Source organism: Segatella oris (assembly GCF_900637655.1).
In the GTDB taxonomy this organism is placed as follows: Bacteria; Bacteroidota; Bacteroidia; order Bacteroidales; family Bacteroidaceae; genus Prevotella; species Prevotella oris.
Window position 1 is genome coordinate 1,153,432 of sequence record NZ_LR134384.1, and the last position, 57,671, is coordinate 1,211,102.

Here is a 57,671-nt window from a genome sequence, read left to right on the forward strand (position 1 = left end):
CAGCAGGCTTCGGGCTATTGCTATGCGTTGAGCCTGCCCCTCACTGAGGCCTCCTCCCTGTTCAGAACAGAGCGTATTGAGACCGTCGGGCAGGTCGTTGACGAAGTCGGCACAGCTGACATGCAGGGCATGGAGCATTTCTTCATCGGTGGCATCAAGCTTTCCAAGGCGCAGGTTCTCGCGTATGGTGCCGCTCATGAGCGTATTTCCCTGGGGAACATAAACGAAATTGCAGCGGTGAAGGGGTGACAATGCCTGGTGGGTGCTGCCATGATAAATCTCAATCTTGCCGTCTTGAGGCTGCACCAAGGCCAAAATCATGCGCACAAGTGTCGTTTTCCCGGCTCCTGTTTCACCGAGAATGGCTGTGCAACTGCCCGGTTTGAAGTCGAACGAAAGCCCGTCTATGACCTTGTCTCCGCCACCATCTTCATAGGCGTAACCTACGTTTTGAAGTCGTATTCCGCAGGGGGCCTTTATATAAATAGGTGTACCTTGTTCTTCAAGTGGGTCTTCTTCAAGTTCCATCAAGCGTTCGGCTGCCGTGAAAACACTTACGAAAGCGGGCACGAGTTTTGTCAGGTTGCGCGCAGGTCCTTGTATTCTGTTGACCAATTGCAGGAAAGCTGTCATGCCACCGAAGCTCAATGTATGGGCCGACATGCGTATGGCAGCCCATAAGAAAGCCACCAAATAGCCGAAAGCAAAGCCGAAATTGACCACCATATTGCTGAAAACGCTGAACTTTGTGCGGCGGACAACGCGATGACGAAGCTCGCTCTGCGTGTTGCCTAACCGTTCAACCATGGCGCTGTCGCTCTCTAATGTCTTGATAAGCATGCGATGTTGTATCGTTTCCTGCAGCACACTCTGCACCTTACTGTCGCTATCGCGCACCTGACGGGTGAGATGTCGCATCTGTCCTACATAGATTTTACTCACTGCCAAGAACATAGGGAAGATGCCAATCACTATGACAGCCAGCACCTTGTCCATTGAAAAGAGATAGAGAAAGGCGCCTATGAACATGGCTAATACGGAGAGTGTGCTTGGAATTGTCTCGGTTAAGAAGTTCACAACGTTGTTGACATCAAACTCAAGTCGGTTGAGAATGTCGGCAGAATGATGATGATTGCGCCCTTTCCACTCTGCTCTCAGCAGCCGATCGAGCATGCGTTGCTGCATGCGGTTCTGTGCCTTGATGCCTAAGATGTTGCGAACCCATGTGCCTGCAATATTCAATGCAAAGTCGAGTAGTATCAGAACGGCCATTACTCCGACTGCCCAATAGAGGTTACCTTCCACTGTTCCCGAGGCCACATCAATGGCCCGCTTCATCGCCCATACGTGACCGAGGCTCACACCTACCGACAGAAGACCGATAGAAGCATTGAGAACAGCCTGCAACTGATTGCCTCTCCACGCATTCCAAAGCCATTTAAGCAATGTCCGTGCATCGTATTTGAACTTCGGAATCTTTAATAATGTCTTGCAGTTCATCGTTGTCGTGTGTCAGCACCCCACATAAGTTTTTCGTGCAAAGTGGAGAAATAACGCTGAGATTTCAATTTGATAAGTTTGATAGTATAAGGTGCCTTGCGGATGGTGAGACGTGTTTCTTCAGCCATTTTCATACTTCGTCCGTCAACAGCTACAAGAAAATTATGAGACCGTGAGCACACTTCGAGTTCTATAACACTGGTATCATTGATGACAATCGGACGGATATTCAAGCTGTGGGGAGCCACAGGAGTGATGCAAAGACTGCCACTTTGGGGCACAATGATAGGGCCTCCGTTAGACAAACTGTAGGCTGTGCTGCCCGTCGGCGTAGCAATGATGAGTCCGTCTGCCTGATAGTTCACCAAGAAGTCACCGTTCACATAGGCTCTGATGCTTATCATTGAGGCACTGTCTCGCTTCAACACGGCAATATCATTCAGTGCAAAAGGATTGCATTCAACGGTTTCGCCGTTGGTTTCAAGCTTGATAACCGTGTGGTCCTCTATGATATGATCGCCCCGAAGCACATGGTCGAGGGTTGTTTCTATTTCACTTGGCAACACATCGGCAAGGAAACCGAGGCGTCCCATGTTGACACCTAAGATGGGAATTTCACGGTCACCAACCTTGTTGGCAGCTTCAAGAAACGTGCCGTCTCCACCCATGGAAATCACATAGTCGACCCCTTCGATATTCTCAGGTTCGACCAAAGGCGTTGCATGATGACTTTCGAGATAGGCTACTGCACGTTCTATGAAGGGTAAAATTGCTTGCCGTTTGTACGCATTCCCATAGATTGCAAATACCAGTTTATGTTCAGACATGTTTTGTTTTTGTAGTTTCAATATTTCTTATTATATTTGCAAATATAACGAAAAATATTGAATGACTATGGCAAATGTGTATGAATTTTTAGCAAACGGCTTTGAGGAAATCGAAGGTTTGGCTCCTGTTGACATCCTTCGCAGGGGTGGAGTCGACATCAAAACCGTCAGTATAACGGGGAGTGAGTTTGTAGAAACCTCGCATGGTGTAACGGTCAAGGCTGATTTGAAGTTTGAAGATGTAGCTGATTTCAATGATGCAGACATCCTCTTACTGCCGGGTGGCATGCCTGGGTCTACCAATCTGAATGCTCACGAGGGCGTGAAAGCGGCGTTAAAAAAGCAATTTGAAGCTGGAAAACGTGTCGGAGCAATCTGTGCTGCGCCTATGGTTTTGGCTTCATGTGGTATTCTTGACGACAAGAAAGCTACCTGCAGCCCAGGCTTTGAGCAATATTTCAACGCATCAACGACCTATACCGGCGAACTCATTCAAGAGGATGGAAACGTCATTACGGGTGAAGGGCCGGCGGCTACTCTGCCTTATGCTTATAAGATTTTGAGTTATTTCATTGGCGAAGATGCCGTAAAAGACCTTGAAACAAAGATGCAGTTCACTCATCTGATGACTCGATAAACTGCATGGACTATATCATTATCGTAGCCGGAGGCAAGGGAATGCGCATGGGAACTGATATTCCCAAGCAGTTCATTCCTGTGGGGGGGATACCCGTTCTCATGCGTACCATTGAGCGTTTTCATGAATATGAAACTGCATTGAATATTATCCTTGTGCTCCCTAAGCATCAGCAGGACTACTGGAAAGCCCTTTGTAAGGAATACAACTTTAATATTCCACATGCCATTGTAAATGGAGGAGAAACACGTTTCGACTCATCAAAGAATGGTCTTGCAGCCATTCCCGACGATGCCGAGGGCGTAGTTGGCATTCATGATGGCGTGCGCCCATTTGTTTCTGTGAGCGTGATTAAAGAATGTTTTGAAACAGCTCGCGAAGAATATGCCGCCATTCCCGTGCTTCCTGTGACCGATACTATCCGCTATATTGATGCTCATGGTGGAGGCCGCAATGTGCAACGTTCTGATTATCGCATAGTACAAACGCCGCAGGTCTTTGATATTTCGCTCTTGAAACGCGCTTTCAACCAGCCTTATCAAGATAGTTTTACCGACGACGCCTCTGTAGTAGAGAGTCTTGGTTGCCAGGTTTCAATGGTTGAAGGCAATCGAGAAAACATCAAACTCACCACTCCCTTTGATCTCAAAATCGCTGAAACACTTCTTTAATGACCAGCATTCTCGATCAGGATATCATGTATCTGCCAGGCGTTGGGCCTAAGCGTAAAGAGATATTGAGCAAGGAACTCAATGTCCAGACATGGCGTGATCTGCTGGAATACTACCCTTATAAATACGTCGATCGCAGCAAGGTATATGCTATCGACGAGCTTAACGGCACCATGCCCTTTGTTCAAATCAAGGGAAAGATACTCAGTTTCGAGGAGTTCTCAAATGGAGCGAGGAAGAAACGCATTGTTGCTCACTTCACTGATGGGCACGGAGTGGTCGACTTAGTGTGGTTTCGTGGGGCGCAATATATCTATAAAACCTACACGCTTAATACCGAATACATTGTCTTCGGCAAGCCAACGATCTATGGAGGACGCTATCAATTCGCTCATCCTGAAATCGAAAAAGCCGCCGATTTGCAGCTCAATGAGATGGGCATGCAGCCCTATTACTCCACAACTGAGAAGATGAAAAACAACGGAATGACGAGCCGTGCCATTGAAAAACTAACGAAAACGCTTATCAGTCGACTTCCCGGAGGTTCTATTTCGGAAACACTTCCACCCTTTATCCTGCGCCCTCACCATTTTATATCACGCGAGGCAGCTTTCCACGGCATACATTATCCGAAATCACTCGACGAACTCCAGCGTGCACAAGTGCGTCTGAAGTTCGAAGAACTGTTTTATGTGCAGCTCAACATCCTGCGCTATGCCAGCGATCATCGACGCAAATACCGCGGTTATGTGTTCCAACACGTGGGGCAAAACTTTAATGGTTTCTATCATAACAATCTCACTTTTGAACTCACTGGGGCACAGAAACGCGTCATGCATGAGATACGTAACGACATGGCAAGCGGCAAACAGATGAACCGTTTGCTGCAGGGTGATGTGGGATCAGGCAAGACTCTCGTGGCCTTAATGACCATGTTGATAGCCATTGACAATGGTTTTCAAGCCTGCATCATGGCACCAACCGAGATATTGGCCGAGCAACACTACGCTACAATCAAAGAGTTTCTGAAAGGAATAGACGTTCGTGTGGAGCTGCTCACAGGCATTGTAAAAGGCAAACGACGCAAACAAGTACTCGAAGCTTTAGCTGTCGGCGATGTAAAAATACTCGTTGGAACACATGCTGTGATTGAAGATACCGTGCAGTTTGCCCGACTCGGTCTGGCCGTTGTCGACGAACAGCATCGCTTCGGAGTGGCCCAGCGCGCCCGATTATGGGCAAAAAGCGAAACCCCACCACATATATTGGTCATGACGGCAACGCCAATTCCGCGCACATTGGCTATGACTATCTACGGCGATCTCGACGTAAGTGTCATTGATGAACTGCCTCCTGGCCGAAAACCCATACAGACCATACACAAGTTCGACAACCAGATGACGAGCCTTTACAACGGCATTCGCCAGCAAATCCGGCAGGGACGGCAAGTCTATATCGTGTTTCCACTGATAAAAGAAAATGAGAAAAACGACCTCAAAGACCTTGAAAAGGGTTACGAGTCGCTGCTTGAAATCTTCCCGGAGTTCCGCATCAGCAAGGTACATGGCAAGATGAAACCGGCTGAGAAGGAAGAGGAAATGCGACGTTTCGTCAGCGGTGAAACTCAAATTCTTGTTGCCACAACCGTCATAGAGGTAGGTGTTAACGTGCCAAATGCCTCTGTTATGGTCATACTTGATGCCCAACGCTTCGGCCTTTCACAGCTTCATCAGCTGCGAGGACGTGTAGGTCGCGGTGCAAAACAATCATATTGCATCCTCGTTACGGGTTATAAACTCAGCGAAGAAACCCGCAAACGCATTGATATCATGTGCGATACCAACGATGGTTTCCGCATTGCAGAAGCCGATCTCAAGCTACGTGGCCCCGGAGATCTTGAAGGAACACAGCAAAGTGGCATCGCTTTCGACCTTAAGATAGCTGACATTGCACGCGATGGACAGTTAGTTCAGCTTGCACGTGACGAGGCCAAGAAGATTATCGACAATGATCCTACATGCGAAAAGACTGAATATCAGCTGCTCTGGACACGCTTGAAAGAGTTAAGAAAAACTAATATCAATTGGGCTGCAATATCTTGAAATCCCCTATAAACAGATAGATTACATCATGTTCTGTCATTAAAACAATACCATTAAAATGTAACAAAATACGTTAACAGACATACATTGTGATGCTTTTTTTCATATCTTTGTAACGCTTTTGACTACAAATGGTGGACTTTTATCCATTCATTGTTTGATGATTTTGGATTGTTTCATTAATCAATCTGAATTTTATTCGAACCTAAGAACCAAATTATGAGTTTAAGAAAAAGAATTAGAAGATTTACAATAGCATTATTGTTTGCATTGACAGTTTTACCTACTTCTGTGCAAGCTCAAGACCTCTTAGCACGTCAAGCACCTGTTGATCGCAAGATGAAAGCCGTAGATACACTCGTACTTCGCAGCATTATCGAACGCGAACAGGAACAATCTCCGGCAGCAAGTCTCTATAATGACTGGGACAATCGCTATGCACATCGTCGCACAGAGATGCCCGACACCTTCAAGATTGACCTCCGTCACTTCTGCATGCCTACCAACAGCCGCGTCGTTACGAGTAATTTCGGCAGTCGATGGGGGCGTCAACACAAGGGATTAGATATCAAAGTTTATATCGGCGACACTATCCGTGCGGCTTTTAGTGGTAAGGTTCGCATCGTAAGATATGAGGCTGGAGGCTACGGAAAATATATTGTTATCCGCCATCCAAACGGACTTGAAACCATCTATGGACACCTTTCAGAACAGCTTGTCACTGAAAATCAAGTCGTACGTGCAGGCGAAATCATCGGTTTAGGCGGTAATACGGGCCGGAGTACTGGTTCACATCTCCACTTCGAAACCCGTCTCTGCGGTGTTGCACTCAATCCCGCACTGATGTTTGACTTCCGTAATCAGGATGTCACGGGCGACTACTTTATCTATAATGTCAATACTTACGATGAACTTTCTGCTGAAGCAACACGTCTGAGAGGCAAGATTGGAAACGGCGGTTACACGCGTGATCTTGTTCAGAATGGCGAACTTGGCAGCTACAAGAATAAGCAATCGGCTGACAACGGAGACCTTCTCTATCATAAAGTCAAGGCTGGCGAAACCCTTGCTTCCATTGCCAAGATGCGTGGTGTGACGGTTGAGAAGATCTGTAGTCTCAACCATTTGAGCGCTACTTCACGCGTTCGTCCGGGCATGATCCTACGATATTCCTAAAGAAAGCATCCACTCGGCGGGGCTTATAGCAATTTCTCGTCGAGTGTGGTCGCAATGATGAAAGTTTCATATAGCATCTTCACGTTCTCCTCATGTTGCCCATGGAAAGAGAACTGCTAAGATTTTCCTTGGTTATTTCAGCCAAATCATGACAACAACAGAACTTGCTTTGTCATTCTTTTGATAGATACTGAAAAGAAAGACAAAGCATGTGGTATCTTTAATTGTGTTAATATTACGCCCTCGTTTTTAACACTTCAATTCTCCACCAAATAGAAACGAGAACTCGTCTTCAGTGTGAGTATGAAGCCATTCTGTGGCTTTGATATTCTCATTTCCAACACTTTGTTTTGTAAAAAGCCGCATATTGCACTGCAATCTCAGTCATTTTACCACGTAATCTGACTGAGAATGCGGTGCGTTTTGCATCAGTTGATGCAGTGATTCCATACAGATGACGTCGTTTTTCTACGTGATTTAGTTTTATAATTAGACTTTAATTTTGTAACCATTTGATTTTTAATAGGTTACAAACTGTTCGAAAACAGCGCGTATTTGGAGCGAGGGAGTGTTTCATTTCAAGTACGCGAGCTATGCAAAAGCATTTGTAAGAGTTTTTTTAGAAGCAATGAATTTTACTTCAATATTTGTAATTATGCGGAAGAATTAGTGATTGTGTGCATCTCTTTCAAATAGACTTTAAGCAGTGGTATTTATGAAAAGATAGTACTGTTGGCTATGAGTTCCTTGAAGACGGCATCTTGTTCAAGGATTGATCTGCAACCCGTCATGATCATTTGCTTCCTTGCCCGCGTGATGGCTACATTGAGTTTGCGGTCGATAATGTGGCCATCTTCCTCGAAACAATTGGCAGTAAGGAAGTCGAGTTGATAGCGATGCTGGATTGTAAACGAATAGATGATGACGTCACGCTGGCTTCCTTGATAGCGTTCCACGGTGTCGATGCTGATCTTTTCGAGGCCGGTGATGCCGAGTTTTTCTATCTCTTTTCTAATCATGGCAATCTGATTGCGATAGGGAACGATGACACCCACGGTTTGATTGGCATCAAAACTCGGACCATAGAAACGGTGGATGCGCCCTAAGATACGTGCAACAATCTGGGCTTCATCGGCATTTACCTTATCAGAAAGCTGCGAATGACGGCATAACTTCGATGGAATGAACATCATTCGATATGCTTTCAGTGCATCATCGAGAGTGTCAATAGACGGTAGGTGATAGTCGAGTTGCTCCTCCAATTGGTGGGGAAGAGGCACAGGTTTCAGGCATTCTTTGAAGTAGAACATACGGTTTGGAAAGGCGGCAACAGCTGGATGCATGCGTCCTTGTGCCCGTAAAACGCCCATGAAGTGGGTTCTTTGGGCTGCTTCTTCCACATGAATGAGACGCTCGAAAAGCGAGTTTCGGCAGTTAGTCAGGCCGATTCCATGGAGCAAAGTATTGTGTACAGCCGAGATATTTGCCTCTTGTTGTACCACCGCAGGCAACTGCTTATAGTCTCCAATGAGGATAAACTTCGGCAAATGTGACAGTAATCCCACGAGATTTGGCTCGAGAATCTGACTTGCTTCATCGATGATGGTCATGGAGAACGACTTGAGTCGGAAGATATAAGACTTGCTTTGAAGCGTACTTGTGGTGCCGACTATGACACGAGATGCCATGAGCTGCTCGCGAATAACATTCAATCGAGGATTGTTCTCAATATATTCGCTAAGCAGATGTGACTTATATCGCTTGTCACAACAGTATTCACTGCCGATGCGGATATAATCGATTGCGTTCTCAGAAAGCATGCCACATATCTCATCTACAGCGCGGTTGGTGTAGCTCATCAGCAAGATTGACTCGTCTTTAGCCAAGGCTTCACGCACCATGAACTGCAAAGCCATACTCGTTTTGCCTGTTCCTGGAGGGCCGACCAACAGGAAATAGTCTTTTGCTTGAAAGGCCTTGAGAAGCAGGGGGTCGTAGGTGGGGTGGTAATTTCGTGTGAGTTGCAAAGTGGTATCCTGCTCCGGAACACGTTGTGCCAGCAAGAGTTGGCGGCATTTAGGGGCAGACGTGATGAACTGATGCAGCGAACGGATAGCCGAAGTGCCCCCAATGTCGCTGCCACTATGTTCTATCGCCCACACATTTCCCTCCTTGGGAATGGGGTTTACGGTCTTTACGGTTACACTGTCTGTGTGGATTTCGATGAGATTTCCTTTGAAGAGAAGTGAGTTTCTGACGTCAGGACCCTCTAAAGGCGAATAGGAATAGAGGTAAACTAAATCACCCAAGCGGAAGTTGGGCAGGAAATCTTCGCCCTGATTGGGCACGTTCAGTGTGATGATGTCAAAGCCGTTGATGTCCTTGCTCTTGGCTTTTGCTGCAATTGTGAGGTCTGTATAGATGTTGCCGGCTTCCTTTTTATTAGCCAAGGGCATGTTCCAAAGGTCGGCAGTACCGTTTCCTACACCCTCCTGTTCGCCCACTTTGGCAGCCAATTGCTCGCGATAAACGAAGGTCATCATGCGCTCATAGTAGGCCTTTTCGAGGGGTGAAAGGTTATGAAGTGGATTGATGACGGCATCAAGACGTGGTTGGATATACTTGAAATAGAATGGCGTTGCAAGTTTTTTTTCATTGATAATGTCGGCCGAAAGCATGTCGGTTGTGCCCTCAAAGCCGTTGAGTGCGAAGCTGTATTCATAGGCTACGATGCGGTTGCGCAGGCCGATGGCTTCACGGAAGAGCTTCTGATAGAAGTTCACTACAACTAATCCGCCTGGCAACGGATATTTGGAGTAGAGCAAACGCATGTCGATTTTGTTGCTCGGAACATGGAAATTCTGTCGTAAGACCCCGTAATAAAGCAACAGTTGTACATAGTGTTCTTCCTTCTGAAAGCTGCCATATTCGTTGGGCTGATGCGTCTGAATGTTGTAGTTGTTGCCCGACTTTTGCTCAACAAGCAACTTGAAATCGGTGGTCATCAGGTCGGCACGGCCCTGCAATCCCAATTGCTCGCAGACGAAAGAAGGCTCAAGGATTGCCTTTTCCCGATTGAAAGTGACGTCGGTTTGCGGCTGCATCAGATCACCATGAAAGTCGCCAAAGAGTTCAGCAACAATCTGTTGGATGTTCTGGGTCTGTCGAAGTGCGGCCGTTCTGAAGTCTTCCTTACGGTTAAGGTCATCGCAAGTGCAGTATTCCAAGGCTTTCTCCTTGAAGTTCTTTTTAAAGGTTTCCTGCCAGATATAATGCCCGTTACCATTGATAATGTCGTCCAAAGCAGTGCCGGCAAAGTTTCCAAGCAGGATAGCTTGGCTGTTGGCTGTCGGCGACATGGCATTGATGAGGTAGGAAAGTGGGTGGTGTCCGTAGTCAGTAAAGCATCGGGCAATGCTGCTGATATCAATGAGATAGTCGGGCTCATATACGATTATAGAGGCTTCTTTGGCTGTATCTACATCGATAAGATTTACCTGTGAGCCTGTCTGGAGTAGGTTCTTGAGATATTCCTGATGAGGTTTGAGGTGGATAGTCAGCTGTTTTTCGGTGGTATCTTGGTCGATATTGACGGTAAAAGTGTCTTCGGTAACCTTGCTGACAAGACCTCGGATATAGCGGTAGTCGATATGTCTGTATTCCTTTTGCGGCATGTCTTCCACAGGAATTCGCCCCACAAGAAAGGATGGAATATCAGTATCAAAGACGACAGAAACAAACATGGCAAGGGCTCGACAGGCATACATCAGTTCTTCATGAGGCATGTTTTCGGCCCTGTTGCTGGCCCTTCTCATGTTCTGAATGGCTATAGTGTCACCGACAGCTATGTGATGTTTCTTGCAAAGGAAGTCCACTTGGGCAAACAAGTTACCGAAAGCAAGATTGCTTCCTGCTAATCCCTCGCTGCATGTGAGCACCAAAGTTTCGTGCAATAATTTGTTGACCGGAGTGTCAACTTCGGCCTCTATGATACTTAAAATGCGGTGGAAGAGTTCGTCAGCAGAAATGAAATTAGGCATTGTCAACAGTCTTTTTTTCCCACTCCAAGAGTTGTTTCTTCAGCTCACGTCCCCAATGATATTCTCCCGTAGTGCCGTCTTTGTGGATAATTCTGTGGCAAGGTACGAGCATGGCAATGCGATTTTCGGCCACAGCTGAAGCCACAGCACGCACTGCTTTGGGTTGATCGATGCGCTCTGCCAACTCTTGATAGGAGAGCGTTTCGCCCTTCTTGACCTTTAAAAGCTCGCTCCAAACTTTCTTTTGAAAGTCAGTTCCTTGGAGATCAAGCTTCAAGGGGTGGTCGTATTCATCAAAGATTACGCGCTTTACTGTGTCGGCCATCAGGTCATTCTGTGTCGTTGGCGTATATACTCCCCAATGACTTGCTAACTCATGAATTACTTCCATGCGGTTCCAACCTAAGAACTGGAGGTCGCAGATGCCGTCAATCGTGCGTGCAACGATAATTGTTCCGAACGGAGTTTCAGCGAACCCATATACGATTTCGTTTGCCATTGTAGTGTCTGATATTTCTTTTTGTTGTCTAATCTGCCTTGTTATCTTGAAGCATCCATAAGATATGCGCAATACTTATTCAGCAAAGACTGCAGTGAAAGATTGCCTTTCATATAGCGTTCTACGTCAAGTCGAAGAAGTCTGTTGCGCACTTTCTGCTTGCCTTTGTATGTAGTCAGCAGATAGAATGTGCCATTTTCCTCTTCTATTCGGGTGTCAGAGAACCATGAAGTGAGATCTTCAGGATCGTAAACAATGGCATAACAAGGTCGTTTTGCCCCTGGAATTTCCTCACGTAACACTCCTTTTGTCACCAAATCCTGTATATCTCGAATGGCTGTGTCCTTTGAACAGTTGCCTAAAACAGCCCATGTCTTCGAGGTTATCTTGGCTTCATAGCCATCAAGAAACAGGTTGATAACCTGTGTCTGGCGGTCTGTCATGATTACACTTGCATTTCGTTGCCAGAAAAAACTCTTGTTCAGAATGCTGTTAACGCTTGTTTCTGCTTCTTCAACTGAAGCTATCAGTGTTTTGATATACCATGTCAGCCACGCAGTAATATCGCCGTTTCCGTGCTGAGTCTGTTCAAGAATGTTGTAATATTGTTTTTTGTTACGATTGATTTCCGCTGAAATGTTATAGAAGCGAAACTCATTTTTGTCGCTTTTTGCTAAGAGGATATCAGATAAGATGCGTGCTAAGCGTCCGTTCCCGTCTTCAAATGGGTGAATAGAAACAAACCAAAGATGTGCTATGCCAGATTGAACGATGCTGGATGTTGACGGTGGCTGATTGAACCATTGAATGAATTTTGTCATTTCGTTCTCTACGAGTTGCGGTGCAGGAGCAATGTAGTGAATACGTTCTCTGCCGAATATTCCTGACACAATGTGTTCTTCATGCGTTCGATAACAGCCCACTTCGACAGGAAATCCGTCACTATATCCTGTCGGGAAGAAAGCACTTTGCCATCTGCATAGCGTCTCTTTTGTCAGCGGTTGCATATAGTGTTCTACGGCATCAAGCATCACTTTAACTACAGATTCAACATAGTGTGAAGGCGCAGTGTACTTTACATTGTCGATACCTAAATGGCGGGCAATGGACGAACGAACCTCTTCTGTGTTCAAACTAACCCCTTCTATCTCTGATGACTGCACTACATCATGTGTAAGATTCTCAGCCATGGCTTGCAGTTTGTTGTCGAAACCAAGGTTGTTTAGCCTGCCATAAAGCAGTCCAATCTTACGACTTGCCAGCTCAGTCAGTGCATCTATAGCGCTGTTTTCCCAGTGGAAATCAGTCCAGTTCTCTCTTTCGTGAATATACATGATAGCTGTTTTGAGTGTATATAATCATAGGAGATGCGACATTATACATCGAATATCGTCGCAAATTCTGCGACAAAAATACGTATAAAATGTCGCAAAAGCAAGTGCTTTTAGTGTTTTCTTGCGGTTGTTTGTATTAAAATTTCTATGAATTAGCTTTTTTCCTACTTGTTTTCTCTTTCTTTTAAGGGTGTGGGGGAGGCTCTCTCTTATTGTCCTCCCAATCGTTCGAAGAAAGTAATCACCTCTTCCCACGTCTTAAACTCATCGTTTCCGAATGCGATAGTCGTGCCCATGAAGTCGGGATGAGGCTTGGGATCAATGAAGTAATCGCCGTAGAGAAGGTTTTTCTGATTGGTGAATATCACGTGATTATAGGCAGGTGCAGAGAAGAACTCCTCCGTCCAATGCTGTACTTCCTCTGTATAGGCGTGGTTGTTGGTGGGCACTGGTGCCACGATATACACCTGATAATGTTCCAACAGCAGTTCATAAGCCTTGTGCATGCTGCTCAATGGCTTACCGAAACTATCGTGAAGGGCATCAAAATGCAGGTAGACTATGGGGCGTTCTGTACCGTTCTGTCGGTCGTCTATCCATTGAATGACGGGTATAAGATAATGAAGTGCCACCTTATCTATCAGTCGATGCTCGCCATGGAAATAGATTGCATTGGGATAATGCTGTCGGAAAAGGTCGAAAGTATGCACCACTGGGTCGTTATCTCCAAAGAGACCATAGACGCGTTCACGCTCCTCGGTATCTATATTGGCAAAACATTGCATCGTAATATCCTTGTATTCTTTGATGAGTCCCTTAGTAACCATGAGGTCTTGCACACCGTCTTTGCGTGGATTTTGAAACTCCTGATGTCCTGTCATGCTGCTCATTGTGTCGCCCATTGCAAAGGCAGGGTTGACAAGAATGCGGTCGAAGCCGTGCAACATCTCGGTGTACATGCCGCCCATCGACGTACCTATGATGAGATCGGGCTGTTCGTTGTCAGCCATTTTGCGTAGCATTTGCATGGCTTCTTCGGGATGTACGGGGATATCCTCTGCGATAACAGAGGCTTCGGGCATAAGTTCTTGCAGCATTTTCACAGTTCCACTCTGTGCCGAAGAAAGGAAACCGTGCACATACATGATTTTTTTCCCTTTCATTAATGAAGGAAATTGTTTGCTATAAGGGTTGTCCATATCTATCTTTTCCTTTTAAGTTTATAGCTGCAAAGCTACGAAAAAAAGGCTGATATGCAAAATAAAGTCAGGTGTTATGGTTCTGAAAAGGCTGTTATCTCCCATTGCGCTTGCTTCAAGTCAACATTTCCATTCGGCTTGAAAAGCACACCTTCGCTTTCAAGAAGCTGCCGTTGTTCGGGCCAATTCGGTGCAAGTCGCCCTGCACTGTTCACGACCCGATGACACGGAATGGCTTCATCAGAAAGTCCATGGAGGGCATTCCCCACGTGTCGGGCATGCAAGGGATGGCCGGCCAAGCGTGCAATCTGGCCGTAGGTGAGCACGCGTCCACGTGGAATTTGGCTGACGATATTGATGACTTCCTGTCTGAAAAGTTCGGAATTGAAGTGAGGCATGGGGCGAAGATGCTTTAATGATAAGCCTTAGAACCAATCCAAGAGGATAAAATCATGAGCAGATTGTTTACTGCTGTGTCAGAGATTGGCTTCGTTGGAAAGTCTATTTTTACCCCCAGACTAAATGCAGAGCGGATGTTGTCGGCTTGATAATGGCAGATTTGTCCTGTGAGTGGATGGTCGAGAAAGCGCACATCGGCACGGTGATGTCCCCATAATCCGAAGCTGAGGTCATAAGCAAAGCAGAGTGAAACTGTGCTGATGACGCGCAAATCGAGCCCAACTCGTGGCTTAACTGCCAATGCAGGACACTGCACATCATAATCCAATTGGACATGACTGCCGGGATATCCCTGCTTCAGCTCATGCTCTTCGCTGCCTTTCATGTGGCCAAGATTGAGGAAATTTGTCTGCACAAGCGCACCGATATGTGGTTGGATAATCCATTTTTTCGGAAAGAAATACCACTTGATACCCCCTTCGATACCCAACATGTTGACTTTTTTCAGGCCAATCCCCGAGGCATAATAAGTGGCTATTCCTTCTTGCTCATAGTATAAACCGCCCGTCAATGCAAGACGGTTCTTTAGAAAATAGTCGGCTGAAAGGGCGAAATAATTGCCTTCTTCATCACCCATATAAAAGTCTTGTCCGTCGGGTGTGTTGTCGGTTAGTGTCGTTCCACCGAAACTGGTCTGCAAAGACCAGCGCTTGGAAGCATTATCTTTGTCGTTGGTTGCCATTCCATGGAGTGGCATGAGAGAGCAAATCGCGAGAAGAAATGATGTTTTGAAGTTCATATTCTTTTGTATGTTGTTGCTTTATATTATTGTTTTCCCGTTATGATCAACTTCTTCCTATATCTCGGTTTCCGTGTCGTCAGTAGGCGAATAGGCAATGGTTTTGATGACACGGCAGGGATTTCCCACGGCGATTGAACCGTCGGGAATGTCAGATGTGACCACCGAACCAGCACCAATCGTGCAGCCATTGCCGATAGTTATGCCGGGGAGAACGGTCACATTGCCGCCAATCCACACATCATTGCCTATCGTAATGGGCTTAGCCCACTCTGTTCCCTTGCGTCGTTCAACAGGGTCGGTGGGGTGACAAGCCGTGTAGAGGCTCACATTCGGGCCAATATAGGCATGGTTGCCGATAGTGACCATAGCTTCATCAAGTATGGTAAGGTTGAAGTTGGAAAAGAAATGGTCTCCCACATGGATATTACAACCGTAGTCACAGTAGAAAGGTGAGTTCACAATGGGGTGCTCTCCGCAACTTCCTAAGATAGCTCTGACAGCTGTTTCCCGGCTTTCATTGTCGCTCGGTGGCAGTTGATTGTATTGCCGGATTCGGTCTTTTGTCTTGAAAAGCAAGTCGAGAATTTCAGCATTTAGAGCGTCATAGGGTTCTCCTTTCAGCATTTTATTCCATTCGTTGTTCATTGATTAATGGGTTTATTGCTGCAAATTTACATATTTTTCTTGGGAAATAGATGAGCGAAAGCACTTGTCTTAAACTTGCTTTCGTCTTTTTGTGAAAGTTAGGGAGCATGAGAATGCTATTAAACAGTACGTGTATAGAAGGGACAAGGAAGCCTCACCCCCAATCCCAAACAAAAGAAAGGAGAAAGAGAATAAGGCCTCTCCCCCGGCCCCTCCCCGAAGAGGGAGGGGAGTAAAATGCCTTGGAAATAGAAAGCAAATAGAATACAATTGGAGAACATATCACTCCCCTCTCCAAGGAGAGGGGTTGGGGGAGAGGCCTTATTCTCTTTCTCCTTTCTTTTGTTTGGGATTGGGGGTGAGGCATTGTCTTTGTCAACTTTCTTCCTCATTTTTAACATTTCATGGTTCCACCAAACAGAAAAGAAGACTCCATTTCTCCGTTTGTGCGAGGCCATTTTATGGCTTCAATGACTCCGTTTTTATCTTCTTGCTGTGCAACTCCATTCACCATGCACTGCATTTTGACGCAGATTACACCGCTATTTGCACCAAATTGCGTGGTAATCTGATGCAATTTGGAAGCTCATTTGATGCAAATTGCATGGATTTTCAGCGTGAACACAGGACGTTATTTGATTGCAATTTTATAACAACTTGATTGTCAGTAGTTTATAAAACCCTAAAAATGAGGCGTATTTGAGACAAGAGTGCGCCTTCGGTTTGAATTTACAAACCTAATGAAAGCAATTGTAAAGTTCTTTGAAAAGATTTAACCTATTTTCCGCTTATAGGGATATCAGAGCGGCATAGGCATGAAATGAAAAGACTACGCAACACTTATGGCTTTATTATCTTACGGCATTCTTCAGACTGGGTTGCCTTGCTTCACTCGCTAACACCGCCTTATAAAAGGCTCCTAATCACGTTGCGGTATGTCTTAGGATGAAGCTTCTCCCGACCTCTCCAAGGAGGGGAGCATGAGCCTGCTGTGTCTTCTTAAGAAATAAAAAAGATTTGCTTGTTCTTAAAATAGCTTTATATATTCTGGAATATTCTATGATATTCTTCGATGTCGCTTGCGATAAGGAGGCCTAAAAACGCAGGAGAGAAGACCGTAAAAGAGGGAGTCATTGTGACAGTGCATGATGAAACGTAACTTTGGTATTAGCCAATTACAACATTACGCATGGGAAAAGATAATGGCAAACAACAGCAAAAAAGCAGCCATCGAATGTCAAATCCGATGGCTGCTCCCTATTTATCATGAATGAAAGTACTGCAAAACAGACTCTCGTTTCATATTAATTGTTGTGCTTGGACGGTGCAACCGGTGTCAACTCACACTTGCCCTTACCATCTGCCCAAGCATAGAGTTTGATGTTGTAAGTGCCTGCAGTGACAGCAATATTATCACCATTGTCGGTTGTCAAGCTGTTAACAGTGCCACCCCAACTAATCTTCCAATCGTTGTTGGCACGGAACTTTATCGCTTCATTTGTCAGCGTAAAGCCGTGCAAGTCCATGTCTGATCGAGTAGATTGAAGCTGAGTTTGTAGCTATTTGCGCCAGGAACGACATCGAAACTGAAGTTGCCACCGGCATTATTGGTAGCGAGTTTGCCATCTTCCTTGGCTGCAGAGATACACTCTGACCAGTCGTTTGTGCCAATCTTTGACTTTGGGGTGAGTTTGAATTCCACCTTGCTTTGGCCTGCAACCTGCGCTGCTGTGAGCGTGATATTGAATACAGGATCGGTGTAAACATCGGCACCACTGTTCTTCACTGCATACGTTTTGTCGTTATTATTCCAGCTGTTAATGTTGCCGGTCAGATAATATTCTATTTCAATCTTCGGCGCTTTAGGTGTTGCAACAACCTTAACGGTGCCTGCATCGATATAAGCTGCTTGTCCGTTTTTAATGGCGTTGACAAATACATGTGCATTAAGTGTGCGGGGAATGGGGCGGAGTCCGAACGCTTCAGAAACCACTTTCTGTATCGTAGCACTGTCAGCCAAACCTGCAAGGGTAGTGCTTACAGTTGTAGTTTTGGCATTGGCTACGCCGTCGGCCGTTAGTTCTATGCGTGCATTGGCAAGCTTATAACCCTCCGGAAGGGCAGCTTCGTTGAGTGCAAAGGTCTTTACCTGAGCACCGGGATTATTCAAGTCAAAGGCTTTTACGGCTGTTGCTTTGAAGTCGGGAAAGGTGATGGCGTCTTCCTGTGCATTCGACTGAGGACTTGTCCAATCCGTGTAGTCGTCACTGCAAGCCCCCATGAAGAGGCCTGCAAGTGCGAGTGTGATATATAATGATAACTTTTTCATTGTGTTATACTTTATCTGTTAGGTGATTACTTGATTTCTCCGGTTTCAGAAGTGAAGTTCAGATAGAGCTTCTGTCCGGCCGTGGCATTGACACGTTCCTGGTCACCTCCGTTGCCACGATACTTGATCTTCTTGTCGAATACCATGAACTCAGACTTCCACCAGTCGTAACCAGGAATCTTTGCATACACACGAAGACCAGCGTCACCACTTGTGTTATTGGCGAAAGCAGGTGAAACGAACTGACCATCTTTCGTGGTTGGAACCGTGAAAACCTGATCAGGTTGCTCCTCTGCCCATGCTCCTGGTGTGGCAGTACCAATGAGATATACATTTGGTTTATTGAAGGTCACGTCGTAACTGATATCGCGTCCTACTACCTTTGCATCTACAATCATGAGATACCAGCCAGGATTTGACGAGGCAATATTGCCTCCTGCATCCTTGATTTCGCTGCCCAATTCACTTGAAGCATTGACAGTAATGCCGGCAAAGCCTTTCTCGTTGCCGTCCCATTTCTTGGCAGTGTTGAACTTGATACCCGTTCCGTCAATGTAAACAAGATGCCAATAGACGTGGTCAACGCCATTAACCATAACCATATCCAATGGATTATCCCATGACCAGTTATTGAAACTACCCGTAATATAGATATGTTCAGGAAGACTTACCGGAGGCAATGAGAAGGCCAGATGAACGTGTTTCAGCGTCACAATGTTTGACTGTATGGCATAACTGTGGTTCAAACTGTCGATTTCAGAGCCCATGGCAGTCAGTGGAGTGGCTTTCGCACGCACATAAACAGGAATGTCAATAGGGAAATCGGCCTCGGTTTTACCCTCCTTTATGGCCTGTTCGGTCAGTGCAGCTGCCATTTCTGCTGCGTCAACTTGCATCTTGGCAGTCTTGAAACTGTTGCTCATTGAGGTGGCATTCGACATGTCGGCCTTGGTCGCTACCTCGATAGTGTATTTCGTTGTGATAGGAAACCCGTAGTCAGGTTGTGTGCATGTGAACTCTACTGTCGATGAGTTGGCGAGGTCGTACGTGCCGTTTGTTGCTAATGCGGGCGTGTTCAAGACGAACTTCGTAGGCTTCTGAAGCACCGGATTAGAGTCGTTGTCGTCTGCACATGAGGCCAAAATAAAGGCTCCGCACATGAGTAACAAGGTTGACTTTAATATATTTTTCATTGTTATTCAGTTTAAAATGTTGTTTGGTTAGGAAAGGAGAACGAGTCTCCTTCCCTTATATTCTGAATTAATAACCAGGGTTCTGTTTGATATTTGGATTGACATTCTTGTCGTTTGTAGGTATGGCGTAGATGTTCTTTGTAGCAGGAATCTGCGTTCCTTCATGCACACCACCCTTCCAAGGCCATGTATAATTGTTGTTACCACCGAAGCGTCCGAAGCGAATGAGGTCGCTGCGACGACGTCCTTCAAAGTAGAATTCACGGCTCCATTCATCGAGAATGTCGTCTAAAGTATAGCTTCCGCCTGTACGTTCTTGGGCATGTGCACGTTTGCGGAGGGCATTAACAGCAGCTGTTCCCTCTGTTGTCGTCTGATTACCGTTTAGGCGTGCCGTTGCTTCTGCATAGGTGAGATAGGCCTCTGCAACACGCATCAGGAAGAAATCGGTATCCGGATACTTGGCATCATGACCGGCAGAACCGTCTGAATGGAAGTTAGTGAACTTGGCAACTGCGAAACCATTGGAGAAAACACTTACCTGATCAGCATTTGCCTGATCTATGTTGCGCTTGTTACCATCGGCTTGTAATGCATCGAAGAGGGCGCGGTCATCACCTGCAGCAGCAGTCATTTGGTTGGCATGAACGTAAGGTGCGTTATTGTTGGGGAAGAACTTGTCAACCAAACTCTTGCGAGCGCGGTTACCAGCCCAGTTCTCTGACGTGTTGTTACCTGCAGTTCCGTTTGAATTTACAATGACTCCGGCATCGAATGTGCTGGCCATGAGGAACAAAGTCGTACCAAATGAAGCAGTCTTCTTACCGTCTTGAAGTACAGGGAAGATTGCTTCGACAGAAGCACCGTTCTCTCCATTGTCGCCCATGAAGAGCTGTTGGTAAGCTGTCCAGCCGTTCTTTGTCGCACCGGTATAAAGCTTATAGTTGGAATCCATTACCTTTTTAGCGTATTCAGCAGCCTTTTGCCACTGTGCTGTTCCCGTATAAACTTGTGCATTGAGATACAAACGAGCCAGTAACATCCATGCAGCAGCCTTGTCAACACGGCCATAACCAGCTTCGGTTGATTTCTTTGGAGTGGCTGCAGAGAGTTTCGGTTCAATCTCAAGCAACTCTTTCTCAAGGTAATCATACATCTGTTTGCGCGTGTATTGAGGTGCAGCTGCAGCAGAAACTTGCTCTGTAAACGGCACGTTTCCATAAAGATCCATCAGATAATAATAGTTCAATGCACGCAGGAAACGCACTTCTGCTGTCTTCGTTTCATCCACTTTAGCAAAGGTTGCAAGGTATTGATTGCAGATAGTAACGCCAAAATACAGGCGATAATAAAAGCCTTTAGCCATTGGATGGTTAGAATCGAAGCTGATATAATTGAACTCTGCTATGCCAGGATCTCCCCAGTTACAGATTGCTTCGTCTGTAGGAAGCTCGTTGGTATTGAATAGTTGGCGTACGAAACCAGTCGTACCACCATCTAAACCATCGATATCACAGTCTCCATCTGGTCCACTTTGACCCGCTAAAGCGAGGTCAGCGTAACACTTGGTAAATAGCTGATCGGGATTAGGTTTAGTGTTCTTGTTAGGATCAATCGGGGTTACATCAAGGTCGCCTATACAAGAACTCAATCCCATAGACAGCAGTAGTGCTGCAGCTGGAAGTATATTCTTAATAGATTTTTTCATACTGTGTATTCTTTAAAAATTAGAAGTTGAGGTTGACACCAAGGATGAATGACATCGGACGTGGATATACATTATTGTCAATTCCCATGACCCATTTGCCGTCAACAAAGTTTGTAACTTCAGGGTCAATGCCGTCATATTTGGTAATCGTTAATAGGTTAGAAGCGGTGCCATAAATGCGACCTGAGATGCTTGTATTGAACAGTTTGCTGAAACTATAGCCTAAAGTAACGTTGTCAAGTTTCAGGAATGAAGCATTCTGGATCCAGCGATCGCTCAGCAAAGCACGCTCATCGTAGGTCTGCCAATTGTCAGACAGGAGTGCACGAGGACGGTTTGAGAGATAGTTGGAGGGTGCAACAATCTCGGCAGGGTTCATGTTTGAACGATCAGCATACTTGTCGTTGTAAACATAGTTGCCGATGTTGGCACGGAAACTGAAGCCAAAATCCCAGTTCTTATACTCCAAACGAGATGACAGGCCCATAGTAACAGGAGGTGCAGCCTGCTTGTAGATGTAGCGGTCGGCATCTGTAATCTGCCCATCTCCATTGCGATCTACGACAGCACCTTCGATAGGTTTGCCGTTCTGATCATACACTTGCTGATATACAAGGAATGAGTTTGCAGGATAACCGACTTTATGTGCGCCTACGTTTAGACCCGTTCCAGCGGATATTCCCATTCCACCCGGTGATACATAGTAGTCTGAACTACCGCCGGTTAGCTTCGTAATCTTGTTCTTGTTGTAAGTAAAGTTGTAGTCAACTTTCCAGAACCAGTCTTTAGAATTCTGCTGATTGAGGATTGTCCAGCTTAAAGTTGCCTCGATACCCGTGTTGGTAAGACTACCGATATTCGATGAAACCTGATTTCGGAAGTTAGAACCTGCGGGCACATATACCGTATTCAACAGGTCGGTTGTCTTGCGGAAGTACCAATCAATGCTACCTGTGAGGCGCTGATCAAGGATACCCCAGTCGAGACCTACATTATAAGTTGTGGTGGTTTCCCAAGTCAAATCCTTGTTAACTGCATCGGGACGAACCATTGAACCGTCACCTGTTAAAGGATAATAGTTGTTGGTTCCTGTGTTAATCTGATAGATATCGAAGTAGGTATAGTCGCCGATTCCTTCTTGTTGTCCGGTCATACCCCAACCTAATCTCAGTTTCAAATCAGAGAGCCATTTAATCTCTTTGAACTTATTCTCATCTTTGACGCGCCATGCGAAAGCGAAAGATGGGAATGTAGCCCAGTGCTTCTTGAAGCGTGATGCACCATCAGCACGGACAGTTGCCGTAAGATAATAGCGCTGCATCCAGTTCCAGTTGGCACGCCCGAAGAATGAAACGAGATAGTTCTCTGTCATATATTTGTAGTCTTCTTTCTTGCCATCACCATTGTAGTCCTGTCCGGAATCGCTGTTAAGCTCACCCGGATGCACGCTGTTAGTCTTTGGATAATAAGATAGGTAGCGTGATGTTTCCTTTCTCCAGAAGTGTTGCCACTCATAACCTGCCATGATATCAAAGTGGTTCTGATATTTATCTTTGAAGTCATGATAGTACTGTGCATAGGCATTGAGCAACAGATTGCGCTTCAACGACTTCTTGAAACCGGTAGAACCAAAGTAGAAAGCCAACGGAGATGTACGGTCAACGTCTGTAGTTTGCTTACCTTCTGCAATGTCAGCACCGGCAGTTGCATGCAAGCGGAGGTCTTCGAAGCCGTGTACCTGATAGTCAACATCGGCATTACCGATAAAGTCTCGGCTCGTAGCCCGGTCGTTCTTGAGCATCAAGTCAGCAACAGGGTTGTTGGGAGCAAGGCTGTTTTTGTTGAAAGGATAAGTCGGATCATTGAGAGAAGCACCGGGGCCACGCCATGCAAAATATCCTCCGAAGTTATCTTTGTCAGCTGAAGTTGTGTCATAAACAGGCTGAGTTGGGTCCATGCGTGTAGCTGCACCGATAGCGTCACCATCGGCATAACGGTTCTTGGCAACCATGCCTTTGGCATTCATGTTGAGCGTAAGATGATCGTTCAGCAAGTGTGGATTGAGGTTCAATGCAGCAGTGAAGCGCTCAAACTTAGAGGTCTTCACGATACCCTGTTGATTGGTATAGCCGGCAGAAACACGCCAAGGAAGATATTCTTTTGGGTTTCCTAAGCTCTGAGATCCCGACACTGTGACGTTGTGGTCATGGCTCCAAGCCGTACGATAGATTTCTTTCTGCCAGTCGGTATTGGCTTTTCCAAGAAGCGAAAGCGCCAAAGCTTCACGCTGGTTGCCTGCATAGGTCTTCTTGATGAACTCACGATACTCGTCACCGGTCATCACATCGAGTGTCTTTTTCTTCATGCTCATCGTCACACTACCGGCATACGACACCTTAACAGGCTGGTTGGCATGTCCTCGTTTGGTCGTAATGATGATAACACCATTGGAACCTCGCGAACCATAGATAGCAGTTGCCGAAGCATCTTTCAGCACATTGAAGCTTTCAATGTCCTGAGGGTTGACCATAGAGAGAGGATTTGACAGTCCCTGTACACCGTTGTTGTCCATTGCAACACCGTCAATCACAATCAACGGATCGTTGGACGCATTCAGCGAAGAACCGCCACGGATACGGATACTGGCACCACTACCCGGTACACCACCACCGGTTGTGACGTTCACACCGGCTATCTTGCCTTGCATCATATCCTGTGCATTGACAACAAGACCTTTGTTCTTGCTGTCCGGTTGAATTTGACTTACCGAACCAGTAAGGTCTGATTTCTTCACGGCACCATATCCGATAACAACAACTTCATTGAGTGTTTTGTTATCATCTTCGAGAGTTGTAGAGAGATTGTCGGTTGCCTTAACCTTCTTTGGGGTCATACCGACATAGGTAATCGTAATTTCTGTGCCCTGAGGTACATTCACAACGTAGTTTCCATCAAGGTCGGTTACGCCCACGGGTTTACCGTTTGCCATAATCGTGGCACCGATAATAGGCTCTCCGGAAGCATCCTTGACCTGACCTCTGACAGAACCTGACTGTGCAAAGGCCGTTGCAGAAAGGAACAGACCACCGGCAATGGCCAGACTCCTCAGAGGCAATTTGAATTTTACCTGCTTCATCATTTGCTTTGAATTTAAGTTAACGTTAGTATATTTATTTGTTATTTTATCGTTTAGGCAACACGTTTCGTTTTCTTATTTGCTTAGTTGTTGCTTTCATGACATAGCATATTGTCATTAGGTTTATACTGCAAAAGTAATTTTGTTTGACCAACTTTCTTCTTTTTTAACGTTAAATCTATTCGTAAAGTTGCGCAAACGTTTGCATAATCTTTTGTTGTTTAAAACTTAAGTAATCGAGAAACTTTTTGTAGTTTTGCATATCTTTGTTGCGTAACTAATTACCAACCATGAAAGAAACTTCGCCTATAACGATGAAAGATATAGCCCGCGAGCTTGGTGTTTCGGTGGCTACGGTGTCGCGCGCACTGAAAGACAGCCCCCGCATCAGCCAGGAGAAACGCGAGGCTATCAAGGCCTTTGCAGAAGAACATCATTTCTTTCGGAATGTCATTGCAGAGAGTTTGCGCAACAGTCGCACGAAGCCTGTCAAGGTTATTGGCGTCATTATCCCGCAGTTTACGCATTTCTATTTCTCTTCAATTCTTAGTGGTATTGAGGAAGAAGCATCTGCCCGAGGCTATAGAATCATGGTAGCGCAGAGCAATGAAAAGTATGGTCGCGAGGTAGAAATATGCAAGTCGTTTTATGAAAACAAGGTTTGTGGCATCATTGTGTCGCAGGCTAAGGACACCATTCAATACGATCATTTCCAGCATTTGATTGACCATGGCGTGCCATTGGTGTTCTATGACCGCATCTGCACAGGTGTCAATTGCAGCCGGGTCGTGGTAGATGATTACATGGGAGCCTATACAGCGGTGAACTATCTCATTGATACGGGATGCCGAAAGATTGCTTTCTATGGATCTTCCATGAAGCTTGAGATTACGAAAAACCGTTATAATGGCTATCATGATGCTATGGTCAATAAGGGATTACAGCCCGATGAACGGTTTGTCAAACTGTGTGACAACCGCACAGATGCCGAGGTTATCACACCTGACATCTTGGCCAATGCCGACCGTCCTGATGCATTCTTCGCCGTCAACGACGACACTGCAATCGGTATTCTCTATACCGCTAAGCGCATGGGGCTACGCGTTCCCGACGATATCAGCATCTGCGGGTTCACCAACGGACAGCGAGCTATCGCCTGTGATCCTATGCTTACGACGGTCGAACAGCGTGGAATGGTGGTGGGAGAAGAGGCCGCCAACATTCTCATTGGCTTGACAGAAGGCTCCATCCCCAAGGGTAAGGTGGAAAAACGCGTCGTCAGAACACGCCTGATTGTGAGGGGAACAACGCGATAGGTTTTGAGATTTGAACTTTAAACTTTGAACATTGAGGTGTTGGATATTGAGCTTTGAGCGTTGAACTTTGAATTTTATGAGATGATATCAGCCTGTGAATTCCACAGCATGAACGGCCATACCGTAAGCAATAAAGACAGAAAGAACCAAACAAAACAATAAAAATGAATAGCGGATTGACACAAAAACCTGACATGAAGTTCTGGGGGTTATGGAACCTCAGCTTCGGTTTCTTCGGCGTACAGATAGCTTACGCCCTGCAAAGTGCAAACATTTCGAGAATCTTCGCCACGCTCGGCGCTGACCCTCACAACCTTAGTTATTTCTGGATATTGCCCCCGTTGATGGGCATTCTGGTGCAACCCATCGTCGGAACACTAAGTGATAAGACATGGTGTCGCTTCGGTCGCCGCATACCTTATTTATTTATAGGGGCAGCCATGGCTGTTTTCGTGATGTGCATGCTGCCCAATGCAGGGTCGTTAGGGCTCACCTTGGGAGCTGCCATGATATTCGGACTCATTGCATTGATGTTCCTCGACACGAGCATCAACATGGCCATGCAACCTTTCAAGATGCTCGTTGGTGACATGGTCAACGGAAAACAGAAAGCCTTAGCCTACAGTATTCAGAGCTTTCTCTGTAATGCCGGCAGTATCGTGGGCTTTGTTTTCCCTTTCTTCCTGACGAAAATCGGCATTAGAAATGATGCCCCCAGGGGTGTAATTCCCGACTCTGTCATCTGGGCTTTCTATGGCGGAGCGGCCATACTGATACTCTGTGTGCTCTATACTACGCTCAAAGTGAAAGAGTGGAACCCGCAGGATTACGCGCGATATAACGGTGAGACCAAGGTGGCTCAGGACGAAAAGAAAGAGGAAAGCAATTGGCTGACCTTGTTGAAGAAGGCACCTGCCACGTTTTGGCGTGTCGGATTGGTGCAGTTCTTCTGCTGGGCTGCGTTCATGTACATGTGGGTTTACGCCAATGGCACTATTGCCGACACCTGTTGGGGAGTCGACATGCAGGATGCCCACGCTTCAACTTCCAAGGCTTATCAGGAAGCCGGCAACTGGGTTGGCATGCTCTATGCTGTCCAGGCAGTAGGAAGTGTGATCTGGGCCATGGTACTTCCACAGTTCAAGAACCGCAAGTTGGGCTATATTGTGAGTCTTGTTCTTGGCGCAGTAGGCTTCTCTCTCGTGCCGTTTATCCATCATCCTTACGTTCAGTTCGTTTCATTCCTGCTCATAGGCTGTGCTTGGGCCGCGATGTTGGCCATGCCGTTCACCTTCGTTACGAATGCTCTTCAGGGCTATGGACATATGGGTGCCTACCTCGGACTGTTCAATGGAACTATCTGTGTGCCCCAGATTATAGCCTCACTCTGTGGCGGCGGTCTGCTGCTCTTGGTGGGCTCAAACCAGACCAACATGATGTTTGTGGCCGCAGTCTGCTTGGTATTGGGTGCGTTGAGCGTACTGACGATAAAGGAAAGCAAATGATTTTGTTTCATGAATCATAGGTAAGGGGTTACGATTTACAGTATTCTTACATGGCAGGGAGGGGCAGCGATGCTTCTCCCTGTTCTCGTTTGGCGTAGTAGGTTGTATGTGCATGTTGCGTTATCTCTATGTTACGGCACAGGATAGGGTTGTCTGTGAAGTTCTCTTTACAGTAAGGAGAAGATTGAAAATCATGACAAGCGGGAAATAGGTTAAATCTTTTCAATTAACTTTACAATTGCTTTCATTAAACTTGTAAATTCAAATCGAAGGCACACTCTTGTCTCAAATATGCCTCATTTTTATAATTTTGCAATATGTTGACTATCAGGTTGTTATGAAATTGCATTCAAATAACGCCCTGTGTTCACGTTGAAAATCCATGCAATTTGCATCAAATGATTTTCCAAACTGCATCAGATTACCACGCAATTTGGTGCAAATAGCGGTGTAATCTGCGTCAAAATGCAGTGCATGGTGAATGGAGTTGCACAGCAAGAAGATAAAAACGGAGTCATCGAAGCCATAAAATGGCCTCGCACAAACGGAGAAATGGAGTTTTCATTTCTATTTGGTGGAGCCATGAAGTGTTAAAAATGAGGAAGAAAGTTGACAAAGACAAAGCCTCACCCCCAACCCTAAACAAAAGAAAGGAGAGAGGGAATAAAGCCTCACCCCCCAACCCTTTGCTTTTCTCGTTGAGTTCACTCAACGAACAGCGACCGTTGGTTCTCCAGGGAGAGGGGAGTGATATGTTCTCCAATTATATTCTATTTGTTTTCTATTTCCAAGGCATTTTACTCCCCTCTCCTTGGAGAGGGGTTGGGGGTGAGGCTTTATTCCCTCTCTCTCTCTTCTTTTGTTTGGGGCCGGGGGAGAGGCTTCCTTTTCCTCGTTCCTCTTTGGAATTGTAGTGTAAACTCCCCTTTATGTGCAAACGTTTGCATTATTATTTCTTGATTTTGTTTTTTTACAGAGAACCAACTTACGATTAAATTGCTATCTTTACAGAAAATTACTAACCTCCGTATGAAACTGACTTTTAATATAAACTATGACACCGTATTCGGCGAAGAAGTATTGCTGAATATCGTAGAGACTGACAGTAAAGGAGCAAAGAAAACCTCCCAGTTCAGAATGAATAACCGTGATGGAAAGCACTGGTGGTATGAGTTGAACCGCAAAGAGGCGCCCCTCAACACCTCGCTCGACTATTATTACAGCGTCGACTGCGATTGGGCAGACAGCCGTCACGAGTGGCTTACCGAGACACATCGCTTGGAACTCAGTGCCGTTAAGGGCAGGGAATATACCGTTTACGACCATTGGGCCGACGTTCCCGAGGATTCCTATCTCTACAGTTCGGCTTTTACGGAGTGTGTAAATCGCCGTCCTTTGCCTTCCATTCGCCCTTCGGCTTACGACAAGACGGTGCGCCTCATCGTGCGTGCACCGCAGCTTCGCACATTCGAACAGCTTGCTGTGGTCGGTAAACCCAAGTCAATGGGTGCATGGGATGTGTTCAAGGCACTGCCCATGTATGAGCATAATTACAATGAGTGGATTGTAGATCTCAACGTTGAAACCTTGGATGGCGAGGTTCTTGAATTCAAGTTTGCTGCGCTCAACACGGCAGACACGCAACATCCACTGTGGGAAACAGGCATGAACCGAGAGATACATCTGCCCGAAATCAAGAATGGTGAGGTGGTTGTCTACGAACTTTCGCAGGCTTTCTTCGATATCTGCAATCGCAAATTGGCCGGAACGTTAGTGCCTGTCTTCTCACTTCGTTCAAAGACAAGCTATGGTATCGGCGACTTTGGCGACCTGAAAAAGATGATAGATTGGGTGGCTGCGACCCATCAACGCGTGCTCCAGGTGTTGCCTATCAACGATACTACGACCACACATACATGGACAGATTCCTATCCATACAGCTGTATCAGCATCTTTGCCCTGCATCCGCAGTATGCTGACCTGAGGCAGCTGCCACCATTGAAAGACGGAAAGAAAAGCAATGATTTCGAGGCTTTACGTCAGGAACTCAATGCCTTGAAGCAGATAGATTATGAGCGTGTGAACGATGCCAAACAGAAATATCTGCATGAAATCTATCAGCAGGAGGGTAAAGAGATGCTCAAGAGCAAGGCTTTCAAGCAGTTCTTTGCCGACAGCGAGCAGTGGCTTGTGCCCTATGCGCAGTATTGTTATTTGCGAGATAAATACGGTAAGGCCGACTTCTCAACGTGGCCTGACCACCAAGTATGGAACGAAAAAGAACGCAAACAGCTCTCCACGCCGTCGTCAAAAGAATATAAAGAAGTGGAATTCTTCTATTTTGTGCAGTTTGTTTTGAACCAGCAAATGGAGGCAGTTCATGCCTATGCACGTGAGAAAGGCGTCATTCTGAAAGGCGATATCCCTATTGGCGTCAATCGAAATGGCTGCGATGTGTGGATGGAACCGAAGTATTTCAACCTCAACGGACAGGCCGGTGCACCGCCTGACGACTTCTCTGTGAACGGACAAAACTGGGGATTTCCCACGTATAACTGGGATGAAATGGTGAAAGACGGCTGTAAGTGGTGGGTACGTCGCTTCCAGAACATGAATAAGTACTTTGATGCTTACCGCATAGACCATGTGCTTGGCTTCTTCCGTATATGGGAAATTCCGTCTGATGCCGTGCATGGTTTGCTCGGACAGTTTGCCCCATCGCTTGGTATGTCGCGTGAAGAAATCGAAGGTTATGGCCTGCATTTCCTTGAAGATCAGTTCACCAAGCCGTTTATCAGCGATTGGATTATTGACCGTGTATTCCATGAACGCGCTGCAGAAGTGAAGCAGCGGTTCCTCAACCACACACATGACGACATCTATGAGCTGAAGCCCGAGTTCAGCACCCAACGCAAAGTGGAAGCTGCCTTTGAGGGAAAGACCTCGGATGCCGATATCTGGTTGCGCGACGGTCTTTATGCCTTGATCAGCAATGTGCTCTTTGTGCGCGACCGTAAAGACCCGAATAAGTTCCACCCACGCATCAGTGCGCAGTTCGACTTCACGTATGAAGCACTCTATGACAGCGATAAGGCAGTCTTCAACCGCATATATAATGACTATTATTATCGTCGCAATAACCAGTTCTGGTATCGTGAGGCCATGAAGAAATTGCCTAAGCTTGTGCAGGCAACGCGCATGCTTGTGTGTGCTGAAGACCTTGGTATGGTGCCCGATTGTGTGCCATGGGTGATGAACAATCTCAAGATATTGAGTCTCGAACTGCAGAGTATGCCGAAGGATCCTCATGTGAGATTTGGTTACTTGGGCAGCAATCCTTATCGTTCGGTATGCACCATTTCAAGCCATGACATGCCTACACTGCGTCAGTGGTGGGACGAGGATTTCGAGCGTACACAGGCTTATTACAACAGCATGCTCTATCGGGGTGGGGCAGCTCCTCACCCACTTCCAGGTTGGTTGGCACGTGACATTGTCGGCCGTCACCTGATGTCTCCGAGCATGCTTTGCATCCTTTCCGTGCAGGATTGGTTGGCAATTGACGAGAAACTGCGCCTTGCCGACCAGAATGCGGAGCGCATTAACATCCCTGCAAACCCTAAACATTACTGGCGTTATCGCATGCATGTGAGCATTGAAGACCTCATGCAGAATACTGATTTTCGCGAGAATGTGACTGAACTCGTATGTCAGTCGGGCAGGGAATGATTGTATTGAATAGCTTTGAACAGTAAAGACAGCGAGGACTTTTAATGATATTGTCCTCACTGTCGCGATAAGAAAAACTGAAAGAAATAAAATATATGAAGGATGATAAGCAGGAACACATTATTCTGAGGTATCGTTATGGTTTGCTTTTCTATATTCTTGCAGCCGTGATACCGTGGGGATTCTGGTTCGTAGCAGGGCATGTCAGCCACCAAAATGAGGGAAACGAGTTCCTTTCTTCCATGTTGGGATTGGTTGGTTTGTGTTTTCCTTTGTTGCTTGCTTTTACGTTTATTTGTCGAGATTCGGCCTTGAGAAAGGATGCTTTTTCGCGTTTCTTCAATTTCAAGGCACGCTATGCAGGATATTATATAGGAGCTTGCACCATACTCCCGATTAGCATTTTGGCAGCAATGGCTATTTCGTTGTTATTTGGTTATAGTTCTTCACAGTTTGTTATCACCGGACATTACACTTTTACTTCGGGGGTCTTTCCCGTTTGGTTCTTGCTGATTATGGCTCCTGTTTTAGAAGAATTGGCCTGGCATAGCTATGGAACAGACTGTCTTCGCTCGCGTATGAACCTGCTTTATACTTCACTTGTCTTTGCTGTTTATTGGGCATTGTGGCACTTTCCATTAGCAGGTATCAAGGGATATTACCATGCTAATGTCGTTCATGAGGGCGCGTTGTATAGCATTAACTTCATTGTGAGTATCATTCCGTTTGTAGTTCTGATGAATTGGCTTTATTATAAGACGGGACGTAATATCCTTGTGGCTATTGTTTTCCATATAACAGCGGGCTATTTTAATGAGATATTTGCTACACATCCCGACAGTAAGTGCATTCAGACCGTACTGTTGCTGATCTTGGCAGGTGTAGTCGTGGCTCGTAATCGTTCATTCTTTTTCGATAAAACCCTTCATGTCGAACTTTCGAAACCTTGAGTTTCAGTAATAACTAATAATAAAAAACCAAAACAAATAATTCATCATGAGACCTTTACAATTCCTTTTCGCGCTGTTGTTAGTACCTTGTATGGCCGTGGCACAGACGGTTAAGTCGCCTGACGGCAAGGTTGCTGTGACGTTTTCGCTGTCGCCAAGCGGACAACCCACTTATGAGATGACGTTCAAGAATAAGCAGGTGGTGAAGCCTTCACACCTCGGTCTGGAGTTGGCAAAAGACAAACACGCCTCCAAGGGATTGAAGGAGACCGACCTGATGGACGGTTTTAAAATCACCGATACCAAGATTTCTGCGTTTGATGAGACGTGGACACCGGTGTGGGGACAGTTCAAGAAGATTAGAAACCATTACAATGAATTGGCGGTTTCGCTGCATCAAGCATCGTCAGACCGCAATATCATCATTCGTTTCCGCGTCTATGACGACGGCATGGGATTGCGTTATGAGTTCCCACAACAGCAGTCTCTCAACTATTTCCTCATCAAGGAAGAGCACACTCAGTTTGCCATGACAGGCGATCATACGGCTTGGTGGCTGCCGGGTGACTATGACACACAGGAGCAGGAAACACAGGAAACGAAACTGTCTGAAATCCGTGAGCGTTTCAAGAAGGCGGTCAATTGGAATAACTCTTCCGTATCTGTGTTTTCACCGACGGGTGTTCAGACGGCTTTACAGTTGAAGACGCAAGACGGTCTCTATCTGAATATCCACGAAGCTGCCTGCATCGACTATGCCACCATGCACTTGAACCTCGACGACAAGAACTTTGTTTTCGAGTCATGGCTTACTCCTGATGCCACAGGACTAAAGGGATGCATGCAGACTCCATGCTCAACACCGTGGCGAACAGTCATGGTAAGCGATGATGCCCGCGACATGTTGGCATCAAGTTTGATACTCAATCTCAACGAACCTTGCAAGCTTGAAGACACCAGTTGGATACATCCGGTGAAATATTGTGGCGTTTGGTGGGAGATGATTGTAGGCAAGAGCAGTTGGAACTACACCGATGAATATCCCTCGGTGAAGTTGGATGAGATGGATTGGAGCAAGGCAAAACCCAACGGTCGCCATGCTGCCAATACCGAACACGTGAAGAAATACATTGATTTCGCAGCTGCCAACGGACTCCAGCAGGTACTCATTGAGGGCTGGAACGTAGGTTGGGAAGACTGGGCGAATATGTGGAAATGGGATGTTTTCGATTTCGTTACGCCCTATCCCGACTTTGATATCAAGGCTTTGAACGACTATGCGCACAGCAAGGGTGTGAAACTGATGATGCACCATGAAACTTCTTCGAGCGTCATCAACTATGAGCGCCACCTCAACGAAGCTTTCAATCTGATGGATAAATATGGATATGATGCTGTGAAAGGCGGTTATGTGGGCGATATTATCCCACGTGGTGACCATCATTTCTCACAGGCAATGAACAATCACTACCTTTATGTGGTCAAGGAAGCAGCCAAGCATCACATCATGGTGAATGCACACGAAGCAACCCGCCCCACGGGACTTTGCCGCACATATCCTAACCTTATCGGCAATGAAAGTGCCCGAGGTACGGAATATGAAGCTTTTGGTGGCAGCAATCCCGACCACACTGTAGTGCTTCCTTTCACTCGTCTTCAGGGCGGCCCAATGGACTATACGCCTGGTATCTTAGAGACTCAACTCAAGACTTGGAGTGATAATCCGAACTATGTGCACACCACCTTGGTGGGCCAGTTGGCGCTTTATCTCGTCATGTGGGGCCCAATCCAGATGGCAGCCGACCTGCCGGAGAACTATCAGAAGTATGCCGATGCTTTCCAATTCATCAAGGATGTGGCCGTAGACTGGGACGACTCACGCTATATAGAGGCTGAACCGGGCGACTATATCACCGTGGCGCGCAAGGCAAAAGGTACAGATAATTGGTTTGTTGGAGGCAAGTGCGATGAGAACGGGCATCAAAGTGTAGTGCGTCTTGACTTTCTCGACAAGGGCGCTAAATACGAGTGTACGCTTTATGCCGATGCAAAAGGGGCCGATTATAAGACGAACCCCAAGGCCTACACCATCACTAAGCGCACTGTGAAGAAAGGCGATGTGTTGAAGATTGACGAGGCACGTGGTGGTGGTTTTGCCATGTCACTCATCAAGAAATAAGTAATTTTGATTTAACTGCACACCTAAACAATGAAAATCAGAATGTTCTGTATGACTGCATTAGCAGCCGCTATGATACAAACTGTTCGGGCACAGGATGTCTTCAACGAGATGTCTTACAGTCCCAAGCAGACCGTTTTCAAACTGAATGCCCCAACACGCCCTGTCGTTCGGCTGTATAACGACGGCATGAAAGGTAAGGCTGTGAAGACACTGAAGATGAAACGCGCGGGAAAAGACCTTTGGACATTATATGTAAAAGGTGATTTGCGTGGCAAGTTCTATACATTCGACCTCGGAAAGGGCGAGACGCCGGGCGTCTTTGCCAAGGCCGTTGGGGTGAATGGAAATAGAGGTGCTGTCATCAATCTGTGCTCCACAGACCCCGAAGGCTGGCAGAACGACCATCGACCCGCTTTGCATTCGGCTGCCGATCAAGTGATTTACGAGATGCATGTGCGTGATTTCACGCATTCAGCTCCCGGCATATCTCATCCCGATAAGTTCTTGGGCGTGGGTGAACCTGTGTCAACAGACTATTTGAAACGGCTTGGTGTGACCGCTGTCCACTTGCTCCCTTCGTTCGATTATGCCTCTGTTGACGAAACGATACAGCATAATCCGCCTTATAACTGGGGCTATGACCCGAAAAACTATAACGTGCCTGAAGGCAGCTATTCCACCGATCCTTACCGCCCGGACGTGCGCATTCGTGAGTTCAAACAAATGGTCCAAGCACTTCACAAGGCTGGTATACGTGTCATTCTTGACGTGGTTTACAACCATACTTTCGACATTCAGCACAGCAATTTCCAGCTGACTTATCCCGATTACTACTATCGCAAGAATGCTGATGGAACTTTTTCCAACGGTTCGGGCTGTGGCAATGAAACGGCTTCTGAAAAGCCATTGATGCGCAAGTTCATGCTCGAAAGTGTGAAATATTGGATAAACGAGTATCACATCGACGGCTTTCGCTTCGACTTAATGGGTATTCATGACATCGAAACCATGAATGAAATCCGTGCCGAAGTCAACAAAATAGATCCCACCATCTATATCTATGGTGAGGGATGGAGTGCAGGTAGCTGTGCTTATCCTTTAGAGAAATTGGCTGTCAAGGCGCATACGGCCCAATTACATGGCATTGCAGCTTTCAGTGATGATATGAGAGATGCCCTCCGCGGCCCTTTCAGCGATGATAGGAAAGGGGCCTTTCTTGCCGGCATCAAGGGCGAAGAAGAGAGCTTGAAGTTTGGCATCGCAGGCGCCATTGCCCATCCCGACGTCGACATGTCAAAGGTAAACTACAGCAAGGAGCCGTGGGCCGTACAGCCTACCCAGCAGATTAGCTATGTCAGCTGTCATGATGATATGTGCCTGACCGACCGCCTTCGTGCTTCTGTCCCCGGCATCCAAGACGATGAACTCATTCGTCTCGACTTGCTTGCACAGACTGCAGTGTTCACTTCGCAAGGCGTTCCGTTCATTTTGAGCGGTGAAGAAATGCTGCGTAATAAGCAAGGTGTGCACAACAGCTTTAACTCCCCGATAGACATCAACGCTCTGAATTGGGCACAACTCAAGGAATATCCGCAGGTGTTTGCTTATTATCAGAAGCTTATCCAGTTGCGAAAGAATCACCCTGCATTCCGACTTGGCGATGCCGCGCTCGTCAGAAAGCATCTTCGTTTCCTGCCCGTGAAGCCTTGTCTTGTGGGATTTGTGCTTCAAAATCATGCCGGTGGAGATGCCTGGAACAATATCATAGTCATTCTGAATGGCAGTCGCGAGACGCAGGAGGTAGACATCCCCGCGGGCAACTACACTGTTGTGCTCTGTGATGATACGATTAATGAACAGGGCTTGGGGCGGATGCAAGACGGCAAGGTGACCGTAGATGCCCAACGTGCATTGATTCTTCACGATTAAACAACCATGAAATATGAAGAAAATAATTTTCAGTTTAGCATTATTTCTGTCGGCGATGACATCCTTAGCATCGACAAATATTGACCGCATAGAGCCTGCCAACTGGTTTGTGGGCATGAAAAACAGCTCGCTTCAGCTGATGGTTTATGGCAAGAATATCCGCAATTCGCGTGTCAGTGTAGACTATCCCGGAGTGAAAATCGACTCTCTTGTGCGCCTTGACTCACCCGACTATCTGCTCGTTTATCTGAATATCGGCGGAGCAAAGCCCGGAGAAATGATGCTCAACTTCAACGGAAAGAAAGTGAAGTATCCCCTGCAAGCACGCGAAATGAGCGGCGATAAGCGCATGGGTTTCACCAATGCAGATGTGCTCTATATGCTCATGCCCGACCGTTTTGCCTCGGGGCGTGGCATCACGAAACCTTTGAAGGGCATGAACCCCTATGTCGTAGACCGTTCAAAGCCGAGTCTTCGTCATGGTGGAGACCTTGAAGGCATTCGCCGCCACTTGGATTATTTCAATCAATTGGGCGTCACAGCCCTGTGGTTTACGCCTATTTTGGAAAACGATGCGCCTGATATTAATGATTACAACAACTATCATGGCTATGATACCACAGACTATTATCGTGTTGACCCACGTTTCGGAACCAATGAAGATTACCGTCGCCTTATTGCCGAAGCACATGCCAAAGGCTTGAAAGTGGTCATGGATATGATTTTCAATCATTGTGGTTTCGATCATCCTTGGGTAAAAAACATGCCGTCAAAAGATTGGTTCAATGCCCCCGAGTGGTTGAAAGAGGGTGAGAAAGTTTATCTGCAAACCAGCTATAAGCTTACGCCTGTGCTCGACCCCTATGCCTCTGAAGTGGATAAAAGAGAGACCGTTGACGGTTGGTTTGTAAAGACCAAACCTGATTTGAACCAGCGAAATCCTCACGTGATGACCTATCTTGTCCAGAACAGTATATGGTGGATAGAGACCGTTGGCATTGACGGCATCCGCATGGACACATATCCTTATGCTGACAGAAAGGCCATGTCGCAGTGGATGAAAGCCCTTGATGAGGAATATCCCAACTTCAATACCGTCGGAGAAATATGGGTTACGGAGCCTGCCTACACCGCAGCATGGCAGAAAGACTCGCGACTTTCAACCGTCAACAGCTATCTTAAGACCGTCATGGACTTCAGCTTTTACGACAAGATCAATCTTGCCAAGAGCGAAGAAACTGATGATTGGTGGAAAGGACTCAATCGAATATACAACAGTCTGTGTTATGATTACCTCTATGAGAACCCTTCAAGCGTGATGGCTTTCATCGAAAACCACGACACCGACCGTTTCTTGGGCGAGGGAAAAGACACTCTTGCCTTGAAGCAGGCCCTTGGGTTGTTGCTCACTATCAATCGCATTCCTCAATTGTATTATGGCACAGAAGTGTTGATGAATGGCACGAAGACCGTCACCGACGGTGATGTGCGCCGCGATTTCCCCGGAGGTTTTGCGGGCGATAAGCACAATGCATTCACTGCCGAGGGGCGAACGAAAGAAGAAAATGCCATGTTCAACTGGCTCAGTCGCCTTTTACATTGGCGTCAAGGCAATGAAGTTATCTGCAAAGGCAAGCAAATCCAGTTCATTCCCTATAAAGGTGTCTATGTCGTTGCACGCCAATATCAGGGCAAGACCGTGCTGACCATCCTCAATGGAAAGCGTGCAGCAGTTGAAATGGACCTCTCGCGCTATGCTGAAGTCATTGGAAATCAAACCGAGGCCCGTGATGTTGTCACGGGCAAGACCGTTAAACTCGGTGACGTGTTGAGGCTGAAACCGCGTGAAACGATGATTGTTGAAATGTCTTCCAGTGCTTCTTAAACCTACTTGAGCATGCAGTAGCCATGCCAAGAGCATGCTGATGATTTCACAAGCCTGCGCAGCCTTTCCGCTCGTGGAGGGTGGCGCAGGCTTCATTCGCTTGTGAAAGTGAAAGCTGATGGAGGGGAAAAAGGCGGTTTTCTTGCATTTTGTTTTTTTAACAAAAAACTCAGAAAACCTTACAAAAGAAAAGGCGATGCCAAGTTGTTGCTTTTCTCTCAACGGGCAATTTCTATCTTGTTGGGTTGCAGTTTCATTCATTTTGCAATCTGTTTCCTATCAGATTGGCTTGCAACATGACTTGTTTCATCAGGCGAAATGACGCAGAATACATGATGGAATCAGTTGTTTTGCTCGCTTTCTCCTTATGTTTCCTCTTCCTTTCAATCTGTGTAAAAGAAAAAGGGAAAGCCTTTTCAGACTTTCCCCTGATGCAAATATACACTTTTAAAAAGGCAAATGCAAATCCGTTGTGAATTACTTTTACACAAGAGTTCATTTTCCTTTTGAGTTCATCTCTGTTGTGACAGTCTTTGTCCTGCGGGATGTTTGCAGGGTGGATTTCTCGGATTGCAGGTTTCAAAGCTTCTTTTAACCGTGAAATTCCCAACGATAAATGGGTTATATCTTGCTGTATGAAACTGCTGTTTCTATTGTTCTGTTCGATTTAACATCTTTTTTTTTTTTTTTATATAAAATCTTTTGTGATGTCAATAGATGTGAATACCTTTGCCGCAAAATCATTTGTATTCATAAGGATCTATGTAACAACATAATGTTGGAGAATAAAACAATTATCAGTGGCAATGATGAGAACGCACCTATGGGTGAACTGTAGCATTAAATACCGCACAAATCTAAATAAAAAATAATGTAATATAAGAAATGAAACGTAAGTTAATTGTAAAGAGAGTTATTGTGCTTGTCTTTTTCTTGGCTCTGTTTTCCAAAATATATGCACAGGGACAAGATCATAAACATGAATGGGTTGGTAACAGCATTGAGTCGATAGTCACAGCTACTGATCCCGACATGAAAACTGTTTATCTTTATAATGTTGGTACACATAAGTTTATCAATGCCGGAAGTTATTGGGCAACTGTGACCATTGGCTATAATGTTGGTATGGCACTGCATATTAAAAAGTCGGAGAAAGTATCTGGTTGGTATTGTATAACGGGGGATACAAAGACAACAGAAGGCTCTACCTTGGCTTGGGGGCGTAAGAAAGATACTCCTGGACAAAGTAACCCTATCAATTATAATCATGTGTATGTAGACCGGGGAAATAAGGAAGTTGTTAATGGAATTGTTGATTGGTGTTTTACAAAAGTGCCTCGTGAAAGTAAAACCTATACTATACATTGCAACAATGATGAACATCTTTTTTGGCCGGATAAAGATATGTATGGTGACATCTATCTACAATTAGAAGCTTCTGTTGCTGACCGTTTAGAGATGAAATATCCTCATTATGTTTTACCTTCAGATCGCAATGCACAATGGAAGATTGTTACTTTGAAAGACCTTAAGGAGGCATTTAAGGATAAATTCGCGTCTGATGAAAAACCTGCTGATGCCACATTCCTTATTCGTGATCAGAACTTTAGTCGAAGCCATACAGAAATAAAAAAATGGGAAATTAGCGGTGGATTAACTGAAAAATTTAAGTCAAAAAACAATAGTTTCTTTTCAGAAAGTGGAACCTATTATGTAGGTATCGGTTCACCAAGTAGTGATTATTATCAAGCTAAGTATGCCTCACGTTGGGTGGCTACAGTCCGTAATATCGGAGACCATACTCATGCAAATGGCACAGTAACTCAAAAGGTTCAGATCTTGAAGAAAGGTTGGTATATCCTTTCTTGTGATGGCTTTTATAATGCGACTAACGGTAGTTCAATGAAATCTTTTTTCTTTGCTAAGGTTGAAGGGGATAATAGAGGAAGTAGCAATGTATCTGCAGAACTCAACGTGTTTAATCGTGATTTTGACTATACAGTGGAAGAACTCAAAAAGACATATGGCTCTGCTGACACTATAATAGAAAGCCCCTATGTAAAGGCCGGCAGGGTTTTCAATGAGGGAAAGTATCAGAATTCACTCATCGTCTATGTGCCTTACAATAATGCTACGTTAGATATCGGTGTAGAAGTCAAAGGTTCTAATCGAGAACTTGACCTCACAGCATTTGATAATTTCCAGTTGCAGTATTGTGGAGACCGAGATATAGTGCTCGATGAAAGCCAGACTGATGTGACTTATATCAACAAGCAGGTGGAGGCAAACGTAGCAAAGACGCTTATTTTAAAGCGCAAAATGACTCCATATCGGTGGAATTCCATCACGCTTCCGGTTGCACTTACAGCTGCACAATTCAAGAGAGCATTTGGTCGTCATGCAGAGCTTTCAGAGTTGAAAGGGCAGGATGAAAATCTTTCCTCACGTATTGTTTTCACACCGGTAAGTCTTGAGAACAATGATGCTGTTGTTATCTTGCCTAATAAACTTTATATCATGAAGCCTACACTTAAAGCAAACGTGACCTTTGGAGATTATGAAAAGAATATTGACGGTTATGGAAAAATCAAGGTTTATGCTCCTTATTATCAGATTAATAACGTTTCATTGACAGCGACAACGACGGGAGAGTTTAAAGAACAACCAAAGTATTCGACTACGGTTGACGGCAGATTGGTGTTCTGTGGTACACAGGTGAAACGCGCTTCTGATTATGTCCCAAAGTATTCTTATGTGCTTGGTGCGAATGATGGCAAGTGGCATTATCTCCTAAAAGACCATCCGATCCTCGGTTTCCGCTGTTGGATTGCCACGGGATCAGCAGGTTTAGCTAAGCAGATGACATTCTCTATCAATGGTGTTGTAGACAATACGACGGGGATTAATCAGACTATAGTCGATGATCAACGACCTCAAAATGCCGATATCTATACGGTCAATGGGCAGTTGGTACGTGCTGGTTCGTCTTCGATAGAAGGCTTGCCAAAGGGCATTTATATTGTGAATGGAAAGAAACTTGTGGTTCGTTAAACGGTAAAGGATAGCAAAATGAAGAAAAAAGAATATATAATCCCTAAGATAGAAGTAACCCATATTGATGCGGAAGAAATGCTCCACCTCCCCGGAGCATCCCGCTTTGATAATAATGGTGACGGAAAAGACGATACTTTTCCTGTGCTTCCAGGCTTGGATGACGATGATGATGCCATTGGTGCTAAGCCTAACCCATGGGGCACATGGGATCAAAATAATTGGGAATAGGCTGTTTGCCTATTCCTTTTGCTTTTTAATAGTCTAATCTCCCCATACGTTTTTTTGCGTTTATCGAAAGTCCTTTGTAAATAGTTTCTTTTAAGATAAGGTATAATAAAAGTTCTTTTATTGCGTTTTTGCGCATATAAGGTGAGGAAAAAGAATAATGAATACAGTCCTTTGTGACTGAAGAAAATAGCGAACATGGAAAAGAAAGAAAAATTAGAGAAGGCGGTTAAACTTTATATTACGCCTGTTTCGGTTGTAATGAATGTTGATGCGGGGTGTCAACTGTTGAGTGGAAGTGTCCATGGTGACCATCAGTCAGCCGATGATGACGATGCTTATGCAAAGCAATATGACTGGGGATTGCAGGATAATGATGAGAATGATTGGGACAAAGAAGATGAATCGTATTAAAGAAAGAAGCGAACTTAAGATCATGATGAATAAGAATTTGTTTTTTACAGCTTGCCTGTTTGCCTCCGGTTTACTTGTCGGTTGCTCTTCAGAAAGTACAGGCAGTGAGAAAGGTGGTAGTGAAAAGGAGACAGAACACTTGGCTGTTTTCTCGACTGAAGATGCCGTTGTATCGGCAAAGCCCACTATAACGCGTACTACAGGGGTGTATAATGGCCATGCGATAGATTTCTCTTGGACGCCAAGTGATAAGTTGTGGATTCATGACGGTATGAGCTTGATTAAGAATACCAGCGATAATATTACTGGTGTTCAAGCCTCAGCGAAGTTCTATTATGACCGTGCTTTTAATAAACCTTCTTATCCCGTACGCTTCACGGGTACGGATGCTTCAGCGGGAGATAAGGTGACTATCGCTGCAAATCAGACACAGGCACAGCCAAACAACGCTGCCCATATCGGAAAGGATGGCGATTGTGGTACGGCAACGGCTACACCTGTAGGCGGTATCTATAAGTTTCGGTTGATGCATAAGGCAGCTTATGTCACTTTTACTCCTTGGTATGGAAAGGAAGAATTGGCTTCGACGGTCTCTGTAACGGCAATCAAACTGACCATTGATGCAGCCTCAAATGCCGGTAAGAACATTGCCGGTACTTTTAATTTCGATGATAGTGGTTTAGGTACATTGCACTCCAATGGTACTAACAGTATTACACTTGAGCTTACGAATGGCTTTCCTGTGCCCAAGGCTGCAGACTATACAAAGAATGCAGCCACAATGGTTGTGTGTCCGGGAACTTATAATAAGGTGACGATAGCATATACTTTGAAAGATACAAAGACAGGGGTGACGGGTATAGTGAGCCAAACTTTTCCAACAATGACATTCAATGCCGGTAAGAACCGCCCTATAGGTAAAAATGAATTAGGCATGAATAACTATAAGCCTAACTATTATCAGTGGGATGCAGGAAAGCCTTATTGGGATGGATATACAGGAACTATCCCTGTAGTTAATGGCGAAGGAGGATATTATACGCCAGGTTCTGGTAATGATAGGTATATGAACAGTAACCCAAATGCATTTGAGGGCAATAACAGTTGTGCATCAGTTCCGAATGTAAACGAGGCTCTCCTCTATAGCTTCTGTGGCGAAACCTGCTGGGATGGAAACCTTGTTTGGACGATGAATAAGCATTTATACAAGGGTGGTATGTGGTTTCAGAAGTTAAATAAAATATCATCAGGGGGACACACTGGATTTACACATCCTGTAACTAATATCTATCAATGGAGTAACAACTACATTCCGAGTAGTAGTAATACCTATTGGAATAGCTGGTCTGAAGGTGATGAAGGTAATGTAAGTGCAGGTGCTTGGACGAAAGATGTTACAAAACAAGGAAAGCCCACTAATATAGAGAACTATTTCTTCCTTCCAGCAATGGGATATCTTAACAAGAATGGAATGTTGGTATTGGGTGATAACGATAAGTATGGATATTATGGTTCATATTGGACTTCCAATGGTGTGAATTTAGGTTATCAAGCACTTTCATTACATTTTAATGACAAGAAGGTTGGTGTAAATGTTGATGTTCGTCTTTGGGCTTACCCTATATTCGATGCTGTTACCTATCAATTGAAATAAAATAATTTTCATTCCATGCGGGATGAAGAACTTTATACATCGGGCATTGTTAGTAATTATGGCAATGCCCGATTTTTATTTGCATAGCTGTTTTGGTCAAACCATATTCTTATGTTATGCAAGAAAATCGCTGATGTCTCATTGTTTTTTGCTATCTTTGCATGACTGAATAGTTTAATTAACCAATATCGGGGAAAGAGAATACCTGCATGCGACATCTCATTTTATTGCTTTTTCTTTGTTTTGTCCGCTTCTCGGCATGGGCACAACCTGCTTATGTCATGAAGAGTAATGCGTCTTATCTGAACATGACGGGTGGACTTCCCAGTAATTTCGTCGATGATATCTATGCAGACAGCTATGGTTTTATGTGGATAGCCACGCATGGTGGCGGCCTTGTTCGCTATGATGGCTATGCCTATCGCTACTTTGGTGTGGGCAATGATGGCATGTCTTTGCGCAGTAACACCTGTCATAACATGGTGGAGGATAAGTTTCATCGGCTGTGGATAAGCTTTGATGAGTACACCGAAGTGCTTGATCTGAAGACCATGAAGACGGTGGTTCCTGATAGCAGGAATGATGCCTTGCGCGGCATTCTCAACCAACTCTCCGTGAAAGTTTACCGCGACAGCAAGGAGGCTTTGTGGATTGTGAACCGTTCGTTCATCTATCATGTCACGTTAGATCATGAGGGGAAAGCTGTCCGTATATTGCAGATTGGTTATCATGGCAATACTCCCGACATAGCTTTGGCCGATGTAGAGCGTAACGGTTCGGTGTGGGCGGCTATTGACGGTGGGCTGTATAAACTCGCCATAGAACGCGGAAGGCTCGTTAAGCACGTGATAAATCCTGCGTTTTCTCACATGAAAGAAAACTTTATCACCTCTTTGAAAGTGGTTCGGGGAGACGTTTGGATTGGCAGTTCGCAGGGGCTTCTGCGTTACAATCTTACTCAAAAGACATTGAGGAAATATCATCATAGCATGGCTGTTGGCTCTCTTTCGCACGACTATGTGTCGTCACTTGCCGTGTCAGCCGAGGGGCAGTTGCTTGTCGGAACATTAGGGGGCGTGGACTTCTATCAGCCTACTACTGATGATTTCCTACATTGGAATGCAGGCAGCAAGACTAATCCTTTGAGCAGTAACTTCGTGAATTGCCTTTTTGTATATCATGGGTTCACATGGGTGGGAACGGAAACGGGAGGCATTACCAAATTAAATCCGCGCCCTTTGCAATTGGAAAACTTCTCCCATACCGATGCACTTACCAGTCTTTCTCCGAATGCTGTGAATGCAATGTATGCTGAAACAGACGGTACATTGTGGGTAGGTACCGTGGAAGGAGGGCTGAACCGCAAGGCAAAGGGCAGTAATGTTTTCACTCATTTCACGACAACCAACTCGGCATTGACACATAATGCCGTGTCAACTTTGGCTGCTGATGGGGATAAACGCTTGTGGATTGGTACGTGGGGAGGCGGACTTCACTTGATAGATATGCGCTCGCATGCCACCATTCAGAGGCTTTCCTTACCCGAAAACTATGCCCGATTAACGCAGTTTGTGGGTGCCTTGTGCTATGATCAGCGCAATCAACTGATGTGGATTGGCAGCAACGACGGCATCTATGCCTATGATCTTCGGCGCAAAGAGATATTCGAACCCTTCAAAGGTTGTGGAAACATCCGCGGAGCTATCGGCAGTATCATTGACAATACAGGTTGTCTTTGGATGGGCTGTGTGTCGGGTGTCGTGAAAATCGATCTGAAATCCAACCGAAAGTCCCCGCATCTTTTCTCCTATACTCATTTTTCAACGAAGCTGGATAACCCGAAAAGCGGTATTATCGACAAGCTTTGTGCTTTCTGTCAGAGCCACGATGGGACATTATGGTTAGGCAGTAACGGTTATGGTCTGTATAAAAGAATGACGGATAGAAACGGGAAGACCGTCTTCAAAGCCTATACCCAGCGAGACGGCTTGGCAAATAATGCGGTGAAAGGGATTGTGGAAGACCATAACGGAATGCTGTGGATAACCACAGATAATGGGCTTTCTCAGTTCAATCCTCACACGGAAGCATTTACTAATTACACGGTCAGCGACGGTCTGCTTTCATCACAGTTTTATTGGAATTCGGCTGTCAGTGGGGCTGACGGAACTTTATATTTGGGAAGTGATAAAGGCGTAACGGTGCTTCATGGCGATAATTCTGCTTCGCTTTATCATGGCAGACTTCGTTTCACACGCCTTATAGTGAATAATGAAGATGCTGTTGTGGGAACGTCTGTTCTTGATAACGACATTTCACAGGCCAAGAGAATACGCGTCAGTGAAGCTGATAAATCCATTATGTTTGAGTTTTCCTCGCTCAGTTACAGCAATGAAACGCAAGGCGTTTACAGTTGTCGAATGAAAGGATTTGAGGATGATTGGATACAGTTGAAGCCCGGAGAGCACAGTATGCGCTATACCCATCTTCCCCCAGGTGACTATGAATTCCAGGTGAAGTATGTCTCTGCATTGAGTAAAGGGAATGATATGATGGCTTCAGTAGCCGTCAGTGTGGCCCCATATTTCTGGAAAAGCTGGTGGTTTGAACTGTTGTTGCTCGTCATAGTGAGCTTTATGGCGCGGTATTTCTATAAGCGTCGCGTGAGAGAACTGCGCAGAAAAGAGGCTGAACGACTGATGCAACCCATTGAAGATGCCTTGCGTGAGAGCGAAGAACCCTCGGAATTGCAGCATCGTATAGAGGAGATTCTCCATGTACAGCAAAAGGTAAGGCAGAGCAAACAGCGCAGTTTCCTGACTGATCAGACTGAAATGGACGATAAGGAAAAGCCTTTCATGGATCAGGTAATGGCTGTTGTGGAGCAGAAATACATGGATTCAGAATTTGGAGTGGCAGAGTTGGCGGAAGCCTTAGGCATGAACCGCAGTATGCTGAGCCGCAGGTTGAATGTGGAAACAGGTTTTTCTACGAGTCAATTCCTACGCAACTATCGTTTAGATGTGGCGAAAAAGATACTCGTCAACAATCCACACGACCGCAACATCACCGAGATTGCCTACAAAGTAGGTTTCAATGATCCCAAATATTTCACGAGATGCTACAGCAAGAGATTTGGAGAAGCTCCTAAAAGAAGCCTCTCCAATGATGCTTCCTCAAAGGGAAAAGAAAGTGAACCGGCTTGCGAACAGCAGCAATCAACGCATTGACAGCCGCTGTTCCATGATATGCTGTTTGAAATCAGGCAACTTGTTTAAAGTGAACTTTGTAAATATTTGAACCTTGTTTTTAACTTTTCAGCGCATGGGCAAATAGAAAAGATAAAGCAGGAAAATAGACTTTGCTTCACCATATTTCAGACCTTGGCCTGCAATTTGAGCTGTGAGGCGTTGCGGTTTGACGCAAAACAGCGCGCTGTTTGGGTCAGAATACCGCGTGATATGATGCAGATTGCAGTGTAATTCGATACAAAACATGTCGCTTTTTAATGTGATTTCAGCTTGTTTCTTGTGCTGAAATTCATAACAACTTGATTATCAATAGATTGTAACCTTCAAGAAAACGGGCCTTATTTGGAGCGAGGACAGCTCTTATTTTAAATACGCGAGTATTCTGAAAGCAATTGTAAAGGTTTTTTAGAAAAGTCGTTTTTTACTTCATTATTTGTAATTATACGGCCAGAGTTCAATCTATTTTGTTAATGACGTTCCGTTGAAAGGTTGAGCAGTATGATTGCTCTTGTTATGCCATTCTAATGGACTTGTCAGAAAACTAAATGTGAAGCTGTTCTCAATCCATATTATATTTTAATCTTTTGTCCACCTTTTTGTGTCGTTTTGTCCACCTTCCGTTTTTCCACTTTCCCTATCTTTGTCGGCGTAAACCTAATGAGTACAGCTATTAACCCCTATATATAGAGGAGAATTTTCATGAATAGGAAAATGCGGCAGACATGCGATTGCCGTTTTAACAAACTACTGTTTGCAGTCTGTATTTCAAGAAACAATGTTGTGAAGTAGTCTATGTCATGAAGTGGCTTGGCTTGAAGTTTGTCGATAAGAAAAGCTGAAGATTTATCAATAACAACCTAAAAATAACTAAAAATGAGGAAACAACTAATCTCTGTGATGCTTTGTCTGGCAGCATTGGGCAGTCTGATGACCAGTCCGATGCCTGTGAGTGCTTCGGTATTGCAGTCACAAACCATCAAAACACAAGGTCAGGTGGTTGACGAACAGGGTGAACCTCTCATCGGTGTGAATGTGATGGTGAAAGGTTCAAGAACAGGTGCGGTGACCGATCTTGACGGTAAATTCCAGTTGGAAGTGCCCGCCAATGCAACGCTTGTCATCAGCTATGTGGGTTATAAAAGTCGCGAGGTTGCCGTTCGTAGCAGGGCAATCCTTGATGCCGTACAGCTGTCTCCGGATAACCATGTGCTTGATCAAGTGGTTGTAGTGGGCTATGGAACGCAGAAGAAAGCCGACCTTACGGGTTCTGTATCTATCGTGAATGCCGAGGATTTGAAAAAGGTTTCAAACTCCAATATATCGACAATGCTTGAGGGAAAGGTGCCAGGTGTGCAAATCACTACAGACGGACAACCGGGTGCCGACCCTATGGTTAGAATTCGAGGCATCGGTTCTTTCGGCAGTACTGCACCTCTATATGTGGTCGATGGTGTGCCCGTTGGTACGACCATTCGCGATTTTTCACCTAATGATATAGCCTCCATTCAAGTGTTGAAAGATGCTGCAGCCGGTGCAATCTATGGCTCGCGAGCTGCCAACGGCGTGATTATCATCACGACAAAGAACGGTCAGAAAGACCAACCTTTGAAAGTTGATTACTCTGGTTACGTGGGAGTTGACAAGATTTCGAGTGGTGTTTACGATGTGATGAATGCCGACCAATACAGCCAGTATATAGGTCAGGCATGTACAAACTCGGGTACTCCTATTCCCGGAGGCTATAAGTTGAACCCTGAAACGGGGCGTTATCAGTTTATGGATAACACCGATACCGATTGGTTTAACGAGGTGTTTAAGACAGGAGTCAGGCAGAATCACAATGTAAACCTCAGCGGTGGCGGTGCACACAACACCTATAATATCGCGCTTGACTACTTCCAACAGAAGGGAACTCTTGAGGGGGCAGGCCCCAACTACAAGCGTTATACGGCTCGTGTGAACAACACTATGGAAACGAAGTTCATTAAGTTCCGCACGAGTTTCGTCTATTCGCACTCCAATCAGGATAATATGGGACTCTCTAATGCCTCAGAATACGTGCAAGGTCTTTATGGAGACGTGAGCAATGTGTTGCGTGGAACGCTGTTGATGCAGCCTACAATCAAGGCATACGACCCTTCTACGTGGGTGCTTGACGACAAGGTGGGTTTGGCAAATGGCTATAAATACGATGCATACGGGTATGGAGTGTACTATGATAACATTCATGGTGACATCTCGGCTTCCAATCCTTTGCTCGTAAATCACCTCTTGCAGCGCAACACTTTGGTAGACCGTTTCGTGGGGAATGGCTCTGCTGACGTTGATTTGTTCAAGATGTTGGGCCTTAACAACAAGAACCACAGCTTGCATTACAATCTGAACCTCTCTTACAGTAAGACGCATGCGAAGGACTTTACGTGGATTTCGGCATGGGCACAAAGCAACCGTGTGTACTTAGATAAGAGTAATGAGCGACTCACGAAAGGCAGCCGTGACTATACAGATGCCTTGATTGAGAACACACTGACTTATGATGGGCATGTCGGTAAGCACAACATCAACCTCGTGTTGGGTCAGACCTACGAGGAAGAGCATACCGATTTGTTGACAGGGCAGGGCATTAATATGAACGAACCCTATTTCCTACAGCTGCAAAACAGTAAGAAACAATATGCCGAATCCTTTGAATTTACCCATGCGTTGAGTTCTTTCATTGGTCGCTTGAACTACAACTACGATGAGAAATATCTGCTTTCATTGGTCGTTCGACGTGACGGAAGCTCCCGTTTGACGCGAGCCATCCGTTGGGGAACGTTTCCTTCGGTGTCATTAGGTTGGCGTTTCGACAAAGAAAAGTTCTTTCCTATCAGTCGAGATGTGGTCAATATGTTCAAGGTTCGTGCCAGTTATGGTGTGCTTGGCAATGAGAATATCGGCGAATATCAATACATGGCAACCATGGCACGCAACAATATGACCTACAGTTTCAATAATAAACCGGTGTCGGGTTCGGCAGTTTCGACCTTTGTCAATCAGAACATAGCTTGGGAAAAGAAGAAAACGACGAACGTTGGAATTGATGTTGCCATGTTCAACAACCGCTTGGAGTTCACTGCCGAATGGTATAAGAACCGCTCGGAAGACTTGCTCTATGGTGTTCCTGTGCCCGAACAGGCTGGCGTTTCCAACACATCGGTGACGATGAATGCGGCTTCTATGGATAACAGTGGCTTTGAATTCTCGGCTACTTACCGCAATCGCGACCACGTGCTGAAGTATGAAATCGGTGCCAATTTGAGCACATTGAAGAATAAGGTCACTTCTTTGGGATTTGGAGACAAATATATCACGGGCGCATATGCTACATATGTGGGGCGCGAAATCGGCAAATTCTATGGCTGGGTGTATGAAGGCATTGCCCGTACACAGGCAGATTTAGACAATCATGCTACGCAGCAAGGAGCCAATATCGGTGATTGCCTGTATAAAGATGTAAGTGGGCCGAACGGAGTTCCTGACGGCAAGATTGATGAAAACGACCAAGTGGTTTTGGGAAGCGGACTTCCCAAGGTGAACTTTGGAGTGAATGTCCGGTTGGAATACAAGAACTTTGACTTGAATATCTCTACCTATGGTGCGCTCAACTATCATGTGTCTGATGATATCTACAATAGTCTGAACTCATGCTATGGCTGGGGAAACAAATCGGTGGACATGCTTGATGCCAACCGTTATTCGGAAGATGGGGCAACCTATCTGTCGGATGTGCCCCGCACCTATGTGACTAATAATGCAACTTTAGGTTGGAACGACCTCTTCAGTTCGCGCAAAATACAGAATGCAGCCTATTGGAAGATTGCTAATGTAGAGTTGGGTTACAATTTCCCTAATAAGTGGTTTGGTGGTCTTGTCAGTGGTGTGCGTGCCTATATCTCGGCACAGAACCTCTATACTTTCACCAAATACCATGGTTATAACGTTGACTATGCAGGTGGAACCTTTACTCCAGGCTATAATTTCTGTTCTTTCCCGAGTGCACGCAGTGTGATGTTTGGCCTTCACTTTACATTCTAATGGCTTGCAGATATATCCAATTCATCATGTAAAACATTAATAGATTATACAAAATGAAACTATATAAACTATCTCTTGCCCTTGTGTTGGGGCTTGGCATGCTTGCTTCTTGTGGCGATAAATTAGAGTTGGTGAACCCCAATCAGCAGACAACGGGAACCTTTGGTTTTAATGCTGACGACTTGGAAGAGAGCGTTATAGCAGCTTATAACCATATCCGTATGGAGGGTTCTTATGCTCGTGTGGGATATATGATTGATGTATGCCGGGGTGATGAGGCTTGGAACTCATCACAGGTTTGGTATCTTCCATTCGACGATTTGAATGCACCAGTGACGCATGACATTTCGTTTTGGCCTTGGCGTGAATGGTATTACACCATTAATGTGTGTAATTTCGGTATCTCGCGTTGTGGAGATAATGATGCGGTTTTAAGTGAGAGAATGCGCCGTATCAAGGGGCAGATGCTTTTCCTTCGTGCATTGTCTTATTATAACCTTGCCGGATATTATCAGAATCCACCGTTGATTACCGACTATGCCGGCTATTCTACGTTGGATGGTCTTTATGGAAAGAACAGTTCGTATGACGAGGTTTTGGACCAAGTGGAAAAGGATTTCCAAGAGGCTATGACTTTACTTCCGTCACGTGATGCCGGTGGAGAGTGGGCCGGTGGACGTGCTACGAGTGGTGCAGCAGCTGGGTATTACGCCCGCACATTGATGCAACGCCATAAGTATAGCGAGGCTCTTGCGGTGCTGAAAGATATCATTGGTAGGAAATATGGCACTTATAAGCTGATGCCCAACTATGGAGATAACTTCCGGGAAGGCTCGAAATATGAGAATAATGCCGAGAGTCTGTTTGAAGTTCAGTTCTTGGATAAAGAATCACAGGGAACAGATGATGAGTGGACTCCTGTTAATACGAGTGTCAATGCCACACAAGGCTCAGCGATAGAAAGCAACTTTGCTCCTGGTGTTTATGGTGGTTGGGCTGATGTTTCGGCCTCTCCTTGGCTCTATCAGCTGTTTAAGCAGGAGCGAACAATCAAGGGTAAGCTTGATCCTCGCCTTTATTGGACTATCGGAACGTATGAAACTGATTGGGAAGGATTTGAGAATGGCAATGTAGGGTATACCAAACCAATGACTGCAACAGATACAGTGGTGACCAATAATAATAATGGTGGACTGCCAATTGCAAAGAATACCAATATGCGTACAGGGCTTTACGACAAGGTTGTGACTGGCTTGCACGATGGTATTAACTTACGTCTGATGCGCTATTCTGATGTGCTCTTGCGTGCTGCCGAATGTGAGAACGAGGTGAATGGGCCTACGCAACAGGCGATTGATTGGATTAATCAAGTACGTCAACGTGCGGGATTAGTAGGTCTGAAATTAGCTGATTTCCCCACAGCGGATAAGTTGTTTGAGCAGATTGCCAACGTAGAACGCCCGAAAGAATTCGGCTGTGAGTTCGGTCGTGGCTTTGATTTGATACGCTGGGGCTTCTTCTATAGCGCTGACAGATTACAGCAATTGAAAGAACACGGCACGTTCCGTCGCTCGGTTCATCATGCCAAAGATGCTGTCAGTTATACACAAGTGGGCATTGATCCAGAACTGAAAAGTTCTTACGATACCTATGCTCAAGGGCATGAGTTCTTGCCAATTGTACAGGAATTAACAAATAAGAATCCTAATCTTGAAGGTAATTCAGCCAATTATGGCAGTAATAATGCCACTTATTTCTTGGGAAAGGGCTGGACAGTTCGCCCTGTTGTAAGTCTTAGCCATTAAGTTGTTAGCTATTCATTCACTTCAAAAAACCAAACGTATGAAATATATTCATCAAATAAAGTCAGTCATATTTCTGGCTGTTATGGGCTTGCTGACATTGACAGGTTGCGAGGGTGGCGACCTTTATAATGTTGATGCGCCCGATTGGATTTCTCAGAAAATAGATTCTATCAATAAGTCTAAACAAGACACGGGAGAGGAAGTACTCGTTGGAATGCAGGAGGATGTGTATTCTATTGGGGAAAAAGACTTCACCTCGGGCTTTTGGCAACAGTTCTCAAAGTATTATGTTGTACCAGAAAATACGAAATGGAACGCTGTGTTCAATTTGAACATAAACCCTAATGACAATACTTATTATAAGAACTTTGCTTTGATAATAACGAATGATGTAGACCGAGGCGGGGAAGGTTATGCGGAGTATGGCGCCATCCGTTTTGATGCAACGGGCGACTCTGCAAAGTTCAATTCACAATGGGGTGGGCTTTATTTCAAGTATACTAAAAGCACTTTATTGCTTTCACCAGTTGATAATAAGGATGAAAAAGTGCAGCAGTTGGGTGGAAAGATTACGCTGACAGTAGACCGTTCGCGTCCGGATACATTCTTGGTGAAGATGACCAATGGCGCTGTTACCAAGACTTTCACGCAGCCTTACAAGTTAGCTAATCGCAATGCTGATGCCTCTAATCATAACATACGGTGCTTCTTGTGTCCAGAAGGCTCTTATATCGACTTCTTACAAACGAATATCGTTCCTGTCGGTGGCTTGACTTCTGCCAAGGACAAGGCTCCGCTTTCGATGAAGTTACAGAATGTTCCCGATGAAATAGGACAAGGAGTAACCCTCGAAGAAGCCATGGCCAACGTTTCGGCAGAGGTGACTTATGAGGAAGGAGTAACCAAAATTGTGCCTGCATCTGAACTCTATTTCTCCGCAATTCCAGACATCAACGAGGTTGGAGAGAAGCAGCTTGTCGTCATTTATAATAAGACTTTCAAGGGCGAAAATGCTGCAAAGCCGATCGTTGCCAATGCCAAATTCAATGTTGTAGCAAAGATTAATGCTATCAAAGTGACGAAACAACCGACGCGTACACATTATTATTTCTGTAATGCTGAGGGTATTCATGGCATTACTGACCGCACTTTGGCGTTCGATAAGACAGGATTGGAGGTAACAGCCACCTATGGTAATGGCAAAGTTGCTGTGATAGATAATTCCAAGCTCTCGTTCTCTGCGATACCGGCAAAGGCTGGAAATCATACTGTAACCATTAAGACTGAAAACGGGAAAGTTGCTACTGTAACGGTGAATGTTTCAGCTTCTAAGGTTACTTCTGCCACTGTCACACCTTCTCTCTTGGGTGCTACGGATAATTCAAGCGCATGGTGGTCGTTGCATACCGACAATATCAAGGTTCCGGTGGGTGAAACTCGCATGGTGAAATTCACGAACTATAGCAGCAAGGCAAATAACTGGAACAACTTTGTCATTGTGCTTCGGGCAAGTGATAATTCAGAATATGGTGTATTCCGTTCTGACAACTATGGTTGGGGAAATGGTTATGCGGCATGTTCTCATGAGGGAACTCAAGGCGATTGGGCTACATGGCTTGCTGCCATGAATGGTGCCAAGGTCACAGTTTATGTCACCAATGTCAATAATGGAACTGCAGATGTACAGGCGGTGATGAAAGGAACCGACGGGAAAACCTATACACAATATTATATCGGTGTGAATACTGTGAACCCAGCTGACTTGAATTTCGGCTTCACGATTGACAGTTGCCACTTAGTGTTTAATTAAATCAAATCGTTTTATTCCTAAAACAAGTCTATGAAAACAAATAAGATGCTATTGATTTCATTCCTTACAGCCCTCTCTTTTGCGGGATGTTCGGAAGATGACAATATAGAGTATGTCAATCCGGGAAGTAAGGTGAAGACCGATGTTGTCATTACTGATGATCAAAATCTCAATGATGATTACACGAATATTGCCGATTGGAGCAATCGTTTCAAGTGGAACCTTGCCAATGTTCACGACCCCAGTGTGGTATTAGCTGACGATGGTTATTACTATATGTACCAGACAGATGCCAGTTATGGCAATGCTCATGTGGGCGAAGGTCAGGCTCGTGGACATTTCTACTGCCGCAGATCAAAAGACCTTGTCAATTGGGAATTCATGGGGCCGACGATGCATGGTGTGCCTACATGGATGAAGGCAAAGTTGAATGAGATACGAAAAGCTATGGGACTTGGCACCTCTACGACTGATTTCCGAAATCAAAATCAGTTTGGTTACTGGGCACCTTGTGTGCGTCGCATCAGCAAAGACCTTTATCGGATGTACTATGTCGTGACGCTTCCCGGTACAATCAATGGTGCTGGAACATGGAGCGAACGTTGTTTCATCGGTTTAATGGAAACCAAAAATCCGGCAGATATCGACTCATGGGTAGACAAAGGATATGTTGTTACGAACTATTCCGATCTTGAACTCAATTATAAAGTCAGTGCAACGGATTACGCTCATTGCTATTTCAAGTATAATGCTATCGACCCGTCTCTGATTATCAATGAGAAAGGAGAGCACTGGTTGGTTTACGGTTCATGGCACAGTGGCTTTGCTGCCATGCAACTTGACCCTTCAACAGGCAAGCCCTTGCACGCTTTAGGCAATCCATGGGGCAAGGAGAATGAAGCTTCTTACGGTAAGTTTATCTATACTCGTCAACTTGGAAACCGTTGGCAGGCAAGCGAAGCGCCTGAAGTTGTCTATCATGACGGCTATTACTATCTCTTTATTGCCTATGACGAACTCTCGGTTGCCTATAATACCCGCGTGGTACGTTCCAAGAATATTGACGGCCCTTACTATGACATTACGGGCAAGGATGTTACTAATCATGGCGGAGATGCTTATCCTATCCTGACTCATCCCTATAAATTCGGCAATCATCATGGTTGGGTTGGCATCAGCCACTGTGCTGTTTTCAATGATGGAAAGGGCAACTGGTATTATGCTTCACAACAACGTTTTCCCGAAAACTATAAGGGTAATGCCAACAGTAACGCCTTAATGTTGGGTGGTGTGCGTTCTATCATTTGGACATCTGACGGTTGGCCGCTTGTTCTTCCAGAGCGTTATGCAGGCATAACACAAAAGGCAATCACCGAAACTGAATTGCTTGGCGACTGGCAGCATATCAATTTAGCTTATCACTATAAGAAACAGGATGCGTCAGTAGCCATGACATTGGGCAGCGACCATAAGGTAAAGTCTGGTTGGAAGGCCGGTAAAGCATGGACGTTTGATGCTTCCAAGAATGTGTTGACCATTGATAATGAACGGTTCTACCTGAGACGTGAACTTGATTGGGAGGCAAATCCCCGTAAGGAGACCATTGTTTATGTAGGTCTCAGCAAGGATGGTAAGACCACATATTGGGGAAAGAAAGTCTGATTTGGAATGAAGTTTCAACTCCGATGCGGTCTTCATAGCATAGCCACAGGGTTCAGGACGTTGTCCTGGACTTGTGGCTTGCTGTGTGCGGTGGCTGCTTACGGGCAGGAATCAATGAGGAGTTTCGCTGTAGATACACCCTCCGTTCACGATCCCGTCATGGCTTTTGAAAACGGAACCTACCACCTTTACTCCACAGGAAATGGCCTCAGCCACTACACATCCCATGATATGAAGCATTGGACAGGCTGTCGTCAAGGCGTCATTACAGACATTCCACAATGGACTCGCGACTCTGTTCCCGGGTTTACACAGCATGTCTGGGCGCCCGACATCATTCAGTTCAACGGTCGTTGGTATCTTTCTTATGCCTGTTCTTCCTTTGGCAAGAACACGTCGGCTATCGGATTGCTCTCCAAGTCTTCGCTCAACAGCGATGAGCCGTGGCATGATGAGGGTTGTATTCTTGCTTCCCGAGGCGGCAGAGACAATTGGAATGCCATCGATCCCAATGTTATCGTTGCCCAAGATGGTACACCTTGGCTCGCATTCGGTTCCTTTTGGGACGGAATTCAACTTGTGCGTCTTGACAGTTCATTGCATGTTGCTCCAGGAGAGCGGCCCTTTACGATAGCCCGCCGCTATGCACCGACCCATCCAAACGTGGCAGATAATCCCACTTCAGATGAGGCCGGACCGAATGCAATAGAAGCCCCTTTCATCTATTTTCATCGAGGTTGGTATTATCTTTTTGTGAGTTGGGACTATTGTTGCCAAGGTATGAAAAGCACATATCGCATTGCTGTGGGACGGAGTCGGCAGATTATGGGGCCTTATCTCGACAGTCACGGGCGCGATATGCTGAAAGGTGGCGGTGATATTCTGTTTGAAGGAGACAAAAACGAATTTGAAGCCGTGGGCCATTGTGCCGTCTATACAGTGAAAGGCAAGCCCATGTTGATTTGTCATGGATATAGCATTGCCAGAGGAGGCACACCTGTTCTTGTGAAAAGAAACCTCAAGTTTAATGCTCATGGCCTTTCTCTCGCAAAATAAGAGCTTGGTCTGTATCTCCCTTTTCAGTCTGCGGTATGCACATGTTTGCATTTGCCGCTGTACTCACTGAAATCAATGCGGATGATATTCACACGGTGGAAAGATTTCTGGGAATATTTGGCACCAAGTGCTTTGAAGTCGGGTGAAAGTTTATCTACTAATTTCAAAAGGGCTGCCATGCGTTCTTCGGGGGTGAGATGAATATGAGCTACTCCCTTCAGTACCACGCTTTCATATTCCGTGGTGAACTTACCGGGCAGGAGATTTACGTTGCCAATGATGCAGAAACTCACGTTGGGGTTCTTCTCCAAGGCCTCTAATTTGCGACCTCCAGGTGCACAATGCATATAAATGGAACTCTCACCGTCCCACACAAAGTTTAGAGGAACGCCATAAGCTGTTCCTTCTTGGTCGACCATACTTAGTACACCATATTCTGAAGTGCTGAGCAATTCAATGGCACGTGCCTCGTCCATCAGTCTGTCTTGACGGCGGACAGTTTCATTAACATATTTCATTTGATGATCTTAAAAGGCGTCTTGTCTGCCCATTCGCAGATAAGACGCCGTTGTTTTCAGCGGTCTGACCCTCTGTTTCTGATTTATTTCTCTTTCTTTTTAACTGCTTTTCTGAACGTTTCATTGTCAACAACAATGGAATGTTCATGGGTATCCATGAATACGCTGACGGAGATTGGACGGTCAATACCCTTGCGGCTGAGTCGGCAGGAAGCCTGACTTTCGTTCTTTTCCATTACTCCCCATGAATCATAGTCATATTTCGTGTTCTTGCATTCCACCGTTCCGTCGGCTTTCAAAGTGATTGACTTTCCACCGTCATAGCTTTTGTATTCGCCGGCATTCGCCTGCATGAAAGCTGTGTCTACCGGTTCTTCCTGCATTTCGGCAGTAGGCATTTCTGCCTTTACTTTCTTTTGTTGATTGCAGGCGGTGAGTCCAAACGAAAGGGC

38 protein-coding genes (2 of these 38 only partly in view) are annotated in these 57,671 nt (G+C 45.4%); 21 read left to right on the forward strand and 17 right to left on the reverse strand.

The genetic code is table 11. The features are described 5' to 3' along the window. Nucleotides 1-1,500, reverse strand: partial view of an ABC transporter ATP-binding protein gene (locus tag EL210_RS04700; RefSeq protein ID WP_018919873.1) — the 5' portion only. It extends 174 nt beyond the left edge of the window; the window shows 1,500 of its 1,674 coding nt (coding positions 1-1,500); the start codon lies at nt 1,498-1,500; its stop codon lies beyond the left edge, outside the window. After that, a complete protein-coding gene (locus tag EL210_RS04705) occupies nt 1,497-2,327 on the reverse strand; it encodes an NAD kinase (protein ID WP_004378416.1) in 831 nt (276 codons plus the stop codon). The genes EL210_RS04700 and EL210_RS04705 overlap by 4 nt, the downstream gene beginning before the upstream one ends. Before the next feature lie 67 nt (nt 2,328-2,394). On the opposite strand from EL210_RS04705, the gene EL210_RS04710 reads away from it, so the two are divergent. The 4 genes from EL210_RS04710 to EL210_RS04725 all read left to right on the forward strand — a co-directional run bounded on the left by EL210_RS04710 (nt 2,395) and on the right by EL210_RS04725 (nt 6,913). After that, nucleotides 2,395-2,964: a DJ-1 family glyoxalase III gene (locus EL210_RS04710; protein WP_025879609.1), complete on the forward strand. Its 570-nt coding sequence runs from the start codon at nt 2,395-2,397 to the stop codon at nt 2,962-2,964. Nucleotides 2,965-2,969: 5 nt separating this feature from the next. Continuing rightward, the gene (locus EL210_RS04715; RefSeq protein ID WP_018919871.1) at nt 2,970-3,635 is read left to right on the forward strand and encodes a 2-C-methyl-D-erythritol 4-phosphate cytidylyltransferase; all 666 of its coding nucleotides are present in this window, start codon (nt 2,970-2,972) and stop codon (nt 3,633-3,635) included. Continuing rightward, nucleotides 3,635-5,737: an ATP-dependent DNA helicase RecG gene (gene recG / locus EL210_RS04720; RefSeq protein WP_018919870.1), complete on the forward strand. Its 2,103-nt coding sequence runs from the start codon at nt 3,635-3,637 to the stop codon at nt 5,735-5,737. The genes EL210_RS04715 and recG overlap by 1 nt, the downstream gene beginning before the upstream one ends. A gap of 219 nt (nt 5,738-5,956) precedes the next feature. Beyond that, nucleotides 5,957-6,913, forward strand: a complete 957-nt coding sequence (locus EL210_RS04725; protein WP_004371244.1) for a M23 family metallopeptidase — start codon at nt 5,957-5,959, stop codon at nt 6,911-6,913. 713 nt (nt 6,914-7,626) lie between these two features. On the opposite strand, the gene EL210_RS04730 is transcribed toward EL210_RS04725, so the two are convergent. The 13 genes from EL210_RS04730 to EL210_RS04790 form a co-directional block, all read right to left on the reverse strand. Then, a complete protein-coding gene (locus tag EL210_RS04730) occupies nt 7,627-10,953 on the reverse strand; it encodes an AAA domain-containing protein (RefSeq protein WP_018919868.1) in 3,327 nt (1,108 codons plus the stop codon). Continuing rightward, nucleotides 10,946-11,452: a methylated-DNA--[protein]-cysteine S-methyltransferase gene (locus tag EL210_RS04735; protein WP_025879610.1), complete on the reverse strand. Its 507-nt coding sequence runs from the start codon at nt 11,450-11,452 to the stop codon at nt 10,946-10,948. Before EL210_RS04735 ends, EL210_RS04730 begins: the two co-directional genes overlap by 8 nt. 41 nt (nt 11,453-11,493) lie before the next feature. Continuing rightward, the gene (locus tag EL210_RS04740; RefSeq protein ID WP_018919866.1) at nt 11,494-12,786 is read right to left on the reverse strand and encodes a Fic family protein; all 1,293 of its coding nucleotides are present in this window, start codon (nt 12,784-12,786) and stop codon (nt 11,494-11,496) included. 209 nt (nt 12,787-12,995) lie between these two features. Then, nucleotides 12,996-13,985 (reverse strand): YqiA/YcfP family alpha/beta fold hydrolase, encoded by a 990-nt coding sequence (locus EL210_RS04745; RefSeq protein WP_018919865.1) that lies wholly within the window; start codon nt 13,983-13,985, stop codon nt 12,996-12,998. 74 nt (nt 13,986-14,059) lie between these two features. Continuing rightward, nucleotides 14,060-14,383: an MGMT family protein gene (locus tag EL210_RS04750; RefSeq protein ID WP_018919864.1), complete on the reverse strand. Its 324-nt coding sequence runs from the start codon at nt 14,381-14,383 to the stop codon at nt 14,060-14,062. A gap of 14 nt (nt 14,384-14,397) precedes the next feature. After that, nucleotides 14,398-15,183: a hypothetical protein gene (locus EL210_RS04755; RefSeq protein ID WP_025879611.1), complete on the reverse strand. Its 786-nt coding sequence runs from the start codon at nt 15,181-15,183 to the stop codon at nt 14,398-14,400. Between the two features lie 57 nt (nt 15,184-15,240). Then, on the reverse strand, nt 15,241-15,831 hold the full coding sequence (locus tag EL210_RS04760; RefSeq protein WP_004378426.1) for a sugar O-acetyltransferase: 591 nt from the start codon (nt 15,829-15,831) through the stop codon (nt 15,241-15,243). Between the two features lie 119 nt (nt 15,832-15,950). Beyond that, complete coding sequence (locus EL210_RS04765; protein WP_170166105.1) at nt 15,951-16,223, reverse strand: hypothetical protein; 273 nt, start codon at nt 16,221-16,223, stop codon at nt 15,951-15,953. A 912-nt stretch (nt 16,224-17,135) separates the two neighbouring features. Then, nucleotides 17,136-17,357 carry a cadherin repeat domain-containing protein gene (locus EL210_RS13760; RefSeq protein ID WP_051078666.1) on the reverse strand — a complete coding sequence of 74 codons (222 nt, stop codon included), beginning with the start codon at nt 17,355-17,357 and terminating at the stop codon, nt 17,136-17,138. Continuing rightward, on the reverse strand, nt 17,333-18,160 hold the full coding sequence (locus EL210_RS04775; protein WP_070694570.1) for an Outer membrane protein SusF domain-containing protein: 828 nt from the start codon (nt 18,158-18,160) through the stop codon (nt 17,333-17,335). The genes EL210_RS13760 and EL210_RS04775 overlap by 25 nt, the downstream gene beginning before the upstream one ends. Before the next feature lie 26 nt (nt 18,161-18,186). Beyond that, the gene (locus tag EL210_RS04780) at nt 18,187-19,353 is read right to left on the reverse strand and encodes a SusF/SusE family outer membrane protein (RefSeq protein WP_018919860.1); all 1,167 of its coding nucleotides are present in this window, start codon (nt 19,351-19,353) and stop codon (nt 18,187-18,189) included. Nucleotides 19,354-19,420: 67 nt separating this feature from the next. Continuing rightward, nucleotides 19,421-21,061: a RagB/SusD family nutrient uptake outer membrane protein gene (locus EL210_RS04785; RefSeq protein WP_018919859.1), complete on the reverse strand. Its 1,641-nt coding sequence runs from the start codon at nt 21,059-21,061 to the stop codon at nt 19,421-19,423. 19 nt (nt 21,062-21,080) lie between these two features. Further along, the gene (locus EL210_RS04790) at nt 21,081-24,200 is read right to left on the reverse strand and encodes a SusC/RagA family TonB-linked outer membrane protein (RefSeq protein ID WP_018919858.1); all 3,120 of its coding nucleotides are present in this window, start codon (nt 24,198-24,200) and stop codon (nt 21,081-21,083) included. Between the two features lie 287 nt (nt 24,201-24,487). Here EL210_RS04790 and EL210_RS04795 point away from each other — a divergent pair, with 287 nt between their 5' ends. The 17 genes from EL210_RS04795 (at nt 24,488) to EL210_RS04880 (ending at nt 56,701) form a co-directional block, all read left to right on the forward strand. Then, on the forward strand, nt 24,488-25,513 hold the full coding sequence (locus tag EL210_RS04795; protein WP_004378432.1) for a LacI family DNA-binding transcriptional regulator: 1,026 nt from the start codon (nt 24,488-24,490) through the stop codon (nt 25,511-25,513). A 164-nt stretch (nt 25,514-25,677) separates the two neighbouring features. Continuing rightward, on the forward strand, nt 25,678-27,018 hold the full coding sequence (locus tag EL210_RS04800) for an MFS transporter (protein ID WP_004378434.1): 1,341 nt from the start codon (nt 25,678-25,680) through the stop codon (nt 27,016-27,018). A gap of 1,029 nt (nt 27,019-28,047) precedes the next feature. Then, nucleotides 28,048-30,747, forward strand: a complete 2,700-nt coding sequence (locus EL210_RS04805) for a 4-alpha-glucanotransferase (RefSeq protein ID WP_018919854.1) — start codon at nt 28,048-28,050, stop codon at nt 30,745-30,747. A gap of 95 nt (nt 30,748-30,842) precedes the next feature. After that, complete coding sequence (locus EL210_RS04810; protein ID WP_018919853.1) at nt 30,843-31,697, forward strand: CPBP family intramembrane glutamic endopeptidase; 855 nt, start codon at nt 30,843-30,845, stop codon at nt 31,695-31,697. A 46-nt stretch (nt 31,698-31,743) separates the two neighbouring features. Next, complete coding sequence (locus EL210_RS04815; protein ID WP_026285911.1) at nt 31,744-33,876, forward strand: glycoside hydrolase family 97 protein; 2,133 nt, start codon at nt 31,744-31,746, stop codon at nt 33,874-33,876. Nucleotides 33,877-33,906: 30 nt separating this feature from the next. After that, on the forward strand, nt 33,907-35,808 hold the full coding sequence (pulA, locus tag EL210_RS04820) for a type I pullulanase (protein WP_018919851.1): 1,902 nt from the start codon (nt 33,907-33,909) through the stop codon (nt 35,806-35,808). Between the two features lie 13 nt (nt 35,809-35,821). After that, nucleotides 35,822-37,693, forward strand: a complete 1,872-nt coding sequence (locus EL210_RS04825; RefSeq protein WP_026285910.1) for a glycoside hydrolase family 13 protein — start codon at nt 35,822-35,824, stop codon at nt 37,691-37,693. Between the two features lie 885 nt (nt 37,694-38,578). Continuing rightward, nucleotides 38,579-40,744 carry a hypothetical protein gene (locus tag EL210_RS04835; protein ID WP_018919847.1) on the forward strand — a complete coding sequence of 722 codons (2,166 nt, stop codon included), beginning with the start codon at nt 38,579-38,581 and terminating at the stop codon, nt 40,742-40,744. A gap of 18 nt (nt 40,745-40,762) precedes the next feature. After that, nucleotides 40,763-40,975: a hypothetical protein gene (locus tag EL210_RS04840; protein ID WP_004371304.1), complete on the forward strand. Its 213-nt coding sequence runs from the start codon at nt 40,763-40,765 to the stop codon at nt 40,973-40,975. 195 nt (nt 40,976-41,170) lie between these two features. Continuing rightward, nucleotides 41,171-41,386, forward strand: coding sequence for a hypothetical protein (locus EL210_RS04845; protein ID WP_018919846.1), 216 nt, complete (start codon nt 41,171-41,173; stop codon nt 41,384-41,386). Between the two features lie 22 nt (nt 41,387-41,408). Next, complete coding sequence (locus EL210_RS04850; protein WP_232000433.1) at nt 41,409-43,040, forward strand: hypothetical protein; 1,632 nt, start codon at nt 41,409-41,411, stop codon at nt 43,038-43,040. Between the two features lie 209 nt (nt 43,041-43,249). Further along, the gene (locus EL210_RS04855) at nt 43,250-46,270 is read left to right on the forward strand and encodes a two-component regulator propeller domain-containing protein (RefSeq protein WP_026285906.1); all 3,021 of its coding nucleotides are present in this window, start codon (nt 43,250-43,252) and stop codon (nt 46,268-46,270) included. Between the two features lie 894 nt (nt 46,271-47,164). Beyond that, on the forward strand, nt 47,165-50,368 hold the full coding sequence (locus EL210_RS04860; RefSeq protein WP_025879614.1) for a SusC/RagA family TonB-linked outer membrane protein: 3,204 nt from the start codon (nt 47,165-47,167) through the stop codon (nt 50,366-50,368). Nucleotides 50,369-50,421: 53 nt separating this feature from the next. After that, nucleotides 50,422-52,173, forward strand: a complete 1,752-nt coding sequence (locus tag EL210_RS04865) for a RagB/SusD family nutrient uptake outer membrane protein (protein ID WP_018919842.1) — start codon at nt 50,422-50,424, stop codon at nt 52,171-52,173. Nucleotides 52,174-52,210: 37 nt separating this feature from the next. Further along, a complete protein-coding gene (locus EL210_RS04870; protein ID WP_018919841.1) occupies nt 52,211-53,983 on the forward strand; it encodes a hypothetical protein in 1,773 nt (590 codons plus the stop codon). A 30-nt stretch (nt 53,984-54,013) separates the two neighbouring features. Beyond that, complete coding sequence (locus EL210_RS04875; RefSeq protein WP_018919840.1) at nt 54,014-55,645, forward strand: arabinan endo-1,5-alpha-L-arabinosidase; 1,632 nt, start codon at nt 54,014-54,016, stop codon at nt 55,643-55,645. Between the two features lie 6 nt (nt 55,646-55,651). Next, nucleotides 55,652-56,701 carry an arabinan endo-1,5-alpha-L-arabinosidase gene (locus tag EL210_RS04880; RefSeq protein WP_025879615.1) on the forward strand — a complete coding sequence of 350 codons (1,050 nt, stop codon included), beginning with the start codon at nt 55,652-55,654 and terminating at the stop codon, nt 56,699-56,701. Between the two features lie 23 nt (nt 56,702-56,724). Here the strand turns inward: EL210_RS04880 and EL210_RS04885 are convergent, their stop codons facing one another. Both EL210_RS04885 and EL210_RS04890 read right to left on the reverse strand, forming a co-directional pair. Beyond that, a complete protein-coding gene (locus EL210_RS04885) occupies nt 56,725-57,219 on the reverse strand; it encodes a pyridoxamine 5'-phosphate oxidase family protein (RefSeq protein ID WP_018919838.1) in 495 nt (164 codons plus the stop codon). Nucleotides 57,220-57,302: 83 nt separating this feature from the next. Next, nucleotides 57,303-57,671: the 3' portion of a hypothetical protein gene (locus tag EL210_RS04890; RefSeq protein ID WP_018919837.1), read on the reverse strand. The gene runs 30 nt beyond the window's last position; only the last 369 of its 399 coding nucleotides appear in the window; the start codon falls outside the window, past its right edge; its stop codon occupies nt 57,303-57,305.

What these genes read in the sequence shown, in the direction of transcription:
- EL210_RS04705 (WP_004378416.1), bottom strand. Translation starts at nt 2,327, where the DNA reads ATGTCTGAACATAAACTGGTATTTGCAATCTATGGGAATGCGTACAAA.
- EL210_RS04710 (WP_025879609.1), top strand. Translation starts at nt 2,395, where the DNA reads ATGGCAAATGTGTATGAATTTTTAGCAAACGGCTTTGAGGAAATCGAA.
- EL210_RS04715 (WP_018919871.1), top strand. Translation starts at nt 2,970, where the DNA reads ATGGACTATATCATTATCGTAGCCGGAGGCAAGGGAATGCGCATGGGA.
- recG (WP_018919870.1), top strand. Translation starts at nt 3,635, where the DNA reads ATGACCAGCATTCTCGATCAGGATATCATGTATCTGCCAGGCGTTGGG.
- EL210_RS04725 (WP_004371244.1), top strand. Translation starts at nt 5,957, where the DNA reads ATGAGTTTAAGAAAAAGAATTAGAAGATTTACAATAGCATTATTGTTT.
- EL210_RS04730 (WP_018919868.1), bottom strand. Translation starts at nt 10,953, where the DNA reads ATGCCTAATTTCATTTCTGCTGACGAACTCTTCCACCGCATTTTAAGT.
- EL210_RS04735 (WP_025879610.1), bottom strand. Translation starts at nt 11,452, where the DNA reads ATGGCAAACGAAATCGTATATGGGTTCGCTGAAACTCCGTTCGGAACA.
- EL210_RS04740 (WP_018919866.1), bottom strand. Translation starts at nt 12,786, where the DNA reads ATGTATATTCACGAAAGAGAGAACTGGACTGATTTCCACTGGGAAAAC.
- EL210_RS04745 (WP_018919865.1), bottom strand. Translation starts at nt 13,985, where the DNA reads ATGGACAACCCTTATAGCAAACAATTTCCTTCATTAATGAAAGGGAAA.
- EL210_RS04750 (WP_018919864.1), bottom strand. Translation starts at nt 14,383, where the DNA reads ATGCCTCACTTCAATTCCGAACTTTTCAGACAGGAAGTCATCAATATC.
- EL210_RS04755 (WP_025879611.1), bottom strand. Translation starts at nt 15,183, where the DNA reads ATGAACTTCAAAACATCATTTCTTCTCGCGATTTGCTCTCTCATGCCA.
- EL210_RS04760 (WP_004378426.1), bottom strand. Translation starts at nt 15,831, where the DNA reads ATGAACAACGAATGGAATAAAATGCTGAAAGGAGAACCCTATGACGCT.
- EL210_RS04765 (WP_170166105.1), bottom strand. Translation starts at nt 16,223, where the DNA reads ATGAGGAAGAAAGTTGACAAAGACAATGCCTCACCCCCAATCCCAAAC.
- EL210_RS13760 (WP_051078666.1), bottom strand. Translation starts at nt 17,357, where the DNA reads ATGGACTTGCACGGCTTTACGCTGACAAATGAAGCGATAAAGTTCCGT.
- EL210_RS04775 (WP_070694570.1), bottom strand. Translation starts at nt 18,160, where the DNA reads ATGAAAAAGTTATCATTATATATCACACTCGCACTTGCAGGCCTCTTC.
- EL210_RS04780 (WP_018919860.1), bottom strand. Translation starts at nt 19,353, where the DNA reads ATGAAAAATATATTAAAGTCAACCTTGTTACTCATGTGCGGAGCCTTT.
- EL210_RS04785 (WP_018919859.1), bottom strand. Translation starts at nt 21,061, where the DNA reads ATGAAAAAATCTATTAAGAATATACTTCCAGCTGCAGCACTACTGCTG.
- EL210_RS04790 (WP_018919858.1), bottom strand. Translation starts at nt 24,200, where the DNA reads ATGATGAAGCAGGTAAAATTCAAATTGCCTCTGAGGAGTCTGGCCATT.
- EL210_RS04795 (WP_004378432.1), top strand. Translation starts at nt 24,488, where the DNA reads ATGAAAGAAACTTCGCCTATAACGATGAAAGATATAGCCCGCGAGCTT.
- EL210_RS04800 (WP_004378434.1), top strand. Translation starts at nt 25,678, where the DNA reads ATGAATAGCGGATTGACACAAAAACCTGACATGAAGTTCTGGGGGTTA.
- EL210_RS04805 (WP_018919854.1), top strand. Translation starts at nt 28,048, where the DNA reads ATGAAACTGACTTTTAATATAAACTATGACACCGTATTCGGCGAAGAA.
- EL210_RS04810 (WP_018919853.1), top strand. Translation starts at nt 30,843, where the DNA reads ATGAAGGATGATAAGCAGGAACACATTATTCTGAGGTATCGTTATGGT.
- EL210_RS04815 (WP_026285911.1), top strand. Translation starts at nt 31,744, where the DNA reads ATGAGACCTTTACAATTCCTTTTCGCGCTGTTGTTAGTACCTTGTATG.
- pulA (WP_018919851.1), top strand. Translation starts at nt 33,907, where the DNA reads ATGAAAATCAGAATGTTCTGTATGACTGCATTAGCAGCCGCTATGATA.
- EL210_RS04825 (WP_026285910.1), top strand. Translation starts at nt 35,822, where the DNA reads ATGAAGAAAATAATTTTCAGTTTAGCATTATTTCTGTCGGCGATGACA.
- EL210_RS04835 (WP_018919847.1), top strand. Translation starts at nt 38,579, where the DNA reads ATGAAACGTAAGTTAATTGTAAAGAGAGTTATTGTGCTTGTCTTTTTC.
- EL210_RS04840 (WP_004371304.1), top strand. Translation starts at nt 40,763, where the DNA reads ATGAAGAAAAAAGAATATATAATCCCTAAGATAGAAGTAACCCATATT.
- EL210_RS04845 (WP_018919846.1), top strand. Translation starts at nt 41,171, where the DNA reads ATGGAAAAGAAAGAAAAATTAGAGAAGGCGGTTAAACTTTATATTACG.
- EL210_RS04850 (WP_232000433.1), top strand. Translation starts at nt 41,409, where the DNA reads ATGATGAATAAGAATTTGTTTTTTACAGCTTGCCTGTTTGCCTCCGGT.
- EL210_RS04855 (WP_026285906.1), top strand. Translation starts at nt 43,250, where the DNA reads ATGCGACATCTCATTTTATTGCTTTTTCTTTGTTTTGTCCGCTTCTCG.
- EL210_RS04860 (WP_025879614.1), top strand. Translation starts at nt 47,165, where the DNA reads ATGAGGAAACAACTAATCTCTGTGATGCTTTGTCTGGCAGCATTGGGC.
- EL210_RS04865 (WP_018919842.1), top strand. Translation starts at nt 50,422, where the DNA reads ATGAAACTATATAAACTATCTCTTGCCCTTGTGTTGGGGCTTGGCATG.
- EL210_RS04870 (WP_018919841.1), top strand. Translation starts at nt 52,211, where the DNA reads ATGAAATATATTCATCAAATAAAGTCAGTCATATTTCTGGCTGTTATG.
- EL210_RS04875 (WP_018919840.1), top strand. Translation starts at nt 54,014, where the DNA reads ATGAAAACAAATAAGATGCTATTGATTTCATTCCTTACAGCCCTCTCT.
- EL210_RS04880 (WP_025879615.1), top strand. Translation starts at nt 55,652, where the DNA reads ATGAAGTTTCAACTCCGATGCGGTCTTCATAGCATAGCCACAGGGTTC.
- EL210_RS04885 (WP_018919838.1), bottom strand. Translation starts at nt 57,219, where the DNA reads ATGAAATATGTTAATGAAACTGTCCGCCGTCAAGACAGACTGATGGAC.